Origin of the sequence: Streptomyces sp. NPDC008092 (assembly GCF_042957285.1) — a bacterium.
Classification (GTDB): Bacteria; Actinomycetota; Actinomycetes; order Streptomycetales; family Streptomycetaceae; genus Streptomyces.
The window spans coordinates 1-57,671 of the sequence record NZ_JBIBHY010000023.1 but is presented as its reverse complement, the minus strand read 5'-3'; the positions used below and the strand labels follow the sequence as shown (position 1 = coordinate 57,671).

The following is a 57,671-nucleotide window of genomic DNA, read 5'->3' as shown; positions in this document are numbered from 1 at the left end:
CCCTCGGCGGCCGCGATCTGCGCGGAGTTCGCGTGCACGCCGACGCCCTCGGCGACCACCCGCAGGCCGCGCGCGAGGTTCTCGGCGCTGGGGCGGTCGTCGGGGTTCTTGCGCAGGCAGCGTTCTATGACCGTCCACAGCGGGTCGGGGACGGTGGAGGGGCGGCGGGGCTCGGCGCTGAGGTGCTGGTGGAGGACTTCCAGGGCGCTGCCGCCGGAGAACGGCGGGCGGCCGGTGACCAGCTCGTACAGCAGGATGCCGGCGCCGTAGATGTCGACGGCGGAGGTCTGCGGGCGGCCCTCGGCGGACTCCGGCGCGACGTACGCGGGCGTGCCGACGAACTCCTGGGTCCGGGTCAGGCCCGGGGAGTCGGCGAGCCGGGCGATGCCGAAGTCGGTCAGCAGCGGGTGCATCTGGCCGTTGTACTGCGCGAGCAGCACGTTGGCGGGCTTCAGGTCGCGGTGCACCACGCCGTCGGCGTGGCTGGCGGCGAGCGCGTCGGCTACCTGGGCGGTGAGCAGGGCGGCGGCGACGGGCGTGAAGGGGCCGTTCTCACGCAGGTAGCGGTGCAGGTCGGGGCCGTCGACGAGGTCCATGACCAGGGCGAGCAGATCGCCCTCCACGACGAGGTCGCGGACCCGGACGATGTTCGGGTGGGTGAGCCGGAGCAGGACGGAGCGCTCCCGCAGGAAGCGCATCACGATGTCGGGGTCGTTCGCGAGCTCTTCCTTGAGGACCTTGATCGCGACGGTCTCGCCGGGCTGGCCGGGCACGGCCGCCTCGGCGCCCGCGGTCTCCCGCTGGCGGGCACGCCAGACGGTACCGGTGGCGCCGCGTCCCAGCGGCTCCTCCAGGAGGTACTTGCTGCCTACCGGCCGCACGTCATGCGCTCCCTGCTGCCTGCTGAATGGCTGGCTGCTGAATGTCTCCGACCCATGTGTCCGGTCCACTGTAGTGCCGTGGTGCCTGGGACCGGGCTGTCGTCCGGCTGTGCTTTCCCCTCCCTCGTAGGGAGCCGATAAGCGTTCCCGACGTATCCCCATACGTTGGCGTTCCGGCCTGCGTTCGATGGAAAGACGCTTGCTTCGGTCCGCTGGTTGCCGTGCTCGGACGTGACCGATCTCAAGTGATCGCGCGCACGGTATTGGTCAGGCACTTTTGGGGGCAGAGCTGACCAATCAAGATCACTTACCATCGGGGCGTGGGCGCGTTGTCAGTGGCAGGTGCGAGGATGCGTTTGACAGCAGAACTGGCCGACGTGCTCGTGGCGGTGGGGGGAATTCCGCGCCCGCGCAGAAGGGACCGCTGACGGCGATGCAGATCCGGCTGACCGTCGTAGACCCGCTGGGCCCTGCCGCGCAGCGGGGCCGGGCCGTGAGCCGGGACGTGCTGGTGACGGCGCCCGCGGGCACGGACCTGGCCGCGGTGGCGTCGGGGCTCTCCTCGGCGGTCACCGGGGACGGCAGCCTGGGCGGCCGCGAGCCGAGCGGCGCCCCGGTCGTGCTGTACGCCGGGACGGAGCGGCTGGACGCCCGCCGCCGTGTCCTGGGCGAGCCCCCGCTGGTCGACGGCGCCGTGCTGTCCCTGGGCGCCCCCGCCGCCCCCGAGCCGCACCCCGAGCTGGACGACGCCCCGACCCAGCTGCACGTGGTCGCCGGCCCGGACGCGGGCGGGGTCCACCTCCTGCACGGCGGCCAGATCACCATCGGCCGCTCCGCCGACGCCGACGTCCCGCTCGACGACCCGGACGTCTCCCGGCTGCACTGCGCGGTCACGGTCGCCGCGGACGGCCGGGTCTCGGTCGCCGACCTGCACTCCACGAACGGCACGGCCCTGGACGGCACCCGCGTCACCGACCGCCCGGTCCGCCTCACCCCGGGCTCGCTGCTGCGCATAGGGGAATCGGCCCTGCGGCTTACGCCGTCCGGGGGGCCGGGCGCCCGGGTGGGCACGGCACCCGACGGAGAGGGATGCGTGCGGGTGCTGACGGGCGGCGAGGAGACCGAGGGCGGCGGTTCCGCCGCCCCGGAGAGCGGTGCGGCCGCACCGGCCGGCCGCACCCATCACGCCTACGGCACCGCCGGCTGGGGAGCCGCGGGCGGGGCCGCCGGGGGCCAGGGGCACGGCCCGGTGGAACCACCGGTCGTGCCGGCGCAGGGGATCGCGCCGAGGATCGAGAGCCGGGGCGGGCAGCAGGCGGCCGGCCGCGGTGACGGGCCGCCGCGGACCGGACGAGCGGGCGGACCCGCCGGGGAGGGCAGGGACGGCGGGCACGCGGGCGGGTTCCCGCCGTCCACCGGGCACGGGACCGAGCCGCCGTCGGCCGGACGCGGAGCCGACGGGGACCGCCACGGACACCCGTCGGTCGCCCGGGACCGCGGCACCCTGCCGGGCCCGCGCGACGGTTCCGGCGCCGCACCCGGACCGGGCACCGCGCCTGGTGCCGGGACCGCATACGACCCCGGCACGGCATACGGCTCCGGCACCGCACCCGGCTCCGCCCCGCAGCGCCGTTCGCGTTCGGGCGACACGCATGCGGGCCGATCCGGCGTGCTCGGCGACCCGACCGCAGCCGGGAACTCCGGAACCACCGGACACTCCGAAACCGCCGGGCACTCCGGAAGCACCGGCCGCTCCGGCACCACCGGAACCGCCAGAAGCACCGGCAGCACCACCGCCACCCCGACGCCCGGGCGTCCGGCCGGCATCGCCCGCACCGACGGCGGCCCGCTCGCCGACGCCACCACCGACACCGCCGCCCGCACCGGCTCCGACACCCGCCCCGACGCCCCCTCCGGCAGGCGCAAAGGCACCCCCCTCCGCGGTACCGAAGCCCCCGCCCTGCCCGGCGCCCGCAGGCGCGGCGGGCTCGGGGCCTGGGCGCGGCGGCTGGCCGGCGGGCGCGGTGAGCCCCCGTCGGCGGCCGGCGACGAGACCGCGATGCCGGACGGCGCCGCCGCGTCCGCCGGTGTGCCCGCCCAGCCGGAGACCTGGCCCGACCCCGCCGCCCTGCTGCTGACCGCCCTCGGCCCCGGCCCCCGCCTCTGGGAGCGCGGCCCCGGCCACCCGGAGGCGCTCACGGTCCGGCTCGGCACGGCGGACCGCCCGACGCCCGACGGCTCCGGCCTGCTGCCCGCCGTCCCGGTCACCGCCGATCTGCGCGAGGCCGGTGCCCTCGGCCTGGCCGGTCCGCGCACCCGCCTGGCAGGCCTCGCCCGCGCGGTCCTGGCCCAGCTCGCCGCGCTGCACTCGCCCGACCTGCTGGAGATCGTCCTGATCAGCGCGGACCGGGCCCGCCCCCTGGAGGAGCGCACGGCCGAGTGGTCGTGGCTCGGCTGGCTCCCGCACGTCCGCCCGGGGCACGGCCAGGACTGCCGCCTGCTGCTGGCCTACGACCGCGAACAGGCGGCGGCCCGCGTGGAGGAACTGCTGCGCCGGACGGAGGAGCTGTCCGCCCCCCGCAGACCGGCCACGCCGTCCGACCGCCCGGCACCCGCACCGGCCGCCGCCCCGGCCCGTACGGCAGCGGACGCCGCGTCCCCCGAAGCCGCCGGCGGCCCCTCCTGGGCCCGCCACGACCTCGGCGCCGACGACGGCAGGGGCGGCTTCCCGGGCCCGTACACGGTCGTCGTCGTGGACGGCGATCCCGGCGGCTCCGCGCTGCGCGACGCGGTGGCGCGGCTGACCGTGGCCGGGCCACGGGCCGGAGTGCACGTGGTCTGCCTCGCGGAGACGGCCCCCACCTCGTCCACCTCCCCGGTCGACCAGACCTACGAGGAGGCGTGCGCGGTGACGCCGACGTTCCGGGAGTGCGGGGCGGTGGCCCTGCTCAGCGGCGACGTGGCGACGGCGCTGCACCTCATGCGGGTCTCGGCCGGCGGCCGCACCGGCCAGGGCGGTGCGGCCGGCCCGGTCGGCCCCGGCACCCTGGCCGCGGTGGACGCGGTCTCCCCGGCCTGGGCCGAGCGATTCGCGCGGGCGCTGGCACCGCTGCGCCCCGACGGCCCGGGGGCCGACCGGCACACGCGCGTGGCCGCCCCGCTCCCCCAGTCCGCCCGGCTGCTGGACGAGCTGGGGCTGGCGAGGGCCACCCCGGCCTCGCTGATGGCCCGTTGGGCGGACGCGGCCGACGACGCCGAGTCGCTGGGCGGCCGGGCCCGGGCGGTGCTCGGCGCCGGACCGCGCGGCCCGCTCACCGCCGACCTGGTGGCCGAGGGACCGCATCTGCTGACCGAGGGCCCGGCCGGCAGCGGCCGTACGGAGCTGCTGCGGGCGGTGGTCGCCTCGCTGGCCGCCGCCGAGCGGCCCGACCGGCTCGGGATCGTCCTGATCGACGGCCGGGACGGCGTCGGCACGGGTGCCGGGCACGGCGAGGGCCTGCGGGTCTGTACGGACATACCGCATGTCACCACCCACCTCACCGCCAACGATCCGGTGCGGATGCGGGAGTTCGCGCAGTCGCTGAGCGCCGAGCTGAAGCGGCGGGCCGAGCTGCTGGGCCGTTCCCACTTCACCGACTGGCACGCGCAGCACGAGATCTCCGGCCGTATCGTCCCGCAGCGCGCCCGCCCCGCCGCCTCGGGTGCCGGCGACATAGAGGCCCCGCCGAGCTCGACGCTCCGCCTGCGCCCGTCGGCCGGCGCCGCGGCCCGCGGGCGTACCGAGGCACCGCCCCCGCTCCCCCGTCTGGTGATCGTGGTCGACGACCTGGACGCCCTGGTCTCCCCCGCCCTCGGCTCGCCGGGCCGCCCGGCCGCGGGTTCCGTGATGCGGGCGCTGGAGGCGGTGGCGAAGGAGGGCGACCGGCTCGGCGTCCACCTGGTCGCGGCGGCCGGCACCGGCGGCCGTACGGCGGAGACGGAGCCCGCCCGGCAGGCCACCCTGCGTATCGCCCTGGACACCCCGGCCGGCGGCCCCGACGAACCGGCGCCGGGCCGTGGCCGTCTGACCACGCCGGACGGCCGGACCACGGAGTTCCAGACGGGCCGCGTCACGGGCCGCATCCCCCGCACGGCGACCCAACGCCCCACGGTGGTCCCCCTCGACTGGCACCGCATGGGCGACCCCCCGGCCCGCCGCCCGGTCCGCGAGCTGGGCAACGGCCCGACGGACCTGGCCCTGCTGGCGAGCGCGGTGGAGAGGGCGGCGAAGGAGGTTTCGGCGGCGGAGGTTCCGTCACTCTTGTGAGTGAGGGCACAACCCGGGGTCACCGATCACAACGCGATCACGATCCCCGGCCCTCACCGGCACGCACCCTTGCAGGCCCCGCGGCCCCCGCGTACACCGGAGCGCACGGGACAGAGTTCTGACGTTCAATGAGGAACGACGAACGGGGAAGTGATGCGCGTCATGAGCAACACCATCCGGACACACAGGGCCCTCGCCACACTCGCCGCCCTGCTCGCGGGATCCCTCGCGCTCACCGCGTGCGGAGGCAGCGACAAGAAATCCGGCGGCGACACCGGCACCGGCGCCACCGAGACCAGCACCCTCACCCTCCCGAAGCTCGACGGCACCACCCTCGAAGTGGCCGCCGTGTGGACGGGGCAGGAGCAGAAGAACTTCAAGCAGGTGCTCGCGGAGTTCGAGAAGCGCACCGGCGCCAAGGTCACCTTCGTGCCCGCCCAGGACCCGATCATCAACTTCCTGGGGTCGAAGATCGCGGGCGGCCAGCCGCCGGACATCGCGCTGCTGCCGCAGCCCGGCGCGATCAAGCAGGCCGTCCAGAAGGGCTGGGCGAAGCCGCTGAGCGCCGACACGCTCACGGAGGTGCAGAAGAACTACTCGCAGGGCTGGCAGGACATCGGCAAGGTCGGCGGCAAGCAGTACGGCGTCTACTACAAGGCCGCCAACAAGTCGCTGGTCTGGTACAACGCCAAGGTCTTCGAGAACGCGGGCGCCAAGGAGCCCAAGACCTGGCAGGAGCTGCTGACGACGGCGCAGGCGGTGTACGACTCGGGCGTCACCCCGTTCTCGGTCGGCGGCGCCGACGGCTGGACGCTGACCGACTGGTTCGAGAACGTCTACCTCTCCCAGGCGGGGCCGGAGAAGTACGACCAGCTCGCCCAGCACAAGATCAAGTGGACCGATCCGAGCGTCAAGCAGGCGCTGACCACGCTGGCCCAGATCTGGGGCAAGAAGGGGTACGTCGCGGGCAACGCGTCCGGCGCGCTGCAGACGGAGTTCCCGGCCTCGGTGACCCAGACCTTCACGGGCGGCGACCAGCCGAAGGCGGCGATGGTGTACGAGGGCGACTTCGTGCAGGTCAACATCGGTGAGACCAAGGCGAAGGTGGGCACGGACGCCAAGGTGTTCCCGTTCCCGGCGGTCGGCTCCACGGCCCCCGTGGTCTCCGGCGGTGACGCGGCGGTGATCTTCAAGGACTCCAAGGGCGCCCAGGCGCTGGCGAAGTTCCTGGCCTCCCCGGACGCGGCGACCATCCAGGCGAAGCTCGGCGGCTACCTGTCGCCGAACAAGAGCGTGCCGAACTCGGCCTACCCGAACGAGGTGCAGCGCACGATCGCCAAGTCCCTGATCGCGTCCGGTGACGACTTCCGCTTCGACATGTCCGACCAGGCCCCGCAGGCGTTCGGCGGCACCCCGGGCAAGGGCGAGTGGAAGGACCTCCAGGACTTCCTGCAGAACCCGTCGGACGTCGCGGGCACCCAGGCGAAGCTGGAGAAGGACGCGGCGGCCGCCTACGGCAGCGGAAGCTGACCCGGCGATGGCCGCACCCGCAGCCACGGCCCCCGCTCCACCGGGCCGCCGCAGGAGCGTGACCGGCACCCGCCGGAGCGTGGCGGTGCTCTTCCTCCTCCCCGCCCTGGTACTGCTCGGCGCGCTCGTGGTCTACCCGATCGGGTACTCGCTGATCCGCAGCTTCTACAACGCGAACGGCGACGGTTTCGCCGGCGTCGACAACTACAAGGCGATCTTCACGGACGACGGCATCCGGACCGCCCTGAAGAACAACGTCATCTGGGTGGTGTTCGCGCCGACGGTCTCCACGGCCCTCGGCCTGATCTTCGCGGTGCTGACCGAACGGGTGCGCTGGGGCACGGCGTTCAAGCTGGTCGTCTTCATGCCGATGGCGATCTCGATGCTGGCCGCCGGGATCATCTTCCGGCTCGTCTACGACCAGGATCCGGACAAGGGGGTCGCCAACGCGGTCTGGGTCGGCATCCACGACACCTTCGCGCAGTCCTCGGCGTTCCCGAACGCCCACCCGGGCCGCGAGTCGCCCCTCAAAGCGGACCAGGGCGGCTTCATCACCACGGCCACCGTCCACACCGGCCAGACCGTCGCCCTCCCGCTCGTCGGCGTCGCCCCCGACCAGATGCCCGACGGCGCGAAGAAGGCCGTGGCGGCCGAGGCGGACCCGGCGAAGATCACCGGCACCACCTGGCAGGACTTCACCCGCGGCAAGGGCGTCGGAAGACTCGGCGCCCCCGACCCGTCCGAGCTCGGCTACGACGGGATGCGGATCGAGGCGGTGAAGAACGGCACGGTGGTGGCGTCGACGAAGGCCGCGGCCGACGGCACCTTCACGCTGCCCGCCGGCGCGGACGGCGCTCAGCTCCGGCTGCCCGCGAGCAACTTCAAACAGCCCTACAACGGCGTCGACTGGCTCGGCCCGTCCCTGGTCACCCCGGCCATCATCGGGTCGTACGTCTGGATGTGGGCCGGCTTCGCGATGGTGCTGATCGCGGCCGGGCTGGCCGGGGTGCCCCGGGAGCTCCTGGAGGCGGCCCGGGTCGACGGGGCGACCGAGTGGCAGGTGTTCCGCAAGGTCACGGTGCCGCTGCTCGCGCCGGTCCTCGCGGTGGTCACCGTCACCCTGATGATCAACGTGCTGAAGGTCTTCGACCTCGTGTACATCATCGCGCCGGGCTCCTCGCAGGACGACGCCGACGTGCTCGCCCTGGAGCTGTACCGCAAGGGCTTCTCGGAGGGCCAGCCGGGCATCGCGAGCGCCATCGCGGTCTTCCTGCTGCTGCTCGTGATCCCGGTGATGTGGTTCAACGTGCGTCGGCTGCGGCGGGAGGAGCGGCGATGAGCTGGGTGCTGGAGAAGCTCAACAGCGGTCTGGTCAGGGTCTTCCTGATCGTCGTCGCCCTGTTCTGGCTGGTGCCGACGATCGGCCTGCTCGCGTCCTCCCTCCGCTCCCCGGAGGACATGAGCGCGAACGGCTGGTGGCACGTGTTCGCCAAGCCGTCCCAGCTGACGTTCGACAGCTACCGCAAGCTCCTGGAGAACGGCGACATCACCCACTCCCTCTGGAACACGGTCCTGATCACCGTCCCGGCGACGGTCCTGGTCGTGATCATCGGGGCGCTGGCCGGTTACGCGTTCGCGTGGATGGAGTTCCCGGGCCGGGACTGGTGGTTCCTGGTCGTGGTCAGTCTCCTGGTCGTGCCCGTCCAGGTGGCGCTGATCCCGATCGCCGAACTCTTCGGCAAGGTCGGCCTGTTCGGGACGATCTTCGGGGTGATCCTGTTCCACGTCGGCTTCGGGCTGCCGTTCGCGGTGTTCCTGCTGCGGAACTTCTTCGCGGAGATCCCGCGCGAGCTGCTGGAGGCGGCCCGTCTCGACGGCGCCGGTGAACTGCGGCTGTTCACCCGGGTGGTGATGCCGCTGGGCGGGCCGGCGATCGCGAGCCTCGGCATCTTCCAGTTCCTGTGGGTGTGGAACGACATGCTGGTCGCGCTGGTGTTCACGAAGTCGGGCACCCAGCCGATCACGGTCGCGCTCCAGACCCAGGTGCGCCAGTTCGGCAACAACGTCGACGTCCTCGCGCCCGGCGCCTTCATCTCGATGGTGATCCCGCTGGCCGTGTTCTTCGCGTTCCAGCGGCAGTTCGTGACGGGGGTGATGGCGGGCGCGGTCAAGTAGCCGCACGGGGGTCCGCACAGAAGATTCCCAAAAGGGGCGAGTCGGTCACCGGCTCGCCCCGGCCCGTTCACGGAACGTAACCCACATGCCGTAGCGAACCGTAACCGAATCACTCCATTGGCCGTTCCCGGGCAGAACGCCCGCGCCGACCGACCCATGGATGCCCCTTGCCCAGGTTCAGTGTCATCGTCCCCGCGTACCAGGTCCAGGCGTATCTGCCCGAGTGCCTGGACTCGGTGCTCTCGCAGTCGTACCCCGATCTCGAACTGATCGCCGTGGACGACTGCTCACCGGACGCCGGCGGCACGATCATCGACGAGTACGCGGCCCGGGACGCCCGCGTGAAGGCCCTGCACCTGCCGGAGAACCAGGGCCTGGGCGGTGCCCGCAACGCGGGGATGGCGCAGGCGCGCGGCGACTACCTGCTCTTCCTGGACAGCGACGACACACTGACGCCGGACGCGCTGCGGGCGATCGCCGACCGGATCAAGGAGACCGGCGATCCGGACGTGCTCGTCCACGACTACGCGCGGACGTTCTGGACGGGCCGGGCGGAGCGCAACAAGCTCGCGCCGCAGCTGACCGAGCAGGGTCCGGCGCCGTTCCGGCTCGCGGACCGGCCCGGTCTGCTCCGGGTGCTCATGGTGGCCTGGAACAAGGCGTACCGGCGGGAGTTCGTCGAGAAGAACGGCTTCGCCTTCCCGCCCGGCTTCTACGAGGACACGCCCTGGACCTACCCGGTCCTGATGGCCGCCGAGTCGATCGCGACCCTCGACCGGGTCTGCGTGCACTACCGGCAGCGGCGGCAGGGCAGCATCCTCTCCACCACCAGCCGCAAGCACTTCGACATCTTCGAACAGTACGACCGGGTTTTCGCGTTCATCCAGGAGCGGCCCGAACTGGCGCACTGGCGGCCGGTGTTGTTCCGCCGCATGATCGACCACTTCACGACGGTGTTCACCAGCCGGGACCGGCTCCCGAAGGGCAGCCGCGGCGAGTTCCTGCGCACGGCCCGCGCCCACTACCGGCGCCATCACGCGGGGGGTTCGAAGGTCCCGCTCCGCACCCGGCTCCGGCACACCCTCGTCCACTACGGCCTGCACCGCACCTACCGCGCCCTCCAGCTGGCGGTGTCCGCCCGCCGCCGCACGGCCAAGGCCGGCGTGAAGTCCCTGCGCGGCCTGCGCTCGGCCCTGCTCCAGCTGCACTACCGCGTCCAGCTGCGCCTCCCGCTGCGCGCCGACCGCGCGGTCTTCGCCGCCTACTGGAACCGCGGGCACGGCTGCAACCCGGGCGCGCTGGAGGAGGCGTTCCGCACCCACGCCCCGCACATCCGCACCGCGTGGATCGCCCGCCCGGAACACCACCACACGATCCCGCCGGGCCCGCGCCGGCTGCGGCCGGGCACCTTCGGCTACTGGACGGCGCTGGCCCGCTCCAAGTACCTGGTCAACAACGTCAACTTCGACCGGCGGCTGCGGAAGCGCCCCGGCCAGGTGTTCGTGCAGACCCAGCACGGCACCCCCCTCAAGCACATGGGCCTCGACCTCCAGGAACACCCGGCGGCCGCCGCCGGCATGGACTTCGAGGAGCTGCTGCGGGGCGTCGGCAAGTGGGACTACGTGCTGTCCGCCAACCGCCACACCACCCTGACCTGGGAGCGGGTCTACCCCGGCGGATACCGGACCCTGGAGTACGGCTACCCGCGCAACGACGTCTTCCAGAAGGCGACCTCGGCCGACGTCGCCCGGATCCGGGAGTCGCTCGGCATCCCCGAGGACGCGGTCGCCCTCCTGTACGCGCCCACCCACCGCGACTACCGGCGCACCCAGCGCCCCGCCCTCGACCTGGACCGGATCGTGCGCCGCCTCGGCCCGCGCTTCGTGATCCTGGCCCGCGCCCACTACTGGCACGGCGGCCCGCTCGGCACCGGGGACCGGGTGATCGACGTCAGCGACCACCCCGGCGTGGAGTCCCTCTGCCTGGCCGCGGACGCGCTGGTCACCGACTACTCCTCCCTGATGTTCGACTACGCCAACCTGGACCGGCCGATCGTCGTGCACACCGAGGACTGGGACGCCTACCACGCGGCTCGCGGCACCTACTTCGACCTGCGCTCCGGCCCGCCCGGCGCGGTCGCCCGCACCGAGGACGAGCTGATCGACATCTTCGCCAGCGGCCACTGGCGCGGCTCCCGTTCCGCCCAGCTGCGCGCCGCGTTCCGCGAGCGGTTCTGCCGGTACGACGACGGACGCGCCGCCGAGCGGGTGGTCCGGCACGTGGTGCTCGGCGAGCCGGCCGGGCTGCCGGAGGTCGTCCCGCTGGAGCAGCGGCACCCCGTGCCCTCGGCGGCCGCGGGGCTCGACCACTCCCCACTGGCCACCGTTCCGCAACCTTCCGGCCATCTGCCCGTCACCGAGAGCCGCTGAACGCCGTTTGCCTTGCAGGGAGTTCCCTCATGCCCCCCAACACCTCGCGGCCCACTCCGTCCCGGCCGTCCACCTGGCGGCCGACGGGAAGGCCGGGCCGCATGCACACCTGAGAAAGAGCAGCATGCCCCGCTTCAGCATCATCGTCCCGTCCCACGGGGTCGCCGGCCGGCTGTCCCAGGCGCTGGACTCGGTCCTCGCCCAGTCCTTCGGCGACCTGGAGCTGATCCCGGTCTGCGACGCGCCCGACGCCCCGGCCGCCTCGGTCGCCGCCGGCTACGCCGAGCGGGACTCCCGGGTGGCCCCGGTGCACTCACCGCCGTCCGCCGGGCTGAGCGGGGCCCGGAACACCGGGATGCGGGCAGCGCACGGCACGTACCTGCTCTTCCTCGACGGCGACGACGTCCTGGTCCCGGGCGCGCTGGCGCTGCTGGACGCCCGGCTCGCCGAGACCGGTGACGTGGACGTCCTGTATGCCGAGCACGAGCGGACACCCTGGTGGGAGGGCGAGCCGGCCAACCCGGCGGCCCCCTTGCTGGCGGGCGCCCCGAGCGGTGCGTTCCCCCCGGACCGGGTGCCGCGGCTGACGGGCGTGGCGCTGCCGGCCTGGAGCGCGGTCTACCGCCGGTCCTTCGTGGCCGAGCGGCGGCTGAGCTTCCCGGACGGGCACTTCACGGACCTCGGCTGGGGCGGCCTGACCACCGTCGCCGCGGAGCGGATCGCGGTGCTGCGCTCGGTGGTCGTACGGCACCGGCTGCGCCGGCAGGGCAGCCGGCTGAACCTGCCGGGACCGCACCAGCACGAACTCCTCGACCAGGCGGAGCTGGTGCTGGAACGGGCCGCCGGGCTGCCGGGCGAACGGGCCCGGGCGCTGTTCGAGCAGGTCTTCGCGGTGGTGCTGAAGACGGCCGCGCGGCCGGACCGGATGCCGGCCGGGCGCCGGGCGTTCTTCCGGCGGGCGGCCCGGCTGCACCGCACGCACCGGCCGGACGGGTTCCGGATGCCCGGCGGGAGCGTGGGTGTCCAGCACCGGCTCCTCGCGGCGGGCGCGTACTCGGCGTTCCGCGTGCTGCGCGGTGCCAACCGGATCGCCGCCGGGGCCACCGGCCGGCTGCCCCGCCCGCACCTGCCGCTCACCCGGCTGCGGTACGCCCTCGACCTGCGCCGCCCGCTCGACCCGAACCTCGCCGTGTACTGCGCCTACTGGGGGCGCGGCTACGTCTGCAACCCGGCCGCGATCCACGCCGTGGCCCGCGAACTCGCCCCGCACATCCGCTCGGTGTTCCTGGTCGAGGCAGGACAGGAGCACACCGTGCCGGACGACGTCGAGTGCGCGGTGATCGGCAGCCGCCGGTACTGGGAGGTGCTGGCCCGCGCCAAGTACCTGGTCAACAACGCCAACTTCGCCGAGGGGGTCGTCAAACGGGCGGGCAGTGTGCACGTCCAGACGCAGCACGGCACCCCGCTGAAGAAGATGGGCGTCGACCAGTCGACGTACCCGGTGGTCGCCGCGCAGACCGGCAGCTTCACCAAACTGCTCGGCCGCGTCGACCGCTGGGACTTCAACCTCTCCTCCAACCGCCACTCCACCCAGACGTGGGAACGCGCCTTCCCCGGCTCGTACCGGACGCTGGAGTACGGCTATCCGCGCAACGACGTCTACTACTCGGCGTCCGCCCACGACGTGGTCCGGGCCCGCCGCAGGCTGGGGGTCCCCGACGGCAGGACGGCCGTGCTGTACGCCCCCACCCACCGCGACCACCACACCGGCTTCGAGCCCGGCCTCGACCTGGAGGCGTTCTGCGAGGCGGCCGGCGAGGACGTCGTCGTGCTCCTGCGCGCGCACTACTTCTACGACCGGGGCCGGCCGGCGGGCACCGGCCGGGTCATCGACGTCACCGCGCACCGCTCCGCCGAGGACGTCTGCCTGGCCGCGGACGCGCTGGTCACCGACTACTCCTCCATCATGTTCGACTACGCCAACCTGGACCGGCCGATCGTGGTCTACGCCGACGACTGGGAGGTCTACCGGCAGACCCGGGGCGTCTGCTTCGACCTGATGGCCGAGCCGCCGGGGCCGGTCGCCCACACCCCCGAGGAACTGGCCCGGATCTTCCGCGACGGCTCCTACCGGGGCCCGGAGTCCCGGCAGCTGCGGGCCGGCTTCCGCGCGCGGTTCTGCCAGTTCGACGACGGCCTGGCCGCCGAGCGGGTGGTACGGCGGGTGTTCCTCGGCCGGCCGCCGGAGGAGATCCCGACGGTGATCCCGCTCGCCGAACGCCTGCCCGCCCCGGCCGCGACCCTCGTCAGGAGCTGACCGTGCCCCGACTCAGTGTGATCGTCCCCTGTTTCAAGGTGCAGGGCTTCCTCCGCGAGTGCCTCGACTCGGTCCTGGAGCAGTCCTTCCACGACATCGAGGTGATCGCCGTCGACGACCGCTCCCCGGACGGCAGCGGCGCGATCCTCGACGAGTACGCGGCCCGCGACCCTCGCCTGAAGGTCCTGCACCTGCCGGAGAACGTCGGCCTCGGCCGCGCCCGCAACGCCGGACTCCCGCACGCCACCGGTGACTTCCTCCTCTTCCTCGACAGCGACGACACCCTCACGCCGGGCGCGCTGCGCGCGATCGCCGACCGGCTGGCGGAGAGCGCCGACCCGGACGTGCTGGTCTTCGACTACGCCCGCACCTACTGGTGGGGCGGCACCCGGCGCAACGCCCTCGCGGAGGTGCTGAGTGCCACCGACGGCGTCTTCACCGCGGCCGAACGCCCGGAGATCCTCGACCTGTTGATGGTGGTGTGGAACAAGGCCTACCGGCGGGACTTCGTCGAGGAGAACGGCTTCGCCTTCCCGCCGGGCTACTACGAGGACACCCCCTGGACCTTCCCGGTCATGCTCAGCGCGGCCCGGATCGCCACCCTCGACCGGATCTGCGTGAACTACCGCCAGCGCCGGCAGGGCAACATCCTCTCCACCACCAGCCGCAAGCACTTCGACGTGCACGAGCAGTACAAGCGGGTCTTCGCCTTCGTCGACGCCCGCCCGGAACTGGCCGGCTGGCGGCCCTGTCTGCACCGGAAGATGGGCGAGCACTGCCTGGACATCCTCGCCAAGCCGGACCGGCTGCCGCCCGCCGCCCGGGGCGAGTTCTTCCGGCGGACGGCGGAGCTGCACCGGGCGTTCCGGCCGCCGGAGACCACAGAGACGGGGGCCACAGAGACGGGGGCCGCAGAGACGGGGGCCGCGGTGGCCGTCGGGACGGTCGGGACCGCGGCGGCCGACCTCGGTGTGCTCGACGGGTCGTACGCGTCCTACCTGCTGCGGCAGCAGGCCGGGCGGGCCGGACGGGCGGGCGGCCGGCAGGCGCTGCGGGTGCGGCGGGCGGCGGCGGACCGGGCCCGGCGCGCGCTGACCGGGCTCCGCGGCCTGCGCCCGCCGGACGAGGAGCTGGTCCTGTACTCGGCGGCCTCGCACCAGGGGCTGCGCGGCGACCCGGCGGCCGTGTACCGGGCGGCCCTGGAGATCGCCCCGCGGCTGCGCGGCGTCTGGGTGGTGCGGGACGCCGAGGTCGCGGCAGGGCTGCCGGCCGGTGTGGCACACGTGCTCCTGGACTCCCCGGAGTACCTGCGGCTGACCGCCCGCGCGAAGTTCTTCGTCAACGACGTCAACTGGCCCGGCGCGCTGGTGAAACGGCCCGGCAGCGTGCACGTCCACACCCACCGGGGCACCCCGCTCAAGTACCTGGGCGCCGACCTGCTGGGCAAGCCCGGTGCCCGGCTCGGTTTCGACGTGCCGCAGATGCTGCGGCGGGCCGACCGCTGGGACCACAGCCTGGTCGCCAACCGCCACTCGGAGCTGGTGTGGGAGCGGGCCTACCCCTGCCATTTCGCGTCGGCCCGCACGGGCAGCCCGCGCAACGACGTCCTGGTCAACGGCGGCCCGACGGACTTCCGGGACCGGTACGGCATTCCGGCCGAGCACACCGTGGTGCTGTACGCGCCGACCCGCCGCGACTACGTCCGGGGCGGTCACGTCGACCGGATCGACCTGGCCCGGTTCGCCGCCGACCTCGGCGAGGGGCACACGCTGGTGGTCCGGCTGCATCCGGCCCTCGCGACCGGTCCGGCGCGCGGGATGGGCCTGGCCGAGCTGCACCGGCGCGGCATCGTGGTCGACGCGACCGGCGAACCGCACGCCGAGGAGGTCATGCTGGCCGCGGACGCCCTGGTCACCGACTACTCCTCCATCATGTTCGACTACGCCCATCTCGACCGGCCGGTCGTCGTGCACGCCGACGACTGGGCCGCGTACACCGCGAGCCGGGGCGCCTATCTCGACATCACCGCCGAGGCGCCGGGCCATGTCTCGCGCTCCTACCGGGAGTTGGCCTGGCTGTTCGCCTCGGGCGGCTGGCGGGACGAGGAGTCGGCGCGGCTGCGGGCCGACTTCCGGTCCCGGTTCTGCGAGTTCGACGACGGCAGGGCCGCCGAACGGGTCGTACGGACGCTGCTGCTCGGCGAGCCGATGCCGGAGCCGCCGGCCCGGGTGCCCGGTCCGGCCGGGGCCCGTGACCTGCTGGCGTCGACGTGAGACCGCGTACCTGGGTGCTGGTGCTGGCCGCCGTCTTCGCGGTGCTGCAGCTCGCCGACGTGACCGGCCGCGACACACCCGACTCCAAGAACTACGTGTCGTACGCGCTGACCCTGTCCGGAGCGGGCGAGCGGGCGGCGGCGGCCGAGACGGTGGACTGGGTGTGCGCCGGCGAGGCGTCGGCGGCGGAGCGCGCGCAGCGCGTGAACGTGCTGCGCTTCCACGCGCCCAGCCCGGCGGGCCGGGTGTCCGCGGAGTGCCGGGCCGGTGAACTGCGGCGGGTGGAGCGGCGGTTGCGGGCCGGGGGCGCGCAGACGGACGGGCACGTGGTGCCGTTCGTGGCCCCGCGGCTGCGGCAGATCTTCGAGGTGCGGCCGGGATATCCGGTGTTCCTGGTGCCGTTCGTCACCGTGTTCGGGGTGACGTGGGGGGTGTGGCTGGCGAGCGTGCTGGTCGCGGGCGCGGGCGGGGTGCTGGTCTTCCTGGTGCTGCGGACGGTGTCGGTACCGGTGCCGCTCGCGCTGACCGGGCAGGCCCTGTACTACGTCCTGCCGGTCGGCACGACCGCGATGCGGCCGATGACGGAGGGCCTGATGCTGGCCCTGACCCTGACGGCCCTGTGGGGCTGCGCGCTGGCCCTGACCGGGCGGGCGGGAACCGCGCTGGTGGCGGGCGCGTTGGCCGCGCTGTTCACCGTGAAGCACTCGCAGGCGCTCTTCCTCGGTGCGTGCCTGGCCGGGGCCGCGGCGGTGGTCGCACTGTGGCGGCGCCGGCACGGGCGAGATCCCGGGCGCGGGGTCGGGCGCGGTCCCGGGCGCGGGGTCGGGCGCGGTCCCGGGCGCGGGGTCGGGCGCGGGGTGGCCGCGATCGCGGCGGTGGGGTGCGGGGCGGTGGCGGGCACGCTGCTCCTCGCCCGGCTGCTGCACTACCCCTCCGAGGCGGAGAGCGTGCAGGACCTGCTGACCGCCCACTACGCCCGTCCGGACCGGGCCCATCCGTGGCGGGAGTTCCTCCATCTGGAGTTCGACTTCTGGGTGGAGTGGCTGCGGCGGCAGCTGACGGAGCCGCTGTTCCCGGCGGCGCTGGCGGCCGGGGCGTGGGGAGCGCGGCGGCGCCCCGCCTTCGGCGTCTTCCTGCTGGCGGCCGCCGCGACCGGGGTCCTCACCCAGGCCGGACACCCCGACATCACCGTCTTCGGCGACCGGCTGATCGTGCTGGCATGGCTGCTGCCGGTGGTGGGCGTGCCGCTGCTCCTCGAACCGCTGGTGCACCGGTCGGCCGCGGTTCCCGTGCAGGGGCCGCCCAGGACGGTCGGCATCACCCGATGAGGCGTGTCACTCGATGAGGTGACGGACGGCAACGCGGTCGGGGCGGACGGGAACACTTGGCAAATGGTCCGTCCCGTCCGTTTCCTCCGGTGAGCACCGGCGCCCTGCTCCGGCGCGCCACGCGTGGCTCCACCGCCCTGCGCGGCGGCCGCGTCCACAGGCTCACCCCCTACCAGGTCTTCGGCCTGCTGTTCTGGCTGCTGATGACCCTGGCGTACTGGCGGGTGCCGCCGTGCTGCGAGGCCGGAGTGCACGCGGCGGCGGTGGCACGGCTGCGGGCGGGCCTGACGGACGCCGCCGCCTCCCCGTACGTGCTCGCCCAGGGTGCGCTCGCCCGGCTGACCGGACTGACGGGGTGGCAGCTGCTGCGGGTGTGCGGCCCGCTGAACCTGCTGGTGCTGCTGACGGGCCTCGGCCGGCTGGTCCGCGTCCTCACCCCGCGCCCGTGGGCGCCGGTGCTGGCGCTGGCCTTCCTGTCCGTGCTGTGGGGCACGCGGCCGGCCTGGGGCGGGGGCTCGCTGGCCCTGCTGCCGCTGACCGGCAGCCTCGGCTATCCGTCCGCGTTCGCCCTCGGCCTCACCCTCTGGGCCTGGGCCCTGACCGGCGCCCGCGCCCGCGATCTGCGCCGGGTGCGCTATGTCGGCCCGAGCGGCCTGCGCAGCCTGTCCGGATACGCGGCGCTCGGCCTGCTGTACGGGGCGGTGGCGCTGACCGACCCGGTGACCGGGGTGGGCGCGGCGGCCGGGGCGGCGGCCTTCGTGGCGGGGTGGCAGCGGGGGTGGCGGGCCGCGGTGTGGGGGCGCTGGGCGCTGCTGTGCGCGGTGGCGGCGGCAGCGCTGGTCCTCGGGACGCACGCGCGCGTGCTGCCGCCGTCGGCGTTCGGGACGTACGCCGGTTCGGGCGAGTGGGCCGGCCAGTGCTGGCTGGCCCTGCTCGGGGTCCCGGCACTGTGGCTGCGGGTACGGCGGACGGGCGGGCCGGCGCCGCGCGGGCCTGCGGGGCCTGCGGGGCCGGCGGCCTGGCGTGATCCGCTGGTGCTGTTGTTCGCCCTGGGATGCCTGGTGCTGGTGTGCGGGCGGCTCGGCGGGCTGCTCGGGCTGGTCCTGCTGGCGCCGCAGTGTGCGCTCGCCGTGGAGCTGACCGCGGACCGGCCCTGGTCCGGATGGCGGCGGGTGCTGGGCGGGGCCGCGGCCGGCGGGGTCTGCCTGGGCTTTCTGGCCGCGCAGGCCGGGGCGGTCGTACCGCGCTCGGTGGACCCGGTCGGCTTCGTCCAGCCGCCGCGCTGGCCGTCGTACGACTGGGCGGCCCGGCACATCGGCCCGGGGGAACCGGTGGTCACGGACGCCTACTACGCCGTCCGGCTGCTCCCCGGGTACGGCATCGACCTGGCCGACGGCCACGACCACCGCCCCCGGGTGCGCTGGCTGCTGCTGACGCGGCAGGAGCGGCTGCCCGCGGAGGCGGTGGTGGTGGACTGGAGCCGGCGAACGGGGGAGGTGCTCGCGCGGCTCACCCGGACGGGGGAGGCGTCCCCGGTACCGCTGGTCACCCGATCGGCTACTCGATGACGAGCTCGACCGGGATGTTGCCCTTGGTGGCCTTGGAGTAGGGGCAGAACTCGTGGGCCTGGTGGACCAGCTTCTCGCCGGTCTCGTTGGCGAGCGCCTCGGGGAGCTCGACGCGCAGGGTGACCTTGAGCGCGAAGCCGCCGTCGGACTCGTCCTTGCCGATGCCGACCTCGGCGGTGACGGAGATCTCGCCGGTGTCGACCTTGGCCTGGCGGCCGATGGCGCCGAGGGCGCTGGCGAAACAGGCGGCGTAACCGGCGGCGAAGAGCTGCTCGGGGTTGGTGCCCTGGCCGTTGCCGCCCAGCGCGGGCGGGAACGCCAGCGTGAGGTCCAGCTGGCCGTCCGAGCTGACCGCCCGTCCTTCCCGGCCGGTGGCGGTGGCGGCTGCGGTGTAGATGGCGTCCATGGAAGACCATCCCTCTCGAAGTACTCGAAGTATCGGTGTTCCGGCGGCTCCCGTTCCGGCCGCCCTCACGACCACAAGTAGAGCACACAATTCAATTGTCCACAACTAAATGACCCGCAAGCGCTACGATTGAGCCATGACCGCGACGACCCCGACCCCCAGCCCCGCCCCCGAGGCCGAGTGGCTCCGCCTGGACCGCCAGATCTGCTTCTCCCTGCACGCCGCGTCCCGCGCCTTCAACGGCGTCTACCGCGTGATCCTCAAGGACCTCGGGCTCACCTACCCGCAGTACCTGGTGATGCTGGTGCTGTGGGAGCAGGGCGACCTGCCGGTCAAGAAGCTCGGCGAACACCTGCGCCTGGACTCCGGCACCCTGTCACCGCTGCTCAAGCGCCTGGAGGCGGCGGGCCTGGTGCACCGCGAACGCAGCACGCGCGACGAACGCTCGGTGGAGGTGCGGCTGACGGAGGAGGGGGCCGCGCTGCGGGAGCGGGCGCTGGAGGTGCCCCGCCGGATCGTCTCGGCGACGGGCTTCGACGTGGACGAGATCCGGGACCTGAAGGCGCGGCTGGACCAGCTGACGGGGACGCTGGACGCGGCGGCCGCGGAAGCGCCCCTTTAGGGGCGCGGGGAACTGCGCGTCTTTAGGGGCGCGGGGAACTGCGCGACAAGCCCCCACCCACCCGCAGCCCGGACTCGGCAGCACCCACCCGAATCGGCCGCACATACAACCGAAGCGCAACCCGGTCGATCACCATCTCCTCCCGCAGCACGAACTCCTGGTTCAGCACGGCCCACTTGGCCCGCTCCGTCCCGAGCCGCGGCCGATACCCGCTCACCAGCGCGTACTTCTCCATCACCGCCCACACCTCGTCCACCCCGGCGAGCCGCCGCCGCAGCGTCCCCACCCCCACCTCACGCCCGTACAACGTCCCCGACACCGGCCCCGGCTCGGCCAGCGCAACGTCCCTCGTGGACCTGAAGTCGGCGGGATACGCGAGTTCCGCCCCGCGCGCGTGGGCCGGCAGGAAGAGCACGGGATCGCCGGGCCGCAGCACACGGGCCACCGCCGCCGCGACCGCCCCGAGGTCGTCCGGACGGGTGCCCGGCACCCGGTCCGCCCGCAGCAGCGGGACCTGGTGGGCGAAGGCGAGGAGGACCGCCAGGACCCCGGCCAGGGTGAGCGCGGGCGACCGGGGCGCGGTCTGCGTGCCGTGGGACCAGAGCCGGCCGAGCACCCGGGCGGCCTGGTCCGCGCCGAGCGCCACCAGCAGCGGCGCCCCGGCGAGCGCGTACAGCACGTACCGGTCGACGTAGAGCGGTGTGAACTGCGAGGCCAGCATCAGCGCAACCGGCGGCAGCACCGCGAGCGGCAGCGCGACGGCCGCGAGGGTCACCTCGCCGCGCCGGCCCACCAGCCGCGTCAGCCCGAGCAGCCCGAGCGCCAGGCACACCCAGTACACCCCGTCGGTCGGTCCCAGGTACTGGCGCAGCAACTCCTGCGCGGTCTCCACGTCCGGCTCCCGCAACCAGGCCACCTGGGCCGACTGCCCGCGCGAGACCACGACCATCGGCAGCAGCGACAGCGCCACGCCCCCGGCCGCGCAGCCCCACCTCCGCCACACCCTTCCCGACGAACGGGCCAGCGCCAGGGTTCCCGCGTGCGCGAGCAGCAGCAGGACGGCGAACTCGTGCAGCCAGCAGGTGACTCCGAGGACGGCGCCGTACCACCACCAGGTCCGCCGCCCCTCCTCCCGCACCGCCCGGACGAGGAGCAGCGTCGCGCCGGTGGCGCCCGCGGCGACCAGGGCGTACGAGCGGCCCTCCTGCGCGTAGTGGCCGACCAGCGGGGTGACCGCGTACAGCAGCCCGGCCCACAGGCCGACGCGCGGCCGGGCCAGGCGGCTGCCGAGGGCGGCCACCAGGCCCGAGGTGCCGGCCGCCGCGCACACCGAGGGCAGCCGGAGCACGACCTCGCCGGGGTGGCCGGGATCGGCGGCGAGGACGAGGTGCATCAGCAGGTAGTACAGGCCGTGCACCGCGTCGACGTCGTGCAGCAGCCGCCAGATCTGCGGCACCGTGCGCCGGGCGACCTGGTAGGTGACGGCCTCGTCGCGCCACATGCCGCCGCGGTGCAGCCCCCAGAACCCGACGGCGAGCATCACCGCGGCCGGGACGGCCACGGCGAGGAACCGGGCGGCCCCCGGCCACCGGCGGCCGCCCAACGGGCGCGGCCGACTCCGTGGAGCCGGCCGGCTGTCCTGCGCTGTTCGCGTCCTTCGCGGATGTCGCGGATGTGTTTTTACGAGAGGCCCGATACTCACCACGGCCCGATCTTTTGCGATTAGCCAACCTTTGCCGGGTATTGACGGCGTATCGGCATGGATACACCATCCGCGCGGCTTACGCTCGCGGTCGATGAACCGCCACCCGTACACTCCGCTTCCGCGCGTTCCGTTCGCCCTGCCTGTTCGACTCCGGCGTCTGCGCCGCCCGCCCGGCCCGCCGCGTCCCGCCCCGCGTCTCCCCCCGCGCCGCCCCTCGCCGCTGCTCCGCCTCGCCGTCGCCTGGGCCGCCACGCGCGCGCTGATGCTGTGGCTCCTCGCCCACAACAACGAGCGACCCCTGGGTCACGGATCGGTCGCGCGCGAAGTATGGCGGCTGTACTTCCACTGGTACGGCGTGCTGTCGCACGGGGCGTTCCCGGCGCACGACACGTTGTGGCAGTACCCGCCGGGTGCCGGCGCGGTGCTGCTCGCGCCGGGGCTGGTGCCCGGACTGAGCTACTTCCAGGCGTTCGTGGCGCTCACCCTGGCCACCGACGCGGTGGTCACGGCGGCCCTCGCCCGCGCGGGCGGGCGCCCCGGTGGCACGCTGCTCGGCGCGGCCCTGTGGACCGGCGGCCTGCCGCTCCTGCTGCACCTCCCGCTCGCCCGCTACGACATCGAGGTCACCGCCTTCGCCGTGCTCGCCCTGCTGGCGCTCTCGCGCTCCACGCGCGCGTGCGGTGCGCTCGCGGCACTGGGCGCGCTGGTCAAGGTGTGGCCGGCGCTGGTGCTGCTGGGCCTGGAACGCGGACGTCCGACCCGCGGGGCGTGGCTCACCGCGGCCCTGACGGGGACCGTGACCCTCGCCGTGTTCCTGGTGTCGTTCCGCAACCCGCTCGCCTTCCTCCGGCAGCAGGGCGGCCGGGGCGTGCAGATCGAGTCGCTCGGCGGGACCGCTCTCAGTCTCGCGCGGCACGCCGGCTGGCAGGGCACCAGCCGCTACCAGTACGGCGCCATCGAACTGGTCGGCCCGCACGTGCGCGCGGTCGCCACCGCCTCCCTCGTGCTCACCGCGGCCGCCTTCGCGCTGCTGGTGCTGTGGCGGGTGCGGGCCCGGCACTGGACTCCGGCCACCCCGTACGACGCGGCGCTGAGCGCCGTACTCCTCTTCACCGTCACCAGCCGGGTGATCAGTCCGCAGTACATGATCTGGCTGCTCGGCCTGGCCGCCGTCTGCCTGACCTCGCGGCACACCACCCAGCGCCCGGTCGCCGCGCTCGTCCTGGCGGCGACCGCGCTCAGTGCCGTCGCCTATCCCGCGTTCTACGCCGAGGTCGTCCACTGCACCTGGACCGGCTGCCTGCTGATGCTCGCCCGCAACGGACTGCTGGCCACGGCCGCCGTGCTCTCCCTGACCCGGCTGTGGCGCGCCACCCGCCGCCGCGAGAACACGTCACGTGTCCGCATGACCGCGCTGAGCCACGTCGGCCGTCCGCAGATGTCGGCGGCACCTGGTTCACTGAGGAGTGACCGCGGCTACTGAGGGGTGACCGCGGCCGACGAACACCACGGGCCAACTCACGGAGGGGACGGCCACACATGACCTGGCTGATCACCGGCGGCGCCGGTTACATCGGGGCGCATGTCGTACACGCGATGGCGGAGGCGGGCGAGCGGACGGTCGTGTACGACGACCTGTCCACCGGCATCGCCGAGCGCCTGCCGGAGGACGTGCCGCTGGTGACGGGCTCCACGCTCGACGGTGAGAAGGTCGCGCGCGTGCTGGCCGAGCACGAGGTGACCGGGGTCGTCCACCTGGCGGCGAAGAAGCAGGTCGGGGAGTCGGTGGACCGCCCGCTGCACTACTACCACGAGAACGTGGAAGGCCTGCGTGTCCTGCTGCAGGCCGTGACCGAGGCCCGGGTCCCGTCCTTCGTGTTCTCCTCCTCCGCGGCGGTCTACGGCATGCCGGACGTCGACCTGGTGACGGAGGAGACGCCGTGCGTGCCGATGTCGCCGTACGGCGAGACGAAGCTGGCGGGCGAGTGGCTCGTCCGCGCGACCGGGCGGGCCACCGGCCTGTCCACCGCCTCGCTCCGCTACTTCAACGTGGCCGGCGCGGCCCGCCCCCAACTCGCCGACGTGGGCGTCTACAACCTCGTCCCGATGGTCTTCGAGAAGCTCACGGAGAACGCGCCGCCGCGCATCTTCGGCGACGACTACGCGACGCCGGACGGCACCTGCGTCCGCGACTACATCCACGTGGTGGACCTCGCCGAGGCCCATGTCGCCACGGCCCGCGCCCTCCAGGCCGAGCCGGGCCGCACCCTCACCCTCAACATCGGGCGCGGCGAGGGCGTCTCGGTCCGCGAGATGATCGACCGCATCGGCACCGTCACCGGCTACGACCTCCCCCCGGCCGTCGCCCCGCGCCGTCCCGGCGACCCGGCCCGCGTCGTCGCCTCCGCCGACCGCATCACCACCGAACTCGGCTGGAAGGCCAGACACGACGTCCAGGACATGATCGCCTCGGCCTGGGACGGCTGGGTACGCCTGCATCCGGAGGCCCGCCGGGCCTGACCCACCGGCCGGGCACCGGGCGCGCGAGTCGGCCCGGTGCACGAGTCGGCCCGGCGCGTGAGTCCGCCCCGGTGCGTGAACCACCGGCCTGGCCGCCGGACGTGTGAGACCGCCGGTCCGGCCGCCGGACGCGCGAGACCACGGCCCGACTACCGGACGCGCGAACCCATCAACCCGGCCGCCGGACGCACGAGACCACCAACCCGACGGCCGGACGGACGAGACCACCGGCCCGACCGTCGAATGTGTGAGCCCCCGTCACTCCGCAGGCTTGCGGGCCTGCTTGGCCTCCTCGGCGATGGCCCAGGCGTCCGCCACCGGGCCCACGTGGCCGAGTTTGTCGGGGTTGAGGACCAGGCGGATCGCCTGGACACGGCCGTCGAGGACGTCGAGGGCGAAGGTCTGGAGGACCTTGCCGTGCCGGTCGCGGAAGATCGCGCCGGGCTGGCCGTTGACCTCGTGCTGCTCGCAGGTGATGTCGATCCGGAACAGCAGCGGGATGACGGCGGCAAGGAGGCGGGCCACGTTCTGCGCGCCCAGCACCGGGCGGGCCAGCTGCGGGGCCTTGCCGCCGGCGTCGCTCACCAGCGACACGTCGGCGGCGAGCAGGTCCTGCAGGCCGGCCAGGTCGCCTTCGTGGAGGGCCTCGAAGAAGCGTGCGGCCAGTTCGTCGCGTTCCCTGCGGTCCGCCTCGAAGCGGGGGCGGCCCTCGGCCATGTGCCGCCGGGCCCGGACCGCGAGCTGGCGGCAGGCCGCCTCCGAGCGGCCCACCGCGGACGCGACCTCGGGGAAGCCGAAGTCGAACACCTCGCGCAGGACGAAGACCGCGCGCTCCAGCGGGCTGAGCCGCTCCAGGAGCAGCAGGGCCGCCATCGACACCGAGTCGGCCAGCTCCGCCGACCGCACCGGGTCCTCGTAGGGGTCGGCGAGCAGCGGCTCGGGGAACCACGGGCCGACGTACTCCTCGCGCCGGACGCGGGCCGAGCGCAGTACGTCGATCGAGATCCGGGTCACCGCGGCCGACAGGAAGGCCTTCGGCGACCTGACCTCCGCCGTCGAGCCGGCGAAGCGCAGCCAGGCCTCCTGGACGGCGTCCTCGGCCTCGCCGACGCTGCCCAGCAGCCGGTACGCGATCGAGAACAGCAGCGGCCGCAGTTCCTGGAACTCCTCGGTCCTGTCCTTCATGTCCACTCCCCCGTGTCTCCATGTCCCCACGTCCCCGTGTCCCGCGTCCCGTCAGAAGGAGCCCGGGCCGAACCGGCCCACCGCGACGACCAGCGCCAGGGCCAGATAGCAGAGGTTCAGCGCCACGAACGCCCGCTCGCCGCGCCGGCCATGGGTGATCATCGCGCCGATCATCAGCAGGATCCAGGCGGTGGCGGTCACCGGCACCAGCGCCGGCGCGATGCCGGTGACGGCGGGCAGGACCAGGCCGGCCGCGGCCAGGAGTTCGAGGATGCCGAGTGTCCGCACGAAGCCGTCGCCGACGCCCCCGGTCCAGCCGCCGCCGTGGGCCGCGGCCAGTCTCTCCCGCGGCACGAACGTCTTGCTGATCCCGCCGGCCAGCGCCACCGCGGCGAGCAGCCCGGCGGTGATCCACAGCGCGAGGTTCATCGTCCACTCCCTGATCGAGGATGTCTGCGCCCTCTACGACGAGACGGCCGCCGCGCCTGTGACATCCCCGGCCGGGTGGTTACAGCGCCTTGAGCGCCTCCGTGGTCCCGCGGGCCAGCGCCGCCAGGTACCCCTTCGGCAGCTTCGGGGTGCGGATCACCACCGAGCGCCAGTACAGCGGGCCGGAGATCAGGTCCATGGCCAGGTCGTCGTCGAGGCCCTCGGCGAGTTCGCCGCGCCGCTGCGCCGCCTCGATGATCTTGCTGGCGACACCCTCCTGGCCCTCGCGCAGCGTCTTCTGCATGGCCTCGGCGATGTCGGGGTTGCGGGCCGCCTCGGCCTGCAGGTCGGGGATGATCTGCGAGGCGACCGGGTGGCGCAGCGCACGGGACGTGACCTCGTACAGCAGCCGCAGGTCGCCCTCCAGGGAGCCGGTGTCGGGCACCGGCAGGCCCATCACGGCGAGGGCCGAGACGACGTCGAGGACCAGGTGCAGCTTGGAGCGCCAGCGGCGGTAGACGGCGGTCTTGCCGACGCCGGCGCGGCGCGCGATGCCCTCGATGGACATCCGGGCATACCCGACCGCCGCGAGTTCCTCGAAGACGGCGGCCCGGATGGCCTCGGTCACGTCCTCGCGGAGGACGGCCGCCCCGGCGGGGGCTCGTCGGCGCGGACGCGTCTGGGACTCCTCGGCGTTCGTCGTCATGTCTCCCAGCATAGGGGCGTAACGACGAAACGGTTGCGTTCCGACGACGCACCGGTACCGGGTCGCCACCCGAACGCCGCAACGCGGTCTTACTGAACGCGCCCCAGCTCACCGCCGTACCGAACACGTGGCCGCAACACACCACAACGAATCGGTCGCGCCCCGACCTCGAAAGTGTTACGGCACACATCCTTCCGTGACGACGAAACGGTTGCGTTCCGACGCCAACTCGGCCTACGCTCCCGTTGCGACGATACGGTCCCGTTCCGACGTAAGAAAACGTGAAGAGAAGCGTAAGCAAACGCCGGATGTACGGGCCCGGCCCCCGCCGGACGCCGCACCCCCACCCTCCGAGTGAAAGCAGCGGATGTGACCCAGGTTCTCCACACACCGCCCCCGGCCCCGGTCACGGCCGAGGACGACCTCGCGGCGCTCGCCGCCCGGCACGGTCTCTCGGTCAGCGGCGCCCGCCCCTCCCTGCTCCAGTACATCCGCCAGCTGTGGGCCCGACGGCACTTCATCGTCGCGTTCGCCACCGCCAAGCTCACCGCCCAGTACGCCCAGGCGAAGCTCGGCCAGGTCTGGCAGGTCATGACCCCGCTGCTGAACGCCACGGTGTACTACTTCATCTTCGGCATCCTGCTGGAATCCAAGAAGGGCGTGCCGGACTACATCCCGTTCCTGGTCACGGGCGTGTTCATCTGGACGTTCACGTCGAGCTCGATCATGACCGGCACCCGCGCGATCGCCGGCAACCTCGGTCTCGTCCGCGCCCTGCACTTCCCGCGGGCCGCGCTCCCGATCTCCTTCTGTCTCCAGCAGCTGCAGCAGCTGCTGTTCTCCATGTGCGCCCTGGTCGTCATCCTGCTCTGCTTCGGCGTGCCGGTCTCGGCCTCCTGGGTGCTGGCCATCCCGGCGCTGCTCCTGCAGTTCATGTTCAACACCGGCATGTCGCTGATCATGGCCCGCTGGGGCGCCAAGACCCCGGACATCTCCCAGCTGATGCCGTTCGTGCTGCGCACCTGGATGTACATCTCCGGCGTCATGTGGAGCATCGACAGGCTGACCGGCAAGCACAAGGGACTGCCGGGCTGGGTGGCTCCGGTGCTCAAGGACAACCCGGCCGCCGTCTACATCGACCTGATGCGCTACTCCCTGATCGACAGCTTCCACGGCAGCCAGCTGCCGCCGCACGTGTGGCTCGTCGCGACCGGCTGGGCCGTGGTCGTCGGCGTCGGCGGGTTCATCTACTTCTGGAAGGCTGAGGAGACGTACGGCCGTGGCTGAGAACCTGAACGACACCCCCAGCATGGACGAGACACCCATCGAGCGGGAGCCCCGCACCGTGAGCGACATCCCCACCGTCGTCTGCGACGGCGTCGACATCATCTACCGGGTCAACGGCACCGGCGCCGGACGCGGCTCCGCCACCGCCGCCCTCAACCGCATGCTGCGCGGCAAGAAGCGGGCCGAGAACGCGGCGGGCGTCCGCAAGGTGCACGCGGTCAAGAACGTCTCCTTCGTCGCCTACAAGGGCGAGGCGATCGGCCTGATCGGCAGCAACGGCTCCGGCAAGTCGACCCTGCTCAAGGCGGTGGCCGGCCTGCTCCCGGTGGAGAACGGCGCCATCTACACCGACGGCCAGCCCTCCCTCCTCGGCGTCAACGCGGCCTTGATGGGCGACCTGACCGGCGAGAAGAACGTCTACCTCGGCGGCCTCGCCATGGGCATGTCCCGTGAGGAGATCAAGGAGCGCTACCAGGGCATCGTCGACTTCTCCGGCATCAACGAGAAGGGCGACTTCATCACCCTGCCGATGCGCACCTACTCCTCCGGCATGGGCGCCCGGCTGCGCTTCTCCATCGCCGCCGCCAAGGACCACGACGTCCTGCTCATCGACGAGGCCCTGGCCACCGGTGACGCGTCCTTCCGGATGCGGTCCGAGGAGCGCATCCGCGAACTGCGCCAGCACGCGGGCACGGTCTTCCTGGTCAGCCACAACAACAAGTCCATCCGCGACACCTGCGAGCGGGTGCTGTGGCTGGAGCGCGGGGTGCTGCGCATGGACGGGCCGACCGAGGAGGTCCTCGCCGAGTACGAGGCCTTCACCGGCGACAAGTCCGACAAGAAGGCGAAGCCCAAGCCGAAGCCGAAGGTCGCCCAGCCTTCCTGAGGCAGGTCCCGTCCCCATCCCCGTCCCAGGCCACAGTCACGACCGCGAGCCGCGCCGTTGCTACACGGCGCGGCTCGCGTCCGTCTGGAACACCCACGTCCGGTAGACGAGGAAGCGGAAGGCGGAGGCGAGCACGATCGACAGCGCCTTCACGATGTTGGATTCCAGCGGTCCGGCGAGACCGAGTCCGTGATAGCCGGCGTAGAACAGTCCGCTTTCCAGTACGACACCCAGGCCGCTGAACACGAAGAAAAGCGCGATCTGCTGTCGTGTGCGCGAGGCCCGGTCCCGGTAGGCGAAAAACCGGAAGCCCACGTAATTGGTCGCCATCGCCAGGCAGCTGGCCGCCACCGTCGCGGTCATGGCCGGCCAGCGCAGGCCGTGCAGCAGCAGGTTGAAGGCCAGGAAATTGACGAGGACGCCACTGCCGCCGACGACCCCGAATTTCACGACCTCAAGGACGACCTGCGGGACCGGCCGCCCCACCGTGAGTTGCACTGTCACACGGCAGACCATATCCGAGACATCCCGATTAGCAGGAAACGGTAAATTCGCCGCCCATTTCCCCCTAAACATCGGCAAGAATAAGCACGGGTAAGAAAGAAAACGCCCCGAGCCGTCACCGGCTCGGGGCGCCTTTCATGTCGTACTACTGCTTCATACGGCTACGAGTGCGTGCGCAGCAGCGTCCGCATCGTGCGCATGGCCACCGACAGGTTGGCCAGGTCGAAGGAGTCCGAGCTGCGGATCTCCTCCAGGGTGGTCCGGGCCCGGCCCAGGATCGCGGTGTTCTTCTGCTCCCAGGCCGCGTAGCGCTGCTCGGGCGTCGACGTGCCGTTGCCCGCGGCGAGCACGTCGGCGGTGAGCATCGCGTGGGCCGCGTACAGGTCCTCGCGGATGGAGGCGCGGGCCATCGACTGCCAGCGGTCGGCACGCGGCAGCTCGATGATGCGGTCCATCAGCTGGGTGACGCCGAGCCGGTCGGCGAGGTCGTAGTAGACCTCGGCGACGTCCAGCGGCTCCTTGCCCGTGCGGTCGGCCACCGAGACGATGTCCAGCGCCGGGAAGGCGGAGGAGAAGCCTGCCACCCGGGTGGCGACCTCGGCCGGCACACCGGCGCCGGACAGCTCGTCGTACACGTGCTGGTACCACTCCAGGTCCGCGCCGCGCAGCAGCTTCGGCAGCTGCTGCCAGACCTGTTCGACCCGCTCGGAGAAGAAGTCGACGGTCTCCAGGAGCTGGAGCGGCTGCGGCCGGTTGTTGAGGAGCCAGCGGGTGCCGCGCTCCACCAGGCGGCGGGAGTGCAGCCGGATCCGGGTCTGGACGGCCGCGTCGACCTTGTTGTCCAGTTCCTCGACCGCGTCCCAGACCGGGGCCGAGCGGAAGATCGCGCGGGCCGCGGTCTGCGCCCGGACGATCTCCTCCAGGGAGGCGCCGGTCTCCTCGCGCAGCCGGTGCAGGTAGGTCGTACCACCGGTGTTGACGGTGTCGTTGACCAGGACCGTGGTGGTGATCTCGCGGCGCAGCGGGTGGGTGGCGAGCGCGGCGGCGAACCGCTCGCGCAGGGCCGTCGGGAAGTACGCGTGCAGCAGGCTGCTCAGGTACGGGTCGTCCGGCAGCGTGGTGGCCAGCAGCTCGTCGGCGACCGTGATCTTCGTGTACGCCAGCAGGACGGCCGTCTCCGGGCCGGTCAGGCCCTGGCCGGTGCCGATGCGCTCACGAATCTGACGGTCGGTGGGCAGGAACTCAAGGGCCCGGTCGAGGTGCCCCTCCCTGACCAGGTGGCGCAGGAAGCGCTGCTGGGCGTGGAGCATGTCCCCGGACTGGGCGAGCGCGTTGGCGATCGCCACGTTCTGCGCGTAGTTGTTGCGCAGCACCAGGGCGCCGACCTCGTCGGTCATCTCGGCGAGCAGCTTGTTGCGCTGCTTGACCGTCATGTCGCCGTCCGCGACCACGCCGTTGAGCAGGATCTTGATGTTCACCTCGTGGTCGGAGGTGTCCACGCCGGCGCTGTTGTCGATGGCATCGGTGTTGATCTTGCCGCCCTGGCGGGCGAACTCGATCCGGCCGAGCTGGGTCAGGCCCAGGTTGCCGCCCTCGCCGACGACCTTGACGCGCAGGTCGGCGCCGTCGACGCGGATGGCGTCGTTGGCCTTGTCGCCGACGTCCGCGTTGGACTCGGTCGACGCCTTGACGTAGGTGCCGATGCCGCCGTTCCACAGCAGGTCGACCGGCGCCCCGAGGATCGCCTTCATCAGGTCGGCCGGGGTCAGCTTGGCGACCTTCTCCTCGATGCCGAGGGCCTCGCGGATGTGGCCGTTGACCGGGATGGCCTTGGCGCTGCGCGGGAAGATCCCGCCGCCCTGCGAGAGCAGGTCGGTGTCGTAGTCGCCCCAGCTGGAGCGGGGCAGGTCGAACAGGCGGCGGCGCTCGGCGAAGGAGGTGGCCGCGTCCGGGTTCGGGTCGATGAAGATGTGCCGGTGGTCGAAGGCGGCGACCAGGCGGATGTGCTCGCTGAGCAGCATGCCGTTGCCGAACACGTCACCGGACATGTCACCGATGCCGACGACCGTGAAGTCCTCGGTCTGGGTGTCGGTGCCCAGCTCCCGGAAGTGCCGCTTCACGGACTCCCAGGCGCCGCGCGCGGTGATGCCCATGCCCTTGTGGTCGTAGCCGGCGCTGCCGCCGGAGGCGAAGGCGTCGCCGAGCCAGAAGTTGTAGCTGCCGGCGACCTCGTTGGCGATGTCGGAGAACGTCGCGGTGCCTTTGTCGGCCGCGACCACCAGGTAGGTGTCGTCCTCGTCGTGCCGGACCACGTCCTGGGGGGGCACGACCTCGCCGGCCACCATGTTGTCGGTGATGTCGAGCAGCGCCGAGATGAACGTCTTGTAGCTGGCGATGCCTTCGGCGAGCCACGCGTCCCGGTCCTTCGCCGGGTCGGGCAGCTGCTTGGCGACGAAGCCGCCCTTGGCGCCGACCGGCACGATGACGGTGTTCTTCACCATCTGCGCCTTGACCAGGCCGAGGATCTCGGTACGGAAGTCCTCACGCCGGTCGGACCAGCGCAGACCGCCGCGCGCGACCTTGCCGAAGCGCAGGTGCACGCCCTCGACCCGCGGCGAGTACACCCAGATCTCGAACGCCGGGCGGGGCGCCGGGAGATCCGGGATGGCCTGCGGGTCGAACTTCATGGAGACGTAGGTGTGCGGCTTGCCCTCGGCCGTCTCCTGGAAGAAGTTGGTGCGCAGCGTCGCCTTGATGACGGTCAGGAAGGAACGCAGGATGCGGTCCTCGTCGAGGCTCGCCACCTGGTCGAGGGCCGCGTCCAGCTCTTCGAGGAGGGCGTCCGTGATCTCCAGGCCGGCCTTCTGCCGGTCCGGCGACATCCGCGCCTCGAACAGGGAGACGAGCAGCCGGGTGGTGTGGACGTTGTTGCGGAGAGTGGTCTCCATGTAGTCCTGGCTGAACGTGGAACCGGCCTGCCGCAGGTACTTCGCGTACGCCCGCAGCACCATCGCCTGCCGCCAGCTCAGCCCGGCGCTCAGCACCAGCGCGTTGAAGCCGTCGTTCTCCGCGAGGCCGGTCCAGGTCGCCGCGAACGCGTCCTGGAAACGCTCGCGGCCGTCGTCGCCCAGGTAGTCGCCGTTGCCGCCGCCGGACACCTTCGGCATGCGCAGCCCGAAGTCGTAGATCCACGCGGTCGTCCGGTCCGAGCAGCGCAGTTCGTACGGCCGCTCGTCGATCACCTCGACGCCGAGCCGGTTGAGGACCGGCAGCACGGCCGACAGGGAGATCGCCGCGCCCTTGCGGTAGATCTTGAAGCGGCGTTCGCCGGGGGCGGCACCCACCGGCTCGTAGAGGCTGAGCGCGAAGTCGTTGCCCGGTTCCTCGGTGAGCCGCTCCAGGTGGACCAGGTCGGCGACCGCCGCGCGCGGGGTGTGGTCGGCCTTGTAGCCCTCGGGGAAGGAGTTGGTGTAGCGGCGCTGCAGCTCGGCCGCGCGCTCCTCGCCGCACTCGGCGTTGAGCGCCTCGGCGAAGGCGTCGGCCCAGGAGCGGGCCGCCTCGACCAGGCGGGCCTCGATGCGGTCCTTGTCGGCGTCGGACAGCTCGGGCAGCTCGGTGCCCTGCGGGACGCGCACGACGAAGTGCAGCCGGGAGAGGATCGACTCGGTGTTCCAGGCGGTGAAGTCGACGCTGATGCCGCCGAGCTCCTCCTTGAGGATGTCGATGATCCGCAGCCGGACGCCGGTGGTGTAGCGGTCGCGCGGGAGGTAGACGAGGGCCGAGTAGTAGCGGCCGTATTCGTCCTGGCGCAGGTACAGCCGCAGCCGGCGGCGTTCCTGGAGGTAGAGGACGGACGTGACGATCGACTCCAGCTCCGGGACCGGGGTCTGGAACATGTCGTCGCGCGGGTAGGTCTCCATGATCTGCATCAGGTCGCGGCCGTCGTGGCTGTTGGGCGAGAAGCCCGCCCGCTCCAGCACGGCGTCGACCTTGCGGCGGATGACCGGCACCCGGCGCACCGACTCGGTGTAGGCCGCGGACGAGAACAGGCCCAGGAAGCGCCGCTCGCCCACCACGTTGCCGTCCGCGTCGAACTTCTTGACGCCGACGTAGTCCAGGTACGACGGCCGGTGCACGGTCGCCCGGCTGTTCGCCTTGGTCAGGACGAGGAGCTTGTGCTCACGGGCCTTGGCGCGCGCGTCGGCCGGGAGTCGCTCGAAGGAGGGGCTGACCGGGTGGCCCTCCTCGCCGGAGTGCTGCGGGTCGGAGCGCAGGATGCCGAGACCGGTGCCGGGCACGGCGGCCAGCGAGTCGTCGTCGCGCAGCTGGTACTCGCGGAAGCCGAGGAAGGTGAAGTGGTCGTCGGCCAGCCAGCGCAGCAGCTCGCGGGCCTCCTCGACCTCGGGGCGCGGCAGGTCGGCGGGGACCGGCTCCTCGCCGAGGTTCTCGGCGACGCGGACGGCCGCCTCCCGCATCTTCTCCCAGTCCTCGACGGCCTCCCGGACGTCGGAGAGCACGCGCAGCAGGTCGGCGGTGATCTGCTTGAGGTCCGAGCGGTCGGTCTCACGGTCGATCTCGACGTGGATCCAGGACTCGATGTACGCGTCGTGCGGCAGTTCCTCGCCGACGGCCGGGCTGGGCAGCACCTCGATCAGGTTGCCCGTGAGGTCGCGGCGGACGGCGATCTGGGGGTGGATGACGACGTGGATCCCGCGTCCCTGCCGGGTCAGCTCGTTGGTGACCGAGTCCACGAGGAAGGGCATGTCGTCGGTGACGACCTCCACCACCGTGTGGGTGCAGGTCCAGCCGTTCTCCTCGACGGTCGGGGTGTGGACCCGGACGTTCGCGGTGCCCTGCGGGCGGGTCTCGGCGAGACGGTAGTGCGAGACGGCGGCGCCGAAGACGTCGACCGGGTCGCGGTCGGCCAGGTCCTCCGGTGCGGTGTGCAGGTAGTAGCGCTGGAGGAACGCGAAGACGGACTCCTGGTCCGCCTCTCCCGTCGTCCCAGTCGGTAGGTGCCCCCCGGCCGGGCTGTTCTCAGCTACCCGGGCGGCCCGATCGAGCAGCTCGGCCTTGGCTTCGTCCAGCTTGGTCTGCATTGTCCTCTGGCTCCTGTCGCGCGCCATTGCGTGACGTAGAAGGAAGTACGGGCTCTTCCCCCTGCGGCTCGACGCCACGGCCGGGTTCTCCGGTCTGCTCCGACGCTATGCCGCAAGGTGAGACGAGCGGGGGGTATTGAGCCATATTTGAGCTGCTCGGCAGGTGTGATGCTGCTCTCGGCAGCGCTCCTGCCTGGGCCGCCTCCGGCGCCCTCCGCTTGGGAAGACCAGCGACCGCCACCCGGTCACGGAGGTGTTCCGTGCTCACCGGGCGCAGGGCAGGGGCACCGATGCCCCCGCGAACTATCGCGCTGATCACGCCACCAAGGCTATCGCTCCCGACCGGGGGGCCGTCATGAGCCGTATGTGTACAAAACAAGGGGTGGAACTTTGACGTTCTGCACAGGGACGCTGCGCTGGCTTGGCCGACATAGGAGCGGGGGTGGCTGAAAACGGATGGCGACAGTGCGGGCGCGTGGGGGCCGGCCGCGCAGTTCCCCGCGCCCCTGACGGGGCTCCTTAGCTGCGGGCAGTCGTGCCGCTGGGGCGGCACGGGTGGGCGCAGCGGCACCCGGCCAGCGCCGGTGAGCGTCCCCACCCCCGGCCCCAGCCCACCGGCACCGGCACCGGCTCACGCCACCAAGCGCTCCGCTTCCTCCACCGCCTCCGCCAGCGAGTCCACGACCGGCGCCCCGGCCTCCTCCAGGCTCGCCCGCCCATGCGACCCCCCGGTGTACAGCACCGCCCGCGCCCCCGCCGCCCGCGCCGCGACCGCGTCGTCCGCGGCGTCCCCGATCACCACGGTCCGTCCCGGAGCCACGTCCGCGTCCGCCAGCTGCCGCAGATGCCGCACCATGTGCTCGGCCTTGCTGCCCCCCGACGGCCCCACCCGCCCGTCCACCCGTATGAAGTGCGGCTCGATCCCGAACCCCCGTACCAGCGGGACCAGTTCGTCATGCACGTACATGCTCAGCAGCGACTGGCTGCGCCCCGCCGAACGCCACCCGGCCAGCAGCTCGGCCGCCCCGTCGGTCAGCCCGCACCTGGCGCGGTGCTCGGCGTAGTACCGGTGGAAGATCACGTCCATGGCCTCCCACTCGGCCGCCGTCGGCAGCCGCCCCATCAGCCGCTCGTAGAACTTCGGCACCGGCACGCAGTACAGCTCCCGGTACTGCTCCAGCGTGATCGGCGCCAGGCCCAGCTCGGCCGAGGCCGCGTTCGTCGCCCCGATGATCGCGTCGTTGTCGTGGAACAGCGTCCCGTTCCAGTCCCAGACAATGTGTGCGCTTTCGTGCTTCCCCATGCCAAAAACGCTACCCGCCGCCACTGACAATCAAGACCGCGGGCACATCACCGCAGGTCACAGCCGTCCTAATGAGCCCCGGCGGCCTCGTCTCAGCCGCCGAACCCCACCAGGTTCGGGATCTCCTGGGTGGCGTACCAGAGCAGTTCGTGGTCCTCGGCGCCGTCCACGACGAACTGCGCGTCGTCGTCCCCGCCGTCCGCCGCCTTGAGCGCCCCGGCCGCCGCCGTCACGTCCTCCTCCGCGTCGTCGGAGTCGACGTGCACCGCGGCCGCCCTGGCCAGCGCCACCGTCCCGGTCACCCGGACCTCGCCCAGCGCCGCCGGGTCGAGCCCGCGGTCCGGGTCGGCCGCCGCCGTGCCGTCGGGGACGTCCACGGCGACCACGACCCGGCGCCGCATCGCGTCCGGGTCGGCGGCCAGCAGCCGCAGGGAGGCCAGCGCGGCCCGGTTGAGCGCGGCGTACTCCAGTTCCTCCATGTCGTCGGAGAGGTACCACTCGCGCAGCGCGGGCGTGACGGCGTAGGCGACGAACGGACCGGTTCCCAGCTCGCCCGTCCTGTGCGCCTCGGCGAGCCCGGGCAAGGTCAGGGGGACGTAGACGCGCATGGCTGGGCCGCTCTCTTCCGGGCTCTTCGACTCTTCTTCGGCATTGCGCCTCACGGAAGGCCTGGCGCCCGCCGGAGGGCCTTCAGGATACGTGCGGGCGTCCCCTTTCGGGTCCCGGGAGGTGACGCCGGAGGCGTCCACCCGACGCCCCTCGATTCACCCGGTGCGGCCGCCCGCCCAGCGGGTTTCCGGCACCCCCGGCCACTCGGATAGGTGAACTTCCGGGACCTCCGGCACGGACCGCCGTCGCCTTGCTGCCGCCGCCCCGCCCCCGTACAAGATCCGTAACCGAAAGTTACCGCCCGGTACCCGCCGGGCCCGCCGAACGGGAATCCCCATGAACAAGGTCATGACCAGGACCGCCCAGCTCCGCCCGGGCACCCGGCCGCCCGGCCGCCGCGACTCCCGCCGCCCCGGCGCGCCCTCCTCCCGCCGGCCTCTCACACCGCCGGCGGCCCCGCCCGGCCCCCGTCCCACCGATCTCTTCGCGGAGCGCCTGCTGGCCGTCCTGAGCGGCCGCCGCCCGGTCCACTGGATGCTCCGGCACACCGCGGGACACGCCTACGACGACCTGGCCCGTCTCGCCGAGCGCGGCCCCCTGCGCACCCGCGGCGCCGACCCCGTCGTCCGCGACATCGGCTACTACGTCCCCCGCGCCGGCGCCCTGGAGGTCTTCGCCCGCATCGCCGCGGGCGACCGGCTGCGCGCGCTGGCCTTCCGCCTGGAACAGGGCGCGGACCTGCGCTGGCGGTGCACAGCGGTGGAGATGGGCGGCCCACGCCCGCCGCACGGCCCCTGACGGGCCGAGCCCGGCCCGGCCTCCCGCCGTGACCGGCCCAAACCGAAGGGCCGGCCACCTCTCCAGGTGACCGGCCCTTGCGAAGCGCTCGCTGACGCCCGGGTTACTTCCTGCGGCCGCGGCGGCTCTTCGCCTGCTTGCGGCGCTCGGCGCGGGTCAGGCCGTCGGCCTCCGAACGGGCCGGCTCATCGTCGTCGTAGTCGAAGTCGCCCTCGACGATGCCGCCCTCGCCGTCCACCGTGGCCGCCGAGAAGTGCATGCCCCGGCGCTGCGGCGCCTCCAGACCCTTGGCGCGGATCTCGGGACGGGAACCCGCCTGGGCCGGCACGGCGTCCTGGACGCCCTCCGCCGCCTCGGTGTCCTCGACCGGGACCTCCTCGACCTGCTGCTCGACCTGGACCTCCAGGTTGAACAGGTAGCCGACGGACTCCTCCTTGATGCCGTCCATCATGGCGGTGAACATGTCGAAGCCCTCGCGCTGGTACTCAACCAGCGGGTCCTTCTGGGCCATCGCGCGCAGGCCGATGCCCTCCTGGAGGTAGTCCATCTCGTAGAGGTGCTCGCGCCACTTGCGGTCCAGGACCGACAGCACGACCCGGCGCTCCAGCTCACGCATGATCTCGGAGCCGAGCTGCGCCTCGCGCGACTCGTACTGCTCGTGGATGTCGTCCTTGATGGACTCGGAGATGTACTCGGCGGTCAGGCCCGCACGGTCGCCGGCCGCCTCCTCCAGCTCGTCGACGGTGACCTTGACCGGGTAGAGCTGCTTGAAGGCACCCCAGAGGCGGTCGAGGTCCCAGTCCTCCGGGAAGCCCTCGGCGGTCTCCGCGCCGACGTACGCGTCGATCGTGTCGTTCGTGAAGTGCTGGATCTGCTCCTGCAGGTCCTCGCCCTCCAGGACGCGGCGGCGCTCGCCGTAGATGACCTCGCGCTGGCGGTTGAGCACCTCGTCGTACTTCAGGACGTTCTTGCGCGTCTCGAAGTTCTGCTGCTCGACCTGCGACTGCGCGGACGCGATCGCGCGGGTGACCATCTTGTTCTCGATCGGCACGTCGTCCGGCACGTTCGCCATCGACATCACGCGCTCGACCATCTGGGCCTTGAACAGGCGCATCAGGTCGTCGCCGAGGGAGAGGTAGAAGCGGGACTCGCCGGGGTCGCCCTGACGGCCGGAACGACCGCGCAGCTGGTTGTCGATCCGGCGCGACTCGTGCCGCTCGGTACCGAGGACGTAGAGCCCGCCGAGGTCCTTGACCTCCTCGAACTCCGCCTTGACGGCCTGCTCGGCCTTCTCCAGGGCGGCGGGCAGCGCCTGCGCCCACTCCTCGATGTGCTCCTCGGGGTCGAGGCCGCGCTGGCGCAGCTCCGCCTCGGCGAGGTCCTCGGGGTTGCCGCCGAGCTTGATGTCCGTGCCACGGCCGGCCATGTTGGTGGCCACCGTGACGGCGCCCTTGCGGCCGGCCTGCGCGACGATCGACGCCTCGCGCTCGTGGTGCTTCGCGTTCAGCACCTCGTGCTGGATGCCGCGCTTGGAGAGCTGCTGCGAGAGGTACTCCGACTTCTCCACGGAGGTCGTACCGACCAGGATCGGCTGGCCCTTCTCGTGCTTCTCCGCGATGTCGTCGACGACCGCCTCGAACTTGGCGACCTCGGTGCGGTAGATCAGGTCCGACTGGTCCTTGCGGACCATCGGCCGGTTCGTCGGGATCGGCACCACGCCGAGCTTGTAGATCTGGTGGAACTCGGCGGCCTCGGTCATGGCCGTACCGGTCATGCCGGACAGGCCGGGCTGTTCCTTGTCGTTGTGGTCGTGGCGCTTGTAGAGGCGGAAGAAGTTCTGCAGGGTGATCGTGGCGAGGGTCTGGTTCTCGTCCTTGATGTCCACCCCTTCCTTCGCCTCGATCGCCTGGTGCATGCCCTCGTTGTAGCGGCGGCCGGCGAGGATACGGCCGGTGTGCTCGTCGACGATCATGACCTCGCCGTCGAGGACGACGTAGTCCTTGTCCTTCTTGAAGAGCTCCTTCGCCTTGATGGCGTTGTTCAGGTAGCCCACCAGAGGCGTGTTCACCGACTCGTAGAGGTTGTCGATGCCCAGCCAGTCCTCGACCTTGCTGACCCCGGACTCGTGGATGGCGACGGTGCGCTTCTTCTCGTCGACGTCGTAGTCGCCGGTCTCCTCCTGGCCCTTGAGCGGGTTGCCCGCCTCGCCCTTCTTCAGGCGCAGGACCAGCTTGGCGAAGTCGCCGTACCACTTGGTGGCCTGGTCGGCCGGGCCGGAGATGATCAGCGGCGTACGGGCCTCGTCGACCAGGATCGAGTCGACCTCGTCGACGATGGCGAAGTTGTGGCCGCGCTGGACGAGCTCGTCCTGGGCCCACGCCATGTTGTCGCGCAGGTAGTCGAAGCCGAACTCGTTGTTCGTGCCGTACGTGATGTCGCACGCGTACTGCTCGCGGCGCTGGGCCGGCGTCATGTTGGCGAGGATGCAGCCGACGCTCAGGCCCAGGAACTTGTGGACGCGGCCCATCATCTCGGAGTCGCGCTCGGCCAGGTAGTCGTTGACCGTGATGAGGTGGACGCCCTTGCCCGCCAGCGCGTTGAGGTACGCGGGCAGGGTGCCGACGAGGGTCTTGCCCTCACCGGTCTTCATCTCGGCCACGTAGCCGAGGTGGAGGGCCGCGCCGCCCATGATCTGCACGTCGTAGTGACGCTGGCCGAGGGCGCGCTTGGCGGCCTCGCGGACGGTGGCGAACGCCTCGGGGAGCAGGTCGTCGAGGCTCTCGCCGTCGGCGTAGCGCTGCTTGTACTCATCGGTGAGGGCCCGCAGCTCGGCGTCGGAGAGGTCGACGAAGTCCTCTTCGATGGAGTTGACCTGGTCCGCGATGCGGTGCAGCTTGCGCAGGATCTTGCCTTCGCCTGCACGCATGATCTTCGAGAGGACGGACACGGGGGTTTGTCTCCTTGCCGGTCGGGCCTGGGACGGTCGGTTTCCATTTGACGTACTGAGCAACGGCCATCGTATGCGAGGACCCGGCCGCGCCGGGAGGCCTGTCGGCCCGACGGCCGTCCGCCGCTTTCCTGAGGGCCCCGCGAGCCTGTTCCACGCTTCACACGGGACAACGGCCGGGGTACACGGATAGTGCCGCGCCGAGGCGAGGAATTGCGCGAAATGTGATCACTTGCTCACGGAGAGCGAAACCGATGGCGTACCGGACGCCCCGGCGAGCAGAATCAGCCGATGGAACCCGTCACGCTCACCACCCCTCGTCTGCTGCTGCGCGCGGTCGGCCCGCAGGACACCGACGCGGTGTACGCGGCCGTCCAGGATCCCGACATCCAGCGCTGGACGACGATTCCTTCGCCGTACCTCGCCGAGCACGCCCGGAGCTTCACGGAACAGATGGCCCCCGACGGCTGGTCGGAGGGATCGATGTTCACCTTCGGTGTCTTCCTGCCGACGGGCGGGCTGGCCGGGATGCTCGCCCTGACCATGCGCTCCCTGGGGACGGCCGAGGTGGGCTTCTGGACCGCCAAGGAGCACCGCGGCCACGGCTATACCGTCGAGGCCACCCTCGCGGCCGCCCGCTGGGCGTTCACACGGATGGCGATCGACCGCGTCGAATGGCGTGCCGAGGTCGGCAACCGCGCCTCCCGCGCGGTCGCGGAGCGCGCGGGCTTCACCGTCGAGGGCGTCCTTCGCTCCTCCCTCAACAACAAGGGCGTACGACGCGACTGCTGGGTCGCTTCCCTGCTCCCCTCGGACCTGGGCCTGCCCTCCGCGGCGCCCTACCTGCCGGCCCCCTCGCAGGGCTGAAACCCGAGCCCGTGCCGGGCTGTCAGTGCCACCCTCTATCGTCCGACCCATGACGACCCTCCCGCGCCCCGCCGCCGCCCTCTCGGCGGACGAAGCCCGCCGTATCGCGCTGAAGGCACAGGGTTTCCTCGGCGCCCCCGACCGGCGTTCCGGCGTCCGGGGCGTGCTCCGCCACCTCGGCGCGGTCCAGCTCGACACCATCTCGGTCCTCGCCCGCTCCCACGAGCTGATCCCGTACGCCCGTCTCGGCCGCGTCGGCCGCAGGACGGTGGAGGCCGCCTACTGGCAGGACGCGCACGCCTTCGAGTACTGGTCGCACGCGGCCTGCATCCTCCCCATCGAGGAGTGGCCGCACTTCGCGTTCCGCCGCCGCGCCTACCGCGGCCGCCCGCACTGGAACCACGACCTCCCCGACGGCGTCTACGACCAGGTCGTCAAGCAGCTGCGCGACGAAGGCCCGCTGACCGCGACGGAGCTGGGCGGCGCGAAGAGGACCAGCGAGTGGTGGGACTGGTCCGGCACCAAGGTCGCCGTGGAGCGCGCGCTGATGTACGGCGAGGTGGTGTGCGTCGAACGGCGCGGCTGGAAGCGGGTGTACGACCTGGCCGAACGCGCGGTCCCGAGCGCACTGCTCCACGACGAGCTGGACGACGCCGAGTGCCTGCGCCGTCTGGTCCGGCTGGCCGGGCAGTCGCTGGGCGTCGGCACGCGCGCGGACATCGCCGACTACCACCGGCTCAAGGGCGAGCAGGTCGACGCGGTGATCGCCGACTCGGGTCTGGTCCCGGTGGAGGTGGAGGGCTGGGGGAAGCCGGCCTGGGCGGACCCCGCGGCGCTGGCGACGCCTCCGCGCGGGCGGCACCGTGCGACGCTGCTCTCCCCGTTCGACTCCCTGATCTGGGACCGGGCGCGCACGGAGCGGATCTTCGGCTTCACCCACCGCCTGGAGGCGTACGTCCCGAAGCCGAAGCGGGTGCACGGCTACTACGCGATGCCGGTGCTGGCCGGCGGCCGGCTCGTGGGCCGGGTGGACCCGGCGCGCGAGGCGGGCGGCATCCTGGTGGCCCGCCAGGTCACGCTGGACGGCCCGAAGGCGGTCCCGGCGGTGGCGGAGGCGCTGGTCGAGGCGGCGAGCTGGGTGGACTGCATGACGGTGCGCGTGGAGCGCGTCGACGCCCCCGAGCTGCGCGAGCCGCTCCTGAAAGAAGTGACCCGCGCCCTGATCGCCGCGCTGCGCTGACCGGCGCGGCGGCCTGCGGCTGCGGCCTGTGGCCTGTGGCCTCAGCGGATCTCCAGGATCTTCTCCCGCATCGCGTAGACCACCGCCTCCATCCTGGAGTGCAGCTGCAGCTTCTCCAGGATGTTGCGCACGTGGTTCTTCACGGTGTTCTCGGAGATGAACAACTCCTTCGCGATGTCGCGGTTGTTCATCCCCGTGGCGACCAGCTTGAGCACTTCGAGTTCACGGTCGGTGAGCCGGGGCGCCGGCACCAGCCGGCGCTCGTCGGTGCGCTGGATCATCGACTTGAACTCGGTGAGGAGTTTCGACGCCATGGACGGGCTGATCTGCGACTGCCCGTCGGCCACCGCGCGGATGGCGGTGGCCACCTCGTCGGTGGAGATCTCCTTGAGGAGGTATCCGGTCGCGCCCGCCTTGATCGCGTCGTAGAGATCGGCCTCTTCGTCGCTGATCGTCAGCATGATGATCTTCGCGCTCGGGGCGACCTCCTTGATGGAGGTGCAGGCCTCGATGCCGCCGCGCTTGGGCATCCGGACGTCCATCAGCACGATGTCGGGCAGCAGGTCGGCGGCCTTGTCGACGGCCTCCGCGCCGTCGCCCGCCTCCCCGACGACCTGGATGTCCTCCTCGGCGGCGAGCACGATCTCCAGTCCGCGGCGGAAGAGGGCATGGTCATCGACGACAAGGACCCTGATCGGTTCCTTGCGTGGAACACCGCCCGCGTCCGGGCCCATGCCGACGACGCCGCCGTCGGCATCACCGTCCCGCATCGGTCCGAAGCTGTCCGCCATCGTTCCTCCCCCTGAAGGCTGTGGCCTGTGGTGCTGTGCCATCCGCCAACCCAAGGCAGCGGCCCACCGGTTGGGCCGTTGCGGCCATGATTCCATGCCCGGGCGCCAACGGGGTGACCGAGCGGGGCGCGAAGTGGTCGCACACCGGTGCCCCTGGGGGCGCACACGCGCTTCCAGGGGCACAGGCTCAGCTGCCGGCCGGGCCGGTCAGCCGCCCAGCGTGCCTCCCGCCGCGGGCGGTTGCGCCTGGGCGACCATCGGGTCCGTGTTGAGGTGGATGACACCGTAGTCGTACGCGTGCCGCCGGTAGACGACACTCGGCTCCTTGGTCTCGGAGTCGACGAACAGGTAGAAGTCGTGTCCGACCAGCTCCATCTCGTAGAGAGCCTGGTCGAGGGTCATCGGGGCGGCGACGTGGGTCTTCTCGCGGACGACGAGGGGGCCTTCGCCCTGCACCTCAAGGGAGCCCATCTTCTTGGTGGGCACTCCGTCCGCGTCCTCGGAGTGGACGGGGCTGCCGTTCCCGTTGAGCGTCGCCGCGCCCGGGACGTGGTCGGGAACCTCGGCCGCCGAGATCCGCCGTGCGCCGCGGCGCGAGAACCGCTTGTCGTGCTGCTTGCGCAGCCGCGCGTCCAGCTTCTCCGCCGCCAGGTCGAGTGCCGCGTACGGGTCACTGGCCGCTGCCTCCGCCCGGATCACCGGACCGCGGGAGCGGAGCGTGATCTCCACTCGGTCGCAACGGTCGGCCTGTCGGGGGTTGGGCTCCTTGGACACCTCGACGTCGAGGCTGATCACCTTGCCGTCGAGCTTCTGGATCTTCTCCAGCTTCAGCTTCTCGGCCACGTGCTTGCGGAACCGCTCGGGCACCTCGGTCTTGCGGCCCTTGACGACGATGTCCACGCAGAACTCCGTTCCCGGATCACTCCGCTGCACTGCGGAGCATCTCCCTTTTGCACCCAGCTCCGGTGAACCCCGGAGCCTCGGACTCGGCGACTTCACCTCCTCCTCCCCCATGGGCAAGATCTGCACCCCAGCACCGCGATGATTGCGGAAAACCCGCGGCACGGCATTCGGATAGGGGAGACACGGCCTGCGGCTTTCTCCCTCACAACCGAACATATCTCGCCCGGACGGATGTCGTCACCCTCTACTGATGCGTACCTCCATTCAGGTGAATTGGCCCCGTCACTACCTGCAACGATGTACGTTCACGGTCAGTTCCGGTTCATTTCGAAAGAATCCGGTGCGGCCGCGACCACGGCGGCACGGACCGGGCCTGCGAGGCCGTTCACCTCGGCCATTCCCGGTGCGTTCCGTGCCCACTTCGCTCGCTCTTCCCCTGGTCCGGTCTTCCGTTCCTCCCTTCCTTCCCAAGCCGCGCGCCGATACACAGCCGTTGTTGCCTCTCCTGCCCCTTCGGCCCCTGCCCCCTCCCGTACCGCACGCGCCGCCTCCGCGAGGGTGGCGCCCGTGGTGACGAGGTCGTCGACGAGGACGACCCGGCCTCCGGCCAGCAGCCGGGCACCGCCCGCCGTCACCTCCAGCGCGCCCGCGAGATTCGCGAACCGCTGCCGGGCGTTGAGCCCCGCCTGGTCGGCGACGGCCCGCCGCTGCCGCAGCACCGGGGCCACCCGTGCCGGGGCCCCGGCACGCCGCAGCTCCGCGGCCGCCGCGAGGGCGATCCGCCGCACCGGGTCGTGTCCCCGCGCCCGCACGGCCCACGGCGCGGACGGCACGGGCACGAGCAGCACCGGCCTGGACCCGGACGCGCCGGTACCACCCGCCGTACCGCTCCACGAAGCGACGATCCGCACGGTCCGGCCGTCCCTGAGCCCGGCCGGGCCGTCCCGAAGCCCGTCCCGGAGGCCGGCTCGCACCGCTCCTGCCAGTGCCGCGCCCAGCGCACCGGCGAGCGCCAGCGCACCGCGCTCCTTGTGGGCGAGGAGCGCCGTCCGCACCTCGTCCGCGTAAGGCGCCGCCGCGTACACCGCCGGCATCCCGGACGGCTCCGGCACCGGTCGCACCCGGCGCGGTACGGCCCCGCTCAGGGCGGCACGGCACTCGTCGCAGAGCACCGTGCGAGGCGTCCCGCAGCCTCCGCACTCGGCCGGTAGCACCAGGTCGGTGAGGTCCTGCCACCACCCCCGCATGTGCCCACTGTGCCAACGACCGGCCCGACCGGCCACCCCTGTGGACGACCGCCTGTGGACAACTCCGCACGACACGCACAGCGCGTCACCCACACGGGTGAGAAGGAACGTTGCTGTACCGAAGAGCCGGAGAACGGTTGCCCGGGGCGCACAACAGCTCCCGTCCACCGCCCACGGACACGCGTCCATCGCCCACGAAGACGGCCGCCCCGCCGGCTCGACGCCGGACCGGGACGGCCGCTCATGCTCGGCGCGGGGCTCAGCCCGGATAGACCGGCACCGACCCGTCCTTGACCACCTTCTGCCACTGGTCCCCGGACGGCAGCCGGACGATCCCGTCGTCCTGCGAGGCGGCCACCAGCGGCACCCGGTCGTCCTCGGACGCGGCGATCGCCAGGACACCCGTGAGCGCCGCGGGCGCCGGCCCGTCCGGTGTGGAGCCGTCGACCCGGACGTACCGCGTCTGCTGCACGCCGCCCTGCTCGCGCCCGACCACCACGAGCTTGCTGTCCCCGGCCCACGACATCGCGGTGACCTCCTCGGATCCGGGGGTCGCGGAGCGCAGTTCGAGGACCGAGACCTCCTGCTGGTCGTCGGACTTGGTGCGCTCGATCCGCCCGACGAGCAGCGACTGCTTGCCGTCCTTCTCGACGACGAGCGCGATCCGCACCCCGTCCGCGGCGACCCGCACGTCCTCGATGCGGCCGTCCAGTTCGGGGATCTGCACGGCCACCGGCTGGCCCACCCCCTGCGCCAGCATGTACAGCTGCGGCTTGGCGGGGTCGCGGTCGGCCACCCACAGGTCGCCGCGGGCGTCCCAGCTCGGTGCCGTCAGCCGGTCGTTCCCGGTCGCACCGTGACTGGTCAGCACGGCGTCGCCCAGCGAACCGTCCGACGCGAGCGAGGTGACGTACAGCGCCCGGCCGTCGCTGGTGACCCCGGCCGCGGTCCGCTCGTCGCGGGCGACCGCCACCGACCCCAGCGGCTTGGTGCCCGCGCCGAACGGGCCCGGTACCGCGACCGCACCGGTGCCGGTGCCGCCGGTCGTCATCCGCACCAGCCGGTGCTTGGCGTCGAGGAAGTACAGGTAGTCGGGGTGCTTGGTGGAGGCACGCCAGGCGGTCGCCTCGGCCTGCTCCTCGGTGACGTCGCACATGTGGGCGCCGTTGACGGACCGCAGCGCGACCGAGTCCACGGTGGGCGTCAGGTTGCGCAGCGTGAAGAGCAACTGGGTCGCCATCTCGCTGCACTTGGTGGAGCCGATCCGGGACGCCTTGACGTTCAGCGGCACCGTGAGCTGGTTCTGGTCGTCCGGGGTCAGTCCGGACACGCCCTTCTTCAGCGCCGTACCGGTCGGGAAACTCGACCGGACCACCGGGCCGAGCCAGGTGGTGGGACCGCTGAGCAGCGACCGCACCAGCTGGGTCGTCGGGTCCACCCGGCTGCGCACGAAGACGGGATCGGCGACCGCCACCGGCTGCCCGGTCTCCCCGGCCGACGTGTCCGAGGCGAAGTAGTACTTGTCGACCGACGTGTAGTTGCGCTGGAAGTCGGACTTGCCCATCACGACCCCCTGCGGCAGCGAGTCGATCCGCCACTGCCCGCTCTTGGCGTCCCTCGTCAGATGCACCGTCCTGCGGTACGTCCCTTCCGCGGGCGCGTACGCCTGCTGCGCGTCGACCGTGGCCACCCGGCTGCCCTGCAGCGTGTAGGCGATGCTGTTCGTGCCCTCACGGCTCGCCGGCTGCGGGTCCGTCTGGATGCTCGGCCCGTTCGCCAGCACCATGGCCTGCGACTCCGGCTGCCAGGTCTTCGCGGCGGCCTTGGTCAGGTACTTGCGCGCCGTGTCGTAGTTCGGGTCGTCACTGGTCAGGGCCTCCAGGAAACCCTGCACGATCTCCGTGGACGACGCGTCCTGCTGCGGCGGCATGGCGAAGACCCGCACCTGCGTGTCCTGCCGCGGCGTCGACTCGACGTCCCGCAGGTCGCCGCTGTCCGGCATGGAGGCACAGCCCGCCAGAACCACGGCCCCACAGGCGGCGTACGCCACCGCTCGCGCCGGCCTGCGCCGGGCGCTCCCCTCGCGGTCAGCGCCCACGAAATGCCTCCCCTGGCTTGTTCGACTCGTCCGCCCCGTCGCCCTGACCGGCCTCGGGCGTGCCCTCCTGACGCCGGGCGCCCTGGGCCGGCCGGGGCACCACGCGCGCGCCGTTGCCGGGCAGCGCGGTGGGATCGGCGGTGGGGGCCACGGCGGCCATCCGCTGCGCCATCGGTGCGAGCGACGACGCCTGGCCGCCGCCGGGCTGCACCGGCACGGTGGCCCGCTTGTCCTCGCCGCTGCTCGGCAGCCCGGCCTCGCCGAGCCCCCGGTTGCGCCGGGAGTCCTTGGGCTCCAGGGGTATCGGCGAGCCCCGCAACGGCTCGTCCGCCGTCCTGGGGAGCGTCAGCCGGAACTGCGAACCGCCGCCCGGTTCCCCCCACGCCTGCAGCCAGCCGCCGTGCAGCCGCGCGTCCTCCAGGGCGATCGACAGCCCCAGACCCGTACCACCGGTGGTACGCGCGCGTGCCGGGTCGGCCCGCCAGAAGCGGCTGAACACCCGGGTCGCCTCGCCGGGCTTGAGCCCGACACCGTAGTCGCGCACCGCGATGGCGACCGCACCGCCGGCCGAGGCCAGTTTGACGACGACGTCCTTGCCCTCGCCGTGCTCGACGGCGTTGACGACCAGGTTGCGCAGCACCCGCTCCACGCGCCGGGCATCCGCCTCGGCCACCACGGGCTGCAGGTCGCCGAGCACGCGTATGTGCGTGCCCTTGCGCTCCGCGAGCGGCGCGGCCCCGCTGACCACCCGCCGTACGACCTCCCTGAGGTCTATCGGCTCGGCCTCCAGCGCCGCCGCGCCCGCGTCGAAGCGGCTGATCTCCAGCAGGTCGGCGAGGAGCGACTCGAACCGGTCCAGCTGGTCGGCGAGGAGCTCCGCGGACCGCGCGGTCACCGGGTCGAAGTCCTCGCGGGCCTCGTGGATGACGTCGGCCGCCATCCGGACGGTCGTCAACGGCGTCCGCAGCTCGTGCGAGACGTCCGACACGAACCGGCGCTGCATCCGCGACAGGTCCTCCAGCTGCTGGATCTTCAGCTGGAGGTTCTGCGCCATCTTGTTGAAGGCCTCGCCGAGCCGCGCGATGTCGTCCTCGCCGGTGACCTTCATCCGTTCCTGGAGCCGCCCGGCCGACAGCCGCTCGGCGATCCCGGCCGCCATCCGCACCGGCGTGACGACCTGGCGTACGACGAGCCAGGCGATGGCCCCGAGGAGGACGACGACGAAGAGCCCGGCGGTCGCCAGCGTGCCCTTGACCAGGCTGAGGGACTTCTCCTCCTGGGTGAGCGGGAAGAGGTAGTACAGCTCGTACGGGTCGTTGTTCGGATCGCTGACCTGCTTGCCGATGACCAGCGCGGGCTGCGACTCCTTGTCGTCCGTGTAGATGATCCGGGTGTAGCTCTGTGCGGCCGTCGTATTGCCGTTGATCCGCGCGCGCAGGTCGTCGGGCACGCTGGCCGTCGGGTCGACCTGTCCGGAGGCCCGTGTGCGCCCGCCGCCGCTGTTGTTGTCGCCCGCGGGCAGGGTGACCACGTCGAAGGCGCCCTGGCCGCCGCTGGAGAGGGACTCGACGAGGTCGCTCATCCACGAGGTGACGTTCTGCGACTGCCGCCCGTCCACGGACTCCGCGGTGTCACCGGTGCCGGTCGCGGCCTCGTCGGCCTTCTGCTTGGCCACCGCGAAACCACCGGTGGCCTGGGACTGCGAGGCCTTCACCTTCGCGTCCAGCAGGCCGTTGCGCACCTGCCCGATGACGACGAAGCCGAGCAGCAGGACGACGCCCAGCGACATCAGCAGGGTCGTGACGACGACCTTGAGCTGGATGTTGCGCCGCCACAGCCGCATGACCGGCAGCAGCGGTCGCCGCACCCAGCGCATGAACAGGCGCAGCACCGGGCTGCCCTGAACCCCGCCCTGGAGCAGGCCGCCCTCGAAGAGCAGCCGCCAGCGCGAACCGAACCGCTTCCCGCCGACAGACCGCTCCGGACGGTCCCCGGACCGGCCGGGGGCCGAAGCGGCACTGTCTCCGGACATGTCAGCTGGGTCCCGCCTTGTATCCGACACCACGGACGGTCACCACGATCTCCGGCCGCTCCGGGTCCTTCTCGACCTTGGAGCGCAGCCGCTGGACGTGAACATTGACGAGGCGGGTGTCCGCCGCGTGCCGGTAGCCCCAGACCTGCTCCAGGAGCACCTCGCGCGTGAACACCTGCCACGGCTTGCGGGCGAGCGCGACCAGCAGGTCGAACTCCAGTGGGGTCAGCGCGATCGACTGCCCGTCCCGCTTCACCGAGTGCCCGGCCACGTCGATGACCAGGTCACCTATGGCGAGCTGCTCCGGCGCCGGCTCCTCCGACCTCCGCAGCCGGGCCCGGATCCGGGCGACCAGCTCCTTCGGCTTGAACGGCTTCACGATGTAGTCGTCCGCGCCCGACTCCAGGCCCACGACCACGTCGACGGTGTCGCTCTTCGCCGTGAGCATCACGATCGGCACCCCGGACTCCGCCCTGATCAGACGGCACACCTCGATACCGTCCCGACCGGGCAGCATCAGGTCCAGCAGCACCAGGTCGGGCTTGGTCTCACGGAAAGCGGCCAGCGCCTTGTCGCCGTCGGCTACGAAAGACGGCTCAAAACCTTCACCACGCAGCACGATGCCGAGCATCTCGGCCAGTGCGGTGTCGTCGTCGACGACAAGGACTCGTCCCTTCATAAACGACATCATCCCATTCTCATAACAGTGAAGGTTGCGCAGGTGACCAGGCTCACCGGCCTGTGACCTTAGTCGTACTGAGCCGTCACTGTCTGCCCCCGTCCGTCGGCGTTGATGCCAGCCGTGCCGGCCGGGTCAGCCGTGGATGTCAACCCCGGCCGGGCCCGCGACGGACAATCCACGTCGGCATCGGCGGTCAAGCGCCTTCGGGCGAGCCGTCGTACCTGCCCGTGCGGGTCAGAATTCCCGGCGAGTTCGGATCGACCTCGCCCGTGTAGTGGTCCAGCCAGAAGTAGCGCTCGGTGCGTGGCAGCGGGACCTCCACGAGCCGGCCGTCATGCATCATCCACAGGCCGAAGCAGTCGTCCTCCTCGTCGTGGATCAGGACCTGCACGGAGTGCGGCGACGGCCAGGGCAACGACGCGAGGTGTTCCAGCAGTCCGATCCATCCGCTCCGCCGCGCGAACTCGGCAGCCCAGCCCTCGAACATGCCATGCCCGATATCGGTGAAGCGGCCGGCCCAGTCACGGCTGTCGTCCGGCTGGGTCAGCGGCTCCATGATCTCTCTCGCGTCGCTGGCCAACACGATGACCTCGGCAATTCTGCTCATGGGCGAATGTCACCAGCCGCAGGCGAGGAACCGCAATCGGGATTCGCCCCTGGAACCCGAGGCACCCGCCGACACTCGCGAACGGCACCCCCGCCATTCCGAGAGCTGGAAGAACCGTCAGCGGGGCCTGGACGATCGTCGAGGTCGCCGTCGGACGTCACGCCCCCTCGGCCTGCGGGCCGTCACAGGTGGAGGAGCCGTCTCCGCCGGTCGGGCCGGCATCGGTCCGTCAGCTAGATCGTCACCCGGCGGGACCTCGCGCACAGCTCGGCAAGAGCCGAGGCCGTCACGGGCGAAACGGCACCTTCCTCGGTGACGATCGCCGTCACCAACTCGGGCGGCGTCACGTCGAACGCCGGGTTGTACGCCTGGGTCCCCAGGGGCGCCACCGGAATCCCGCCGCCCGCTCCCGCCACCTGTGGCGACGTGACCTCGGTCACCTCATGGCCGGGGCGCTGCTCGACCTCGATGGACGCCCCGTCCGGGGTCCCCGGATCCACCGTCGTCAACGGCGCCACCACGATGAACGGCACATGGTGGTACCGCGCGAGCACCGCGAGCGGATAGCTCCCCACCTTGTTCGCCACCGACCCGTCGGCCGCGATCCGGTCCGCTCCGATCAGCACCGCGTCCACCTCCCCCGCCGCGAACAGCGAACCGGCCGCGTTGTCGGTGAGCAAGGTGTACGCCATGCCACTGCGAGCCGCCTCGTACGCCGTCAGGCGAGCGCCTTGCAGCAACGGACGTGTTTCGTCCACCCAGAGCCGCCGCAGCCGTCCCTCCCGGTGCGCCTTGAGGGCCACCGCGAACGCCGTGCCCTCCCCGCCCGACACCAGCGAACCGGTGTTGCAGTGGGTGAGGATCCGGTGCCCTCCGCCGGGCAACAGTTCCTCAAGCAGCGCCAGTCCGTGCTCGGCCATCCGGGCGCTGGCCTCGGCGTCCTCCCGGTGCAGCGCCCGCGCCGCGTTCAGCGCCGCCGCGGCCGCCGCCCCGCCGTCTCCGCCCTCGGCCAGGGCGGACCGGTACGCCGACGCGGCCCTGCGGACCCCGACGGACAGGTTCACGGCCGTCGGCCGGGCACCCGACAGCGCCACCGCGGCCTCGTCCACGTCGAAGCCCCGTGCGGCGGCGAGCGCCACACCGTACGCCCCCGCTATCCCGAGCACCGGCGCCCCGCGCACCGCGAGCGAACGGATCGCCTCGACCAGCGCCGGCGCGTCCGTGCACACCAGCCCGACCTCTTCCGCAGGCAGTCTGGTCTGGTCGAGAAGGACCACCACGGGACCTTCGGGCGGCTCCTCCCACCGGATCACCGGCATTCCCGTCGGCCGCTTGTCCTCGCCGGTTTGCGCGTACTGATCAGCCATGCGCTCAGTCTGCCCCGTATCCGGCAGACAATTGAAGGAACAATTGAAGGTGCGCAGCCTCTACCGCGGCCGGTCACTGGGCGCCCACCCCATGGCACGATGGCAGCCAACCTGCCGCCGCGCTCGCGGACGGGCACCGTGAAGGAGCTTCGATGAACGACACTCCGGGCTGGGCCTCGCCCGGATCCGCCCCGTCCGACGGGCGGGAACCCGGCGCGTCCGCCCCTGCCGACCGCCCCGTCCCCGCAGGGCCCGTCGAACAGCCCGCCGATCAGCCGGGCACGGATCCACAGAGCACCGGCTCGCAGTGGTCCAAGGAACAGCCGCCGCCCGGCCAGTGGTCCGCGCCCACCGGCGCCCCGGCACCAGGCCAGGCACCGCCGCCCCCACCCCCCGGCCCGGGCTGGGGCGGCAGGCCCCCCGGCGGCGGATACGGAGGACCCGGAGGCTACGGCGGATACGGCGGCGGCCCGGGCGGATACGGCCCGCCCGGCGGCTACGGAGCCTGGGGCGGCGGCTGGGGCGGCCCCCCGCCCGCCGCCAAGCCCGGCGTGATCCCGCTCCGCCCCCTCGGCGTCGGCGAGATCCTCGACGGCGCCGTCTCCACCATGCGCACCTACTGGCGCACGGTCCTCGGCATCTCGCTGACGGTCGCCGTCATCACCGAGGTCGCGGTGATCCTCCTGCAGGGCCTCGTCCTGAACGACACCGAGACCACCGACGCCCTCAACGACCCGAGCGCCTCCCTCACCGAGATCAGCCGCGCGGCCGGCGAGGTCGCGCTCAGCTCGGGCGCCGTCCTGCTGATCACCCTGGTCGGCACCATCATCGCGACAGCCCTGCTGACGACCGTCACCAGCCGCGCCGTACTCGGCAAGTCCGTGACCATCGGCGAGGCCTGGCGCGACGCCCGCCCGCAGGTCCTCAAGCTGTTCGGCCTCATCCTCCTGACCGGGCTCATCGCGGTCGGCGTCCTGCTCGTCGGCGCACTGCCCGGCATCGTCGTCGCGATCGCCGGCGGCCCGGGCGGCGCCATCGCCGCCCTGCTCATCCTCGGCATCCTCGCCGGTGTCGTCGTCACCGTGTGGCTGATGGTCCGCCTCTCGCTGGCCTCGCCCGCCCTGATGCTGGAGAAGCAGAGCATCACCAAGTCCCTGAGCCGCTCCACGAAACTCGTCCGCGGCTCCTGGTGGCGGGTCTTCGGCATCCAGTTCCTCGCCTCGATCATCGCCAACATCGTCTCGTCGCTCGCCGTGGTCCCCTTCACCCTGATCGGGGCCTACGCCGGCGGCCACGGCCTCACCGGCTTCCTGGAGAACACCAACAACAACTACGGCTGGACGTTCCTCGTCATCAGCGGCATCGGCTCGGTGATCGGCTCCATGCTCACCTTCCCGATCAACGCGGGCGTCACCGTGCTCCTCTACATCGACCAGCGCATCCGCCGCGAGGCCCTCGACCTCGAACTGGCCCGCGCCGCAGGCGTCGAGAACTACGGCGCCGGCGCCCCCGGCACCGTCCCGGGGAGCTGATGCGGTGAGCCCGACGGGGGGAGTCCTCACAGCAGTGCCGGCAACCCTGCCACGCGCCGCCGACGAGGCCCTACGAGGCCTGCTGCGGGCCCGGGACACGGCACTGCTGGCACTGGGCTCGGACGACCAGCCGCCCGTGACCATCCCGCGCGACCCCGCGCGGGATGCAGCACGGCGCGAACTGTCCAAGCGGATGTACCACGAGAACGACCCAGGGCTGTTCCAGCGCGCCCTGAACGCCGTCCTGGACTGGGTCGACCGCCTGCTCTCCGCCGCCGCGTCCGCGACGCCCGGAGGCGCACTGGGCCTGGTCGTCGTGGTCCTGGCCGTCATCGCCGTCCTGGGCGCCCTGTGGTGGCGCCTGGGCGCCCCCCGCCGCCAACCCGTCTCCGCCGCCACCCTGTTCGACGACCGCCCCCGCAGCGCCGCCGAACACCGCGCGGCCGCCGAGGCACACGCCGCCCAGGGCCACTGGAACCAGGCCCTCCAGGAACGCATGCGCGCCGTCGTCCGCGCCCTGGAGGAACGCGCCCTCCTCGACGTCCGCCCCGGCCGCACCGCCGACGAGGCCGCCGCCGAAGCCGGCCGCGCCCTGCCCGCCCACACCGACCGGCTGCGCGCCGCCGCCCGGGAGTTCGACGACGTGACGTACGGCGGCCGCAGGGCGACCCAGGCGTCGTACGACCGCATCGCCGACCTCGACCGCGACCTGGAACGCACCAAGCCGATCCTCACCGGCACCACCAGCAGCACCCACAACACACTCAGCACGAGCCACAACACCCGCCAGGGAGCCGCCGAATGAGCACCGGCGTAGCCCTCCCGCCCGCCGCCACCTCCACCGCGCCCACCACCCGACAGGTGTGGACCCGCACGCGGGGCATCGTCCTCGCCGTGGTGCTCGTCCTCGCCGGGGCGATCGCCATCGCCGTCATCCGCTCCGACACCAGGCACGGCGACCTCGACCCGCGCTCCGCCGACCCCTACGGCAGCCGCGCCGTCGCCGAACTCCTCGCCGACCGGGGCGTGGACACCCGGGTGGTCACCACCCTGGCCGAGGCACGCGCCGCGACCGGCCCCGAGACCACGCTTCTCGTCGCCGTCCCGGATCTGCTGACCCCGCATCAGCAGTCCCAACTGCAGGCGTCGACGGCCCGGTCGCGCGGCCGCACCGTGCTGGTCGCCGCCGGCAGCACATCCGTCGAACGGCTCGCCCCCGGCGTCACCGCCGACCCCGCCAACAGCGTCAGGTCCACGCTCGACCCCCACTGCAGCCTGGCCGCGGCCCGGCGGGCGGGCAGCGCCGACACCGGTGGCATCCGCTACACCACCACCCACCTCGACGCCAACACCTGCTACCCCAGCCAGCGCCTGGCCACGCTGCTCCGCATCCCCGCAGCCTCCGGAAACGGGGACACCATCGTCCTCGGCGCACCCGACATCCTGCTCAACGACCGCCTCGACAAGCAGGGCAACGCCTCGCTCGCCCTTCAGCTCCTCGGCTCCCGCCCCCATCTGGTCTGGTACCTCCCCTCGCTCTCCGACGCCACGGCCACCGGTACCGGCGACCAGAAAACCCTGTTCGACCTGCTGCCCTCCGGCTGGCTCTGGGGCACGCTCCAGCTCTTCATCGCCGCAGCCCTGGCCGCCTTCTGGCGGGCACGCCGACTCGGTCCCCTGGTGCCCGAGAAACTTCCAGTGGCGATCCGCGCCTCCGAAACCGTCGAAGGCCGCGCCCGCCTCTACCGCAAGGCCAGCGCCCGCGACCGCGCGGCCGCCGCTCTTCGCTCCACCGCCCGCACCCGTCTCGCCCCCCTCGTAGGCGTCCCCGTCTCCCAGGCGCACGCGCCCGAGGCCCTGCTCCCCGCGCTCTCCGCCCACCTGCACGGCGACGGACAGACCCTGCAAGCCCTGCTCTTCGGACCGCCGCCCGGCGACGACGCGGCCCTCGTCACCCTCACCGACCAACTCGACGCCCTCGAAAGAGAGGTACGCCGTCCATGATGGACCCGACCACTGACAACGCCGGGAACACCGGGAACCCGGCCGACGCCCGGGCCTCCCTGGAGGCCCTGCGCGCGGAGATCGCCAAAGCCGTGGTCGGCCAGGACCCCGCCGTGACCGGCCTCGTCGTCGCTCTCCTCTGCCGCGGACACGTTCTCCTTGAAGGAGTCCCGGGAGTCGCCAAAACGTTGCTCGTCCGCGCCCTCGCCTCCGCGCTCGAACTGGACACCAAGCGCGTCCAGTTCACCCCCGACCTGATGCCGAGCGACGTCACGGGCTCCCTCGTCTACGACACCCGCACCGCCGAGTTCTCCTTCCAGCCCGGCCCGGTCTTCACCAACCTCCTCCTCGCGGACGAGATCAACCGCACCCCGCCCAAGACCCAGTCGTCCCTCCTCGAAGCCATGGAGGAACGCCAGGTCACCGTCGACGGCACCCCGCGTCTCCTCCCCGACCCGTTCCTGGTCGCGGCAACCCAGAACCCCGTCGAGTACGAGGGCACCTACCCCCTCCCCGAAGCCCAGCTCGACCGCTTCCTCCTCAAACTGACGATCCCTCTCCCCTCCCGCCAGGACGAGATCGACGTCCTCACCCGCCACGCCGAGGGCTTCAACCCGCGCGACCTGCGTGCCGCCGGCGTACGTCCCGTCGCAGGCCCCGCCGACCTCGAAGCCGCCCGCGCGGCGGTCGCCAAGACGAGCGTCTCCCCCGAGATCACCGCGTACGTGGTCGACATCTGCCGCGCCACCCGCGAGTCGCCGTCCCTCACCCTCGGTGTCTCCCCGCGCGGCGCCACCGCCCTCCTCGCCGCCTCACGCGCCTGGGCCTGGCTGACCGGCCGCGACTACGTCATCCCCGACGACGTCAAGGCCCTCGCCCTGCCGGCCCTCCGCCACCGCGTCCAGCTCCGCCCCGAGGCCGAGATGGAAGGCGTGACCGCCGACTCCGTCATCAACGCGATCCTCGCCCACGTCCCGGTCCCCCGCTGATGCCCCTCACCGGACGCGCCGCCCTCGTCGCGGCCATCGGCTCCATCCCCATCGGCATCTGGGGACCTGGCTGGACCGGCCTCCTCGCCGTCGACGGCCCGCTGGCTCTGGCCTGCGCCTGCGACTTCGCCCTGGCGGCTCCGGTGCGACGCCTCGTACTGACCCGCTCCGGCGACACCTCCGCCCGCCTGGGCGAGACCGCGGACGTCACCCTGACGGTGACCAACCCGTCCGGGCGCCCTCTCCGGGCCCGCCTCAGGGACGGCTGGCCGCCCAGCAGTTGGCAGCCCGGCACGGAGGTCAAGGCCTCACGCCACCAGCTGACCGTCCCCGCGGGCGAACGCCGACGCGTCACGACCCGCCTGCGCCCGACCCGCCGCGGTGACCGCCAGGCGGACCGCGTCACGATCCGCTCCTACGGCCCCCTCGGCCTGTTCTCCCGCCAGGGCGGCCACAAAGTGCCCTGGACCGTACGGGTTCTGCCCCCCTTCACCAGCCGCAAGCATCTGCCGTCGAAACTCGCCCGATTGCGTGAACTCGACGGCCGCACCAGCGTTCTGACCCGCGGTGAGGGGACGGAATTCGACAGCCTCCGCGAGTACGTCCCCGGCGACGACACCCGCTCCATCGACTGGCGGGCAACGGCACGGCAGTCGGCGGTCGCGGTACGCACCTGGCGTCCTGAGCGAGACCGGCACATCCTTCTCGTCCTCGACACCGGACGCACCTCCGCCGGCCGAGTCGGCGACGCGCCCCGCCTCGACGCCTCCATGGACGCGGCACTTCTCCTCGCGGCCCTCGCGTCGCGCGCGGGCGACCGCGTGGATCTCCTCGCCTACGACCGCCGGATCCGTGCTCTCGTCCAGGGCCGCGCCGCAGGCGACGTCCTCCCCTCCCTGGTCGGCGCAATGGCCACGCTGGAACCCGAGCTCGTCGAAACGGACGCCCGCGGCCTCACCGCCACCGCGCTCCGAACGGCTCCACGCCGTTCCCTGGTCGTCCTGCTCACGACGCTCGACACCGCTCCGGTCGAACAGGGTCTGCTTCCCGTGCTCTCCCAACTGACCCAACGGCACACTGTTCTGCTCGCTTCAGTGGCCGACCCGCATATCGCGCGTATGGCGACGGCTCGCGGAAACGTCGACGCGGTGTACGAGGCAGCAGCGGCCGCACAGGCTCAGAGCGAACGGCACCGGACGGCGGAGCAGCTCCGCCGGCACGGTGTGACGGTGGTGGACGCGACGCCTGATGATCTCGCACCCGCGTTGGCTGACGCCTATCTGGCCCTGAAAGCGGCGGGCCGGCTCTGATTCCCGGATGGCAGGAGCCGCGGTCGGCTCCTGCCAATTCCTCAAAGTCCTTAAACGCAAAAGAGCCCCACACCGTGAGGTGTGGGGCTCTTTTCAATATTTGTTCGGCGGTGTCCTACTCTCCCACAGGGTCCCCCCTGCAGTACCATCGGCGCTGTGAGGCTTAGCTTCCGGGTTCGGAATGTAACC

The 57,671-nt window shown here is 72.2% G+C and carries 41 protein-coding genes and 1 rRNA gene (1 of these 42 running past the window's edge); 22 read left to right on the top strand and 20 right to left on the bottom strand.

The window, feature by feature from the left end; all coding sequences use genetic code 11:
• Positions 1 to 881 carry the 5' portion of a protein kinase gene (locus ACFZB3_RS45905; protein WP_391389027.1) on the bottom strand. 910 nt of this gene lie to the left of the window's left edge, so the window shows 881 of its 1,791 coding nt (coding positions 1–881); the start codon lies at positions 879 to 881; the stop codon falls past the left edge of the window.
• A gap of 433 nt (positions 882 to 1,314) precedes the next feature.
• On the opposite strand from ACFZB3_RS45905, the gene ACFZB3_RS45900 reads away from it, so the two are divergent.
• The 9 genes from ACFZB3_RS45900 (at position 1,315) to ACFZB3_RS45860 (ending at position 18,807) form a co-directional block, all read left to right on the top strand.
• Positions 1,315 to 5,187: an FHA domain-containing protein gene (locus ACFZB3_RS45900; RefSeq protein WP_391389024.1), complete on the top strand. Its 3,873-nt coding sequence runs from the start codon at positions 1,315 to 1,317 to the stop codon at positions 5,185 to 5,187.
• A 153-nt stretch (positions 5,188 to 5,340) separates the two neighbouring features.
• Positions 5,341 to 6,717 (top strand): extracellular solute-binding protein, encoded by a 1,377-nt coding sequence (locus ACFZB3_RS45895; protein WP_391389021.1) that lies wholly within the window; start codon positions 5,341 to 5,343, stop codon positions 6,715 to 6,717.
• A 7-nt stretch (positions 6,718 to 6,724) separates the two neighbouring features.
• Entirely contained in the window at positions 6,725 to 8,056 is a 1,332-nt protein-coding gene (locus tag ACFZB3_RS45890; protein WP_391389019.1) for an ABC transporter permease subunit, read from the top strand.
• The gene (locus ACFZB3_RS45885) at positions 8,053 to 8,892 is read left to right on the top strand and encodes an ABC transporter permease subunit (RefSeq protein WP_391389016.1); all 840 of its coding nucleotides are present in this window, start codon (positions 8,053 to 8,055) and stop codon (positions 8,890 to 8,892) included. The genes ACFZB3_RS45890 and ACFZB3_RS45885 overlap by 4 nt, the downstream gene beginning before the upstream one ends.
• Positions 8,893 to 9,059: 167 nt before the next feature.
• Complete coding sequence (locus ACFZB3_RS45880; RefSeq protein ID WP_391389013.1) at positions 9,060 to 11,321, top strand: CDP-glycerol glycerophosphotransferase family protein; 2,262 nt, start codon at positions 9,060 to 9,062, stop codon at positions 11,319 to 11,321.
• A 124-nt stretch (positions 11,322 to 11,445) separates the two neighbouring features.
• Positions 11,446 to 13,638: a CDP-glycerol glycerophosphotransferase family protein gene (locus tag ACFZB3_RS45875; RefSeq protein ID WP_391389010.1), complete on the top strand. Its 2,193-nt coding sequence runs from the start codon at positions 11,446 to 11,448 to the stop codon at positions 13,636 to 13,638.
• 2 nt (positions 13,639 to 13,640) lie between these two features.
• Positions 13,641 to 15,911, top strand: a complete 2,271-nt coding sequence (locus ACFZB3_RS45870) for a CDP-glycerol glycerophosphotransferase family protein (RefSeq protein WP_391389006.1) — start codon at positions 13,641 to 13,643, stop codon at positions 15,909 to 15,911.
• A complete protein-coding gene (locus tag ACFZB3_RS45865) occupies positions 15,908 to 17,239 on the top strand; it encodes a hypothetical protein (protein WP_391389003.1) in 1,332 nt (443 codons plus the stop codon). The genes ACFZB3_RS45870 and ACFZB3_RS45865 overlap by 4 nt, the downstream gene beginning before the upstream one ends.
• An 89-nt stretch (positions 17,240 to 17,328) precedes the next feature.
• The gene (locus ACFZB3_RS45860; protein WP_391389001.1) at positions 17,329 to 18,807 is read left to right on the top strand and encodes a hypothetical protein; all 1,479 of its coding nucleotides are present in this window, start codon (positions 17,329 to 17,331) and stop codon (positions 18,805 to 18,807) included.
• Here ACFZB3_RS45860 and ACFZB3_RS45855 read toward each other — a convergent pair.
• Entirely contained in the window at positions 18,797 to 19,213 is a 417-nt protein-coding gene (locus ACFZB3_RS45855; protein WP_391388999.1) for an Ohr family peroxiredoxin, read from the bottom strand. The two genes, ACFZB3_RS45860 and ACFZB3_RS45855, sit on opposite strands and share 11 nt — an antisense overlap.
• A gap of 136 nt (positions 19,214 to 19,349) precedes the next feature.
• Here ACFZB3_RS45855 and ACFZB3_RS45850 point away from each other — a divergent pair, with 136 nt between their 5' ends.
• Complete coding sequence (locus ACFZB3_RS45850) at positions 19,350 to 19,835, top strand: MarR family transcriptional regulator (protein ID WP_391388996.1); 486 nt, start codon at positions 19,350 to 19,352, stop codon at positions 19,833 to 19,835.
• Between the two features lie 22 nt (positions 19,836 to 19,857).
• Here the strand turns inward: ACFZB3_RS45850 and ACFZB3_RS45845 are convergent, their stop codons facing one another.
• Positions 19,858 to 21,438, bottom strand: coding sequence for a glycosyltransferase family 39 protein (locus ACFZB3_RS45845; RefSeq protein WP_391388993.1), 1,581 nt, complete (start codon positions 21,436 to 21,438; stop codon positions 19,858 to 19,860).
• 364 nt (positions 21,439 to 21,802) lie between these two features.
• Here ACFZB3_RS45845 and ACFZB3_RS45840 point away from each other — a divergent pair, with 364 nt between their 5' ends.
• Positions 21,803 to 23,023: a glycosyltransferase 87 family protein gene (locus ACFZB3_RS45840; protein WP_391389143.1), complete on the top strand. Its 1,221-nt coding sequence runs from the start codon at positions 21,803 to 21,805 to the stop codon at positions 23,021 to 23,023.
• Between the two features lie 56 nt (positions 23,024 to 23,079).
• Positions 23,080 to 24,060, top strand: a complete 981-nt coding sequence (gene galE / locus ACFZB3_RS45835; protein WP_391388990.1) for a UDP-glucose 4-epimerase GalE — start codon at positions 23,080 to 23,082, stop codon at positions 24,058 to 24,060.
• A gap of 258 nt (positions 24,061 to 24,318) precedes the next feature.
• Here the strand turns inward: galE and ACFZB3_RS45830 are convergent, their stop codons facing one another.
• The 3 genes from ACFZB3_RS45830 to ACFZB3_RS45820 all read right to left on the bottom strand — a co-directional run bounded on the left by ACFZB3_RS45830 (position 24,319) and on the right by ACFZB3_RS45820 (position 26,392).
• Positions 24,319 to 25,245 carry an RNA polymerase sigma-70 factor gene (locus ACFZB3_RS45830; protein WP_391388988.1) on the bottom strand — a complete coding sequence of 309 codons (927 nt, stop codon included), beginning with the start codon at positions 25,243 to 25,245 and terminating at the stop codon, positions 24,319 to 24,321.
• 51 nt (positions 25,246 to 25,296) lie between these two features.
• Positions 25,297 to 25,674, bottom strand: coding sequence for a DoxX family protein (locus tag ACFZB3_RS45825; protein ID WP_391388985.1), 378 nt, complete (start codon positions 25,672 to 25,674; stop codon positions 25,297 to 25,299).
• Between the two features lie 79 nt (positions 25,675 to 25,753).
• Positions 25,754 to 26,392: a TetR/AcrR family transcriptional regulator gene (locus tag ACFZB3_RS45820; protein ID WP_362586094.1), complete on the bottom strand. Its 639-nt coding sequence runs from the start codon at positions 26,390 to 26,392 to the stop codon at positions 25,754 to 25,756.
• A gap of 357 nt (positions 26,393 to 26,749) precedes the next feature.
• On the opposite strand from ACFZB3_RS45820, the gene ACFZB3_RS45815 reads away from it, so the two are divergent.
• Positions 26,750 to 27,667: an ABC transporter permease gene (locus ACFZB3_RS45815; RefSeq protein WP_391388980.1), complete on the top strand. Its 918-nt coding sequence runs from the start codon at positions 26,750 to 26,752 to the stop codon at positions 27,665 to 27,667.
• Positions 27,668 to 27,689: 22 nt separating this feature from the next.
• Positions 27,690 to 28,553 (top strand): ATP-binding cassette domain-containing protein, encoded by an 864-nt coding sequence (locus ACFZB3_RS45810; RefSeq protein ID WP_391389141.1) that lies wholly within the window; start codon positions 27,690 to 27,692, stop codon positions 28,551 to 28,553.
• Between the two features lie 60 nt (positions 28,554 to 28,613).
• Here ACFZB3_RS45810 and ACFZB3_RS45805 read toward each other — a convergent pair whose 3' ends face one another.
• The 4 genes from ACFZB3_RS45805 to ACFZB3_RS45790 form a co-directional block, all read right to left on the bottom strand.
• Positions 28,614 to 29,057 (bottom strand): GtrA family protein, encoded by a 444-nt coding sequence (locus ACFZB3_RS45805; RefSeq protein ID WP_391388978.1) that lies wholly within the window; start codon positions 29,055 to 29,057, stop codon positions 28,614 to 28,616.
• Positions 29,058 to 29,218: 161 nt separating this feature from the next.
• Positions 29,219 to 34,156: an NAD-glutamate dehydrogenase domain-containing protein gene (locus ACFZB3_RS45800; protein WP_391388976.1), complete on the bottom strand. Its 4,938-nt coding sequence runs from the start codon at positions 34,154 to 34,156 to the stop codon at positions 29,219 to 29,221.
• A 631-nt stretch (positions 34,157 to 34,787) separates the two neighbouring features.
• Positions 34,788 to 35,459 carry an HAD family hydrolase gene (locus ACFZB3_RS45795; protein ID WP_391388974.1) on the bottom strand — a complete coding sequence of 224 codons (672 nt, stop codon included), beginning with the start codon at positions 35,457 to 35,459 and terminating at the stop codon, positions 34,788 to 34,790.
• A 92-nt stretch (positions 35,460 to 35,551) separates the two neighbouring features.
• Positions 35,552 to 36,067, bottom strand: coding sequence for a DUF6912 family protein (locus tag ACFZB3_RS45790; protein ID WP_391388972.1), 516 nt, complete (start codon positions 36,065 to 36,067; stop codon positions 35,552 to 35,554).
• Positions 36,068 to 36,404: 337 nt separating this feature from the next.
• Between ACFZB3_RS45790 and ACFZB3_RS45785 the strand changes: the two genes are divergently transcribed.
• Entirely contained in the window at positions 36,405 to 36,866 is a 462-nt protein-coding gene (locus ACFZB3_RS45785) for an Rv3235 family protein (protein ID WP_391388970.1), read from the top strand.
• Between the two features lie 103 nt (positions 36,867 to 36,969).
• Here ACFZB3_RS45785 and secA read toward each other — a convergent pair whose 3' ends face one another.
• The gene (secA, locus tag ACFZB3_RS45780; protein WP_391388967.1) at positions 36,970 to 39,813 is read right to left on the bottom strand and encodes a preprotein translocase subunit SecA; all 2,844 of its coding nucleotides are present in this window, start codon (positions 39,811 to 39,813) and stop codon (positions 36,970 to 36,972) included.
• 291 nt (positions 39,814 to 40,104) lie between these two features.
• Between secA and ACFZB3_RS45775 the strand changes: the two genes are divergently transcribed.
• Positions 40,105 to 40,680 (top strand): GNAT family N-acetyltransferase, encoded by a 576-nt coding sequence (locus ACFZB3_RS45775; RefSeq protein WP_391388964.1) that lies wholly within the window; start codon positions 40,105 to 40,107, stop codon positions 40,678 to 40,680.
• A gap of 49 nt (positions 40,681 to 40,729) precedes the next feature.
• Positions 40,730 to 41,920: a DNA glycosylase AlkZ-like family protein gene (locus ACFZB3_RS45770; RefSeq protein WP_391388961.1), complete on the top strand. Its 1,191-nt coding sequence runs from the start codon at positions 40,730 to 40,732 to the stop codon at positions 41,918 to 41,920.
• Between the two features lie 41 nt (positions 41,921 to 41,961).
• Here ACFZB3_RS45770 and ACFZB3_RS45765 read toward each other — a convergent pair whose 3' ends face one another.
• The 8 genes from ACFZB3_RS45765 to mtnA form a co-directional block, all read right to left on the bottom strand.
• Positions 41,962 to 42,711, bottom strand: a complete 750-nt coding sequence (locus tag ACFZB3_RS45765; RefSeq protein ID WP_391388958.1) for a response regulator — start codon at positions 42,709 to 42,711, stop codon at positions 41,962 to 41,964.
• Between the two features lie 207 nt (positions 42,712 to 42,918).
• A complete protein-coding gene (gene hpf, locus ACFZB3_RS45760; protein ID WP_391388954.1) occupies positions 42,919 to 43,611 on the bottom strand; it encodes a ribosome hibernation-promoting factor, HPF/YfiA family in 693 nt (230 codons plus the stop codon).
• 314 nt (positions 43,612 to 43,925) lie between these two features.
• The gene (locus ACFZB3_RS45755; protein WP_391388951.1) at positions 43,926 to 44,861 is read right to left on the bottom strand and encodes a ComF family protein; all 936 of its coding nucleotides are present in this window, start codon (positions 44,859 to 44,861) and stop codon (positions 43,926 to 43,928) included.
• Between the two features lie 259 nt (positions 44,862 to 45,120).
• On the bottom strand, positions 45,121 to 46,959 hold the full coding sequence (locus ACFZB3_RS45750; protein ID WP_391388948.1) for an LpqB family beta-propeller domain-containing protein: 1,839 nt from the start codon (positions 46,957 to 46,959) through the stop codon (positions 45,121 to 45,123).
• Positions 46,949 to 48,991 (bottom strand): MtrAB system histidine kinase MtrB, encoded by a 2,043-nt coding sequence (mtrB, locus tag ACFZB3_RS45745; RefSeq protein WP_391388945.1) that lies wholly within the window; start codon positions 48,989 to 48,991, stop codon positions 46,949 to 46,951. The genes ACFZB3_RS45750 and mtrB overlap by 11 nt, the downstream gene beginning before the upstream one ends.
• A gap of 1 nt (position 48,992) precedes the next feature.
• Positions 48,993 to 49,682 carry a two-component system response regulator MtrA gene (gene mtrA / locus ACFZB3_RS45740; protein WP_015659998.1) on the bottom strand — a complete coding sequence of 230 codons (690 nt, stop codon included), beginning with the start codon at positions 49,680 to 49,682 and terminating at the stop codon, positions 48,993 to 48,995.
• Between the two features lie 184 nt (positions 49,683 to 49,866).
• Positions 49,867 to 50,280: a hypothetical protein gene (locus ACFZB3_RS45735; protein ID WP_391388942.1), complete on the bottom strand. Its 414-nt coding sequence runs from the start codon at positions 50,278 to 50,280 to the stop codon at positions 49,867 to 49,869.
• A 233-nt stretch (positions 50,281 to 50,513) separates the two neighbouring features.
• Complete coding sequence (gene mtnA / locus ACFZB3_RS45730) at positions 50,514 to 51,647, bottom strand: S-methyl-5-thioribose-1-phosphate isomerase (protein ID WP_391388939.1); 1,134 nt, start codon at positions 51,645 to 51,647, stop codon at positions 50,514 to 50,516.
• A gap of 152 nt (positions 51,648 to 51,799) precedes the next feature.
• Here mtnA and ACFZB3_RS45725 point away from each other — a divergent pair, with 152 nt between their 5' ends.
• Genes ACFZB3_RS45725 through ACFZB3_RS45705 form a run of 5 tightly spaced genes read left to right on the top strand, consistent with a single transcriptional unit; the run spans position 51,800 to position 57,482 of the window.
• Positions 51,800 to 53,179 (top strand): hypothetical protein, encoded by a 1,380-nt coding sequence (locus ACFZB3_RS45725; protein ID WP_391388936.1) that lies wholly within the window; start codon positions 51,800 to 51,802, stop codon positions 53,177 to 53,179.
• Between the two features lie 34 nt (positions 53,180 to 53,213).
• Positions 53,214 to 53,984, top strand: a complete 771-nt coding sequence (locus ACFZB3_RS45720) for a DUF4129 domain-containing protein (RefSeq protein WP_391388934.1) — start codon at positions 53,214 to 53,216, stop codon at positions 53,982 to 53,984.
• Positions 53,981 to 55,183 (top strand): DUF4350 domain-containing protein, encoded by a 1,203-nt coding sequence (locus ACFZB3_RS45715; protein WP_391388931.1) that lies wholly within the window; start codon positions 53,981 to 53,983, stop codon positions 55,181 to 55,183. Before ACFZB3_RS45720 ends, ACFZB3_RS45715 begins: the two co-directional genes overlap by 4 nt.
• Positions 55,183 to 56,172, top strand: a complete 990-nt coding sequence (locus ACFZB3_RS45710) for an AAA family ATPase (protein WP_391388928.1) — start codon at positions 55,183 to 55,185, stop codon at positions 56,170 to 56,172. The genes ACFZB3_RS45715 and ACFZB3_RS45710 overlap by 1 nt, the downstream gene beginning before the upstream one ends.
• Positions 56,172 to 57,482, top strand: coding sequence for a DUF58 domain-containing protein (locus tag ACFZB3_RS45705; protein ID WP_391388925.1), 1,311 nt, complete (start codon positions 56,172 to 56,174; stop codon positions 57,480 to 57,482). The genes ACFZB3_RS45710 and ACFZB3_RS45705 overlap by 1 nt, the downstream gene beginning before the upstream one ends.
• A gap of 102 nt (positions 57,483 to 57,584) precedes the next feature.
• On the opposite strand, the gene rrf is transcribed toward ACFZB3_RS45705, so the two are convergent.
• Positions 57,585 to 57,671: ribosomal RNA gene (gene rrf / locus ACFZB3_RS45700) — 5S ribosomal RNA — on the bottom strand; the annotation flags it as partial.

Bases quoted from the DNA above. Each gene is read 5' to 3' on its own strand.
- ACFZB3_RS45900 (WP_391389024.1), top strand. From the start codon at position 1,315: ATGCAGATCCGGCTGACCGTCGTAGACCCGCTGGGCCCTGCCGCGCAG.
- ACFZB3_RS45895 (WP_391389021.1), top strand. From the start codon at position 5,341: ATGCGCGTCATGAGCAACACCATCCGGACACACAGGGCCCTCGCCACA.
- ACFZB3_RS45890 (WP_391389019.1), top strand. From the start codon at position 6,725: ATGGCCGCACCCGCAGCCACGGCCCCCGCTCCACCGGGCCGCCGCAGG.
- ACFZB3_RS45885 (WP_391389016.1), top strand. From the start codon at position 8,053: ATGAGCTGGGTGCTGGAGAAGCTCAACAGCGGTCTGGTCAGGGTCTTC.
- ACFZB3_RS45875 (WP_391389010.1), top strand. From the start codon at position 11,446: ATGCCCCGCTTCAGCATCATCGTCCCGTCCCACGGGGTCGCCGGCCGG.
- ACFZB3_RS45855 (WP_391388999.1), bottom strand. From the start codon at position 19,213: ATGGACGCCATCTACACCGCAGCCGCCACCGCCACCGGCCGGGAAGGA.
- ACFZB3_RS45850 (WP_391388996.1), top strand. From the start codon at position 19,350: ATGACCGCGACGACCCCGACCCCCAGCCCCGCCCCCGAGGCCGAGTGG.
- ACFZB3_RS45840 (WP_391389143.1), top strand. From the start codon at position 21,803: ATGCTGTGGCTCCTCGCCCACAACAACGAGCGACCCCTGGGTCACGGA.
- galE (WP_391388990.1), top strand. From the start codon at position 23,080: ATGACCTGGCTGATCACCGGCGGCGCCGGTTACATCGGGGCGCATGTC.
- ACFZB3_RS45830 (WP_391388988.1), bottom strand. From the start codon at position 25,245: ATGAAGGACAGGACCGAGGAGTTCCAGGAACTGCGGCCGCTGCTGTTC.
- ACFZB3_RS45825 (WP_391388985.1), bottom strand. From the start codon at position 25,674: ATGAACCTCGCGCTGTGGATCACCGCCGGGCTGCTCGCCGCGGTGGCG.
- ACFZB3_RS45820 (WP_362586094.1), bottom strand. From the start codon at position 26,392: ATGCTGGGAGACATGACGACGAACGCCGAGGAGTCCCAGACGCGTCCG.
- ACFZB3_RS45810 (WP_391389141.1), top strand. From the start codon at position 27,690: ATGGACGAGACACCCATCGAGCGGGAGCCCCGCACCGTGAGCGACATC.
- ACFZB3_RS45800 (WP_391388976.1), bottom strand. From the start codon at position 34,156: ATGCAGACCAAGCTGGACGAAGCCAAGGCCGAGCTGCTCGATCGGGCC.
- ACFZB3_RS45795 (WP_391388974.1), bottom strand. From the start codon at position 35,459: ATGGGGAAGCACGAAAGCGCACACATTGTCTGGGACTGGAACGGGACG.
- ACFZB3_RS45790 (WP_391388972.1), bottom strand. From the start codon at position 36,067: ATGCGCGTCTACGTCCCCCTGACCTTGCCCGGGCTCGCCGAGGCGCAC.
- ACFZB3_RS45785 (WP_391388970.1), top strand. From the start codon at position 36,405: ATGAACAAGGTCATGACCAGGACCGCCCAGCTCCGCCCGGGCACCCGG.
- ACFZB3_RS45775 (WP_391388964.1), top strand. From the start codon at position 40,105: ATGGAACCCGTCACGCTCACCACCCCTCGTCTGCTGCTGCGCGCGGTC.
- ACFZB3_RS45770 (WP_391388961.1), top strand. From the start codon at position 40,730: ATGACGACCCTCCCGCGCCCCGCCGCCGCCCTCTCGGCGGACGAAGCC.
- ACFZB3_RS45765 (WP_391388958.1), bottom strand. From the start codon at position 42,711: ATGGCGGACAGCTTCGGACCGATGCGGGACGGTGATGCCGACGGCGGC.
- ACFZB3_RS45755 (WP_391388951.1), bottom strand. From the start codon at position 44,861: ATGCGGGGGTGGTGGCAGGACCTCACCGACCTGGTGCTACCGGCCGAG.
- mtrB (WP_391388945.1), bottom strand. From the start codon at position 48,991: ATGTCCGGAGACAGTGCCGCTTCGGCCCCCGGCCGGTCCGGGGACCGT.
- mtrA (WP_015659998.1), bottom strand. From the start codon at position 49,682: ATGATGTCGTTTATGAAGGGACGAGTCCTTGTCGTCGACGACGACACC.
- ACFZB3_RS45735 (WP_391388942.1), bottom strand. From the start codon at position 50,280: ATGAGCAGAATTGCCGAGGTCATCGTGTTGGCCAGCGACGCGAGAGAG.
- mtnA (WP_391388939.1), bottom strand. From the start codon at position 51,647: ATGGCTGATCAGTACGCGCAAACCGGCGAGGACAAGCGGCCGACGGGA.
- ACFZB3_RS45725 (WP_391388936.1), top strand. From the start codon at position 51,800: ATGAACGACACTCCGGGCTGGGCCTCGCCCGGATCCGCCCCGTCCGAC.
- ACFZB3_RS45715 (WP_391388931.1), top strand. From the start codon at position 53,981: ATGAGCACCGGCGTAGCCCTCCCGCCCGCCGCCACCTCCACCGCGCCC.
- ACFZB3_RS45710 (WP_391388928.1), top strand. From the start codon at position 55,183: ATGGACCCGACCACTGACAACGCCGGGAACACCGGGAACCCGGCCGAC.
- ACFZB3_RS45705 (WP_391388925.1), top strand. From the start codon at position 56,172: ATGCCCCTCACCGGACGCGCCGCCCTCGTCGCGGCCATCGGCTCCATC.